This window comes from Kitasatospora sp. NPDC022785, assembly GCF_055561295.1.
In genome coordinates this window covers 285,951-342,201 of sequence record NZ_JBVHHB010000006.1, presented here as the reverse complement: position 1 = coordinate 342,201, position 56,251 = coordinate 285,951, and the positions used below count along the sequence as shown (strand labels likewise).

At 73.6% G+C, this 56,251-nt stretch carries 52 protein-coding genes and 1 pseudogene (2 of these 53 only partly in view); 29 read left to right on the top strand and 24 right to left on the bottom strand.

Annotated elements, in window-relative coordinates:
• Positions 1-559: the 3' portion of a DUF6215 domain-containing protein gene (locus ACZ3YO_RS13270; protein WP_465568793.1), read on the top strand. Its footprint begins 122 nt before the window's first position; only the last 559 of its 681 coding nucleotides appear in the window; its start codon lies off the left edge, out of view; the stop codon is at positions 557-559.
• A 134-nt stretch (positions 560-693) separates the two neighbouring features.
• Here the strand turns inward: ACZ3YO_RS13270 and ACZ3YO_RS13265 are convergent, their stop codons facing one another.
• Positions 694-1,494, bottom strand: coding sequence for a DUF4389 domain-containing protein (locus tag ACZ3YO_RS13265; RefSeq protein ID WP_465568791.1), 801 nt, complete (start codon positions 1,492-1,494; stop codon positions 694-696).
• Between the two features lie 316 nt (positions 1,495-1,810).
• Here ACZ3YO_RS13265 and ACZ3YO_RS13260 point away from each other — a divergent pair, with 316 nt between their 5' ends.
• The 3 genes from ACZ3YO_RS13260 (at position 1,811) to gndA (ending at position 4,498) form a co-directional block, all read left to right on the top strand.
• Complete coding sequence (locus tag ACZ3YO_RS13260) at positions 1,811-2,278, top strand: hypothetical protein (protein ID WP_465568789.1); 468 nt, start codon at positions 1,811-1,813, stop codon at positions 2,276-2,278.
• 504 nt (positions 2,279-2,782) lie between these two features.
• Entirely contained in the window at positions 2,783-3,043 is a 261-nt protein-coding gene (locus ACZ3YO_RS13255; RefSeq protein ID WP_396325870.1) for a co-chaperone GroES, read from the top strand.
• Between the two features lie 9 nt (positions 3,044-3,052).
• Complete coding sequence (gndA, locus tag ACZ3YO_RS13250; RefSeq protein WP_465568787.1) at positions 3,053-4,498, top strand: NADP-dependent phosphogluconate dehydrogenase; 1,446 nt, start codon at positions 3,053-3,055, stop codon at positions 4,496-4,498.
• A 71-nt stretch (positions 4,499-4,569) separates the two neighbouring features.
• Here the strand turns inward: gndA and ACZ3YO_RS13245 are convergent, their stop codons facing one another.
• Both ACZ3YO_RS13245 and ACZ3YO_RS13240 read right to left on the bottom strand, forming a co-directional pair.
• Complete coding sequence (locus ACZ3YO_RS13245; protein ID WP_465568785.1) at positions 4,570-5,592, bottom strand: alcohol dehydrogenase; 1,023 nt, start codon at positions 5,590-5,592, stop codon at positions 4,570-4,572.
• 265 nt (positions 5,593-5,857) lie between these two features.
• Complete coding sequence (locus ACZ3YO_RS13240) at positions 5,858-7,963, bottom strand: SpoIIE family protein phosphatase (protein WP_465568783.1); 2,106 nt, start codon at positions 7,961-7,963, stop codon at positions 5,858-5,860.
• 651 nt (positions 7,964-8,614) lie between these two features.
• Here ACZ3YO_RS13240 and ACZ3YO_RS13235 point away from each other — a divergent pair.
• Both ACZ3YO_RS13235 and ACZ3YO_RS13230 read left to right on the top strand, forming a co-directional pair.
• Positions 8,615-10,291: an NAD(P)/FAD-dependent oxidoreductase gene (locus tag ACZ3YO_RS13235; RefSeq protein ID WP_465568782.1), complete on the top strand. Its 1,677-nt coding sequence runs from the start codon at positions 8,615-8,617 to the stop codon at positions 10,289-10,291.
• The gene (locus tag ACZ3YO_RS13230; protein WP_465568780.1) at positions 10,288-11,733 is read left to right on the top strand and encodes an ATP-binding protein; all 1,446 of its coding nucleotides are present in this window, start codon (positions 10,288-10,290) and stop codon (positions 11,731-11,733) included. The genes ACZ3YO_RS13235 and ACZ3YO_RS13230 overlap by 4 nt, the downstream gene beginning before the upstream one ends.
• 87 nt (positions 11,734-11,820) lie before the next feature.
• Here ACZ3YO_RS13230 and ACZ3YO_RS13225 read toward each other — a convergent pair whose 3' ends face one another.
• Positions 11,821-12,000, bottom strand: a complete 180-nt coding sequence (locus tag ACZ3YO_RS13225; RefSeq protein WP_465568778.1) for a MarR family transcriptional regulator — start codon at positions 11,998-12,000, stop codon at positions 11,821-11,823.
• Positions 12,001-12,035: 35 nt separating this feature from the next.
• On the bottom strand, positions 12,036-12,455 hold the full coding sequence (locus ACZ3YO_RS13220; protein WP_465568775.1) for a MarR family winged helix-turn-helix transcriptional regulator: 420 nt from the start codon (positions 12,453-12,455) through the stop codon (positions 12,036-12,038).
• Positions 12,456-12,517: 62 nt separating this feature from the next.
• On the opposite strand from ACZ3YO_RS13220, the gene ACZ3YO_RS13215 reads away from it, so the two are divergent.
• The 3 genes from ACZ3YO_RS13215 (at position 12,518) to ACZ3YO_RS13205 (ending at position 14,981) form a co-directional block, all read left to right on the top strand.
• Entirely contained in the window at positions 12,518-13,309 is a 792-nt protein-coding gene (locus ACZ3YO_RS13215) for an alpha/beta fold hydrolase (protein WP_465568772.1), read from the top strand.
• A 512-nt stretch (positions 13,310-13,821) separates the two neighbouring features.
• Entirely contained in the window at positions 13,822-13,956 is a 135-nt protein-coding gene (locus ACZ3YO_RS13210; protein WP_465568769.1) for a hypothetical protein, read from the top strand.
• Positions 13,957-14,048: 92 nt separating this feature from the next.
• The gene (locus ACZ3YO_RS13205) at positions 14,049-14,981 is read left to right on the top strand and encodes a hypothetical protein (RefSeq protein ID WP_465568766.1); all 933 of its coding nucleotides are present in this window, start codon (positions 14,049-14,051) and stop codon (positions 14,979-14,981) included.
• Between the two features lie 254 nt (positions 14,982-15,235).
• Here ACZ3YO_RS13205 and ACZ3YO_RS13200 read toward each other — a convergent pair whose 3' ends face one another.
• From ACZ3YO_RS13200 to ACZ3YO_RS13170, 7 genes are all read right to left on the bottom strand, one after another.
• Positions 15,236-16,288, bottom strand: coding sequence for a bile acid:sodium symporter family protein (locus ACZ3YO_RS13200; protein ID WP_465568763.1), 1,053 nt, complete (start codon positions 16,286-16,288; stop codon positions 15,236-15,238).
• A gap of 113 nt (positions 16,289-16,401) precedes the next feature.
• Complete coding sequence (locus ACZ3YO_RS13195) at positions 16,402-16,749, bottom strand: hypothetical protein (RefSeq protein ID WP_465568760.1); 348 nt, start codon at positions 16,747-16,749, stop codon at positions 16,402-16,404.
• Complete coding sequence (locus ACZ3YO_RS13190) at positions 16,746-17,630, bottom strand: isocitrate lyase/PEP mutase family protein (protein WP_465568757.1); 885 nt, start codon at positions 17,628-17,630, stop codon at positions 16,746-16,748. The genes ACZ3YO_RS13195 and ACZ3YO_RS13190 overlap by 4 nt, the downstream gene beginning before the upstream one ends.
• A 459-nt stretch (positions 17,631-18,089) precedes the next feature.
• Positions 18,090-19,064: an acyltransferase domain-containing protein gene (locus ACZ3YO_RS13185; RefSeq protein WP_465568754.1), complete on the bottom strand. Its 975-nt coding sequence runs from the start codon at positions 19,062-19,064 to the stop codon at positions 18,090-18,092.
• Positions 19,065-19,168: 104 nt separating this feature from the next.
• A complete protein-coding gene (locus ACZ3YO_RS13180; RefSeq protein ID WP_465568751.1) occupies positions 19,169-19,792 on the bottom strand; it encodes a phosphatase PAP2 family protein in 624 nt (207 codons plus the stop codon).
• A 299-nt stretch (positions 19,793-20,091) separates the two neighbouring features.
• The gene (locus ACZ3YO_RS13175) at positions 20,092-20,955 is read right to left on the bottom strand and encodes a class I SAM-dependent methyltransferase (protein WP_465568748.1); all 864 of its coding nucleotides are present in this window, start codon (positions 20,953-20,955) and stop codon (positions 20,092-20,094) included.
• Positions 20,956-21,226: 271 nt separating this feature from the next.
• Positions 21,227-21,766, bottom strand: a complete 540-nt coding sequence (locus ACZ3YO_RS13170; RefSeq protein WP_465568745.1) for a PadR family transcriptional regulator — start codon at positions 21,764-21,766, stop codon at positions 21,227-21,229.
• A 183-nt stretch (positions 21,767-21,949) separates the two neighbouring features.
• Here ACZ3YO_RS13170 and ACZ3YO_RS13165 point away from each other — a divergent pair, with 183 nt between their 5' ends.
• Positions 21,950-23,314 (top strand): MATE family efflux transporter, encoded by a 1,365-nt coding sequence (locus ACZ3YO_RS13165; RefSeq protein ID WP_465568741.1) that lies wholly within the window; start codon positions 21,950-21,952, stop codon positions 23,312-23,314.
• A 55-nt stretch (positions 23,315-23,369) separates the two neighbouring features.
• Here the strand turns inward: ACZ3YO_RS13165 and ACZ3YO_RS13160 are convergent, their stop codons facing one another.
• The 3 genes from ACZ3YO_RS13160 to ACZ3YO_RS13150 all read right to left on the bottom strand — a co-directional run bounded on the left by ACZ3YO_RS13160 (position 23,370) and on the right by ACZ3YO_RS13150 (position 26,041).
• On the bottom strand, positions 23,370-24,743 hold the full coding sequence (locus ACZ3YO_RS13160) for an MFS transporter (RefSeq protein ID WP_465568739.1): 1,374 nt from the start codon (positions 24,741-24,743) through the stop codon (positions 23,370-23,372).
• A complete protein-coding gene (locus ACZ3YO_RS13155) occupies positions 24,740-25,324 on the bottom strand; it encodes a TetR/AcrR family transcriptional regulator (protein WP_465568737.1) in 585 nt (194 codons plus the stop codon). Before ACZ3YO_RS13155 ends, ACZ3YO_RS13160 begins: the two co-directional genes overlap by 4 nt.
• A 540-nt stretch (positions 25,325-25,864) precedes the next feature.
• Positions 25,865-26,041 carry an antitoxin gene (locus ACZ3YO_RS13150; protein WP_465568734.1) on the bottom strand — a complete coding sequence of 59 codons (177 nt, stop codon included), beginning with the start codon at positions 26,039-26,041 and terminating at the stop codon, positions 25,865-25,867.
• A gap of 228 nt (positions 26,042-26,269) precedes the next feature.
• On the opposite strand from ACZ3YO_RS13150, the gene ACZ3YO_RS13145 reads away from it, so the two are divergent.
• From ACZ3YO_RS13145 to ACZ3YO_RS13120, 6 genes are all read left to right on the top strand, one after another.
• Complete coding sequence (locus ACZ3YO_RS13145) at positions 26,270-27,775, top strand: M28 family metallopeptidase (protein ID WP_465568851.1); 1,506 nt, start codon at positions 26,270-26,272, stop codon at positions 27,773-27,775.
• A gap of 157 nt (positions 27,776-27,932) precedes the next feature.
• Positions 27,933-29,342 (top strand): dihydrolipoyl dehydrogenase, encoded by a 1,410-nt coding sequence (gene lpdA, locus ACZ3YO_RS13140; RefSeq protein WP_465568731.1) that lies wholly within the window; start codon positions 27,933-27,935, stop codon positions 29,340-29,342.
• 494 nt (positions 29,343-29,836) lie between these two features.
• Positions 29,837-30,382, top strand: coding sequence for a DUF4328 domain-containing protein (locus ACZ3YO_RS13135; protein WP_465568728.1), 546 nt, complete (start codon positions 29,837-29,839; stop codon positions 30,380-30,382).
• Positions 30,383-30,502: 120 nt separating this feature from the next.
• Positions 30,503-31,234 carry a leucine-rich repeat domain-containing protein gene (locus tag ACZ3YO_RS13130; RefSeq protein ID WP_465568725.1) on the top strand — a complete coding sequence of 244 codons (732 nt, stop codon included), beginning with the start codon at positions 30,503-30,505 and terminating at the stop codon, positions 31,232-31,234.
• Positions 31,235-31,546: 312 nt separating this feature from the next.
• Positions 31,547-32,779 carry a threonine--tRNA ligase gene (thrS, locus tag ACZ3YO_RS13125; protein WP_465568722.1) on the top strand — a complete coding sequence of 411 codons (1,233 nt, stop codon included), beginning with the start codon at positions 31,547-31,549 and terminating at the stop codon, positions 32,777-32,779.
• Positions 32,780-32,931: 152 nt separating this feature from the next.
• The gene (locus tag ACZ3YO_RS13120) at positions 32,932-33,507 is read left to right on the top strand and encodes a hypothetical protein (RefSeq protein WP_465568720.1); all 576 of its coding nucleotides are present in this window, start codon (positions 32,932-32,934) and stop codon (positions 33,505-33,507) included.
• A 98-nt stretch (positions 33,508-33,605) separates the two neighbouring features.
• On the opposite strand, the gene ACZ3YO_RS13115 is transcribed toward ACZ3YO_RS13120, so the two are convergent.
• Positions 33,606-34,550 carry an NADP-dependent oxidoreductase gene (locus ACZ3YO_RS13115; protein ID WP_465568717.1) on the bottom strand — a complete coding sequence of 315 codons (945 nt, stop codon included), beginning with the start codon at positions 34,548-34,550 and terminating at the stop codon, positions 33,606-33,608.
• Positions 34,551-34,668: 118 nt separating this feature from the next.
• On the opposite strand from ACZ3YO_RS13115, the gene ACZ3YO_RS13110 reads away from it, so the two are divergent.
• A complete protein-coding gene (locus ACZ3YO_RS13110; protein WP_465549698.1) occupies positions 34,669-35,109 on the top strand; it encodes a winged helix-turn-helix transcriptional regulator in 441 nt (146 codons plus the stop codon).
• Here ACZ3YO_RS13110 and ACZ3YO_RS13105 read toward each other — a convergent pair.
• Entirely contained in the window at positions 35,103-35,510 is a 408-nt protein-coding gene (locus tag ACZ3YO_RS13105) for a VOC family protein (RefSeq protein WP_465549696.1), read from the bottom strand. The two genes, ACZ3YO_RS13110 and ACZ3YO_RS13105, sit on opposite strands and share 7 nt — an antisense overlap.
• Positions 35,511-35,601: 91 nt before the next feature.
• On the opposite strand from ACZ3YO_RS13105, the gene ACZ3YO_RS13100 reads away from it, so the two are divergent.
• Entirely contained in the window at positions 35,602-36,165 is a 564-nt protein-coding gene (locus tag ACZ3YO_RS13100) for a MarR family winged helix-turn-helix transcriptional regulator (protein WP_465568713.1), read from the top strand.
• A 76-nt stretch (positions 36,166-36,241) separates the two neighbouring features.
• Here the strand turns inward: ACZ3YO_RS13100 and ACZ3YO_RS13095 are convergent, their stop codons facing one another.
• On the bottom strand, positions 36,242-36,904 hold the full coding sequence (locus tag ACZ3YO_RS13095; protein WP_465568710.1) for a C40 family peptidase: 663 nt from the start codon (positions 36,902-36,904) through the stop codon (positions 36,242-36,244).
• 186 nt (positions 36,905-37,090) lie between these two features.
• Here ACZ3YO_RS13095 and ACZ3YO_RS13090 point away from each other — a divergent pair, with 186 nt between their 5' ends.
• Positions 37,091-37,495, top strand: coding sequence for a RidA family protein (locus ACZ3YO_RS13090; RefSeq protein ID WP_465568702.1), 405 nt, complete (start codon positions 37,091-37,093; stop codon positions 37,493-37,495).
• A 67-nt stretch (positions 37,496-37,562) separates the two neighbouring features.
• Here ACZ3YO_RS13090 and ACZ3YO_RS13085 read toward each other — a convergent pair.
• Together ACZ3YO_RS13085 and ACZ3YO_RS13080 are read right to left on the bottom strand one after the other, a co-directional pair.
• Positions 37,563-37,637, bottom strand: a pseudogene (locus tag ACZ3YO_RS13085) (SRPBCC domain-containing protein); the annotation flags it as partial.
• 139 nt (positions 37,638-37,776) lie between these two features.
• A complete protein-coding gene (locus ACZ3YO_RS13080) occupies positions 37,777-38,328 on the bottom strand; it encodes a YceI family protein (RefSeq protein WP_331741813.1) in 552 nt (183 codons plus the stop codon).
• 475 nt (positions 38,329-38,803) lie between these two features.
• Here ACZ3YO_RS13080 and ACZ3YO_RS13075 point away from each other — a divergent pair, with 475 nt between their 5' ends.
• The 3 genes from ACZ3YO_RS13075 to ACZ3YO_RS13065 all read left to right on the top strand — a co-directional run bounded on the left by ACZ3YO_RS13075 (position 38,804) and on the right by ACZ3YO_RS13065 (position 44,047).
• Positions 38,804-40,273: a class I adenylate-forming enzyme family protein gene (locus tag ACZ3YO_RS13075; protein WP_465568695.1), complete on the top strand. Its 1,470-nt coding sequence runs from the start codon at positions 38,804-38,806 to the stop codon at positions 40,271-40,273.
• A 130-nt stretch (positions 40,274-40,403) separates the two neighbouring features.
• On the top strand, positions 40,404-43,643 hold the full coding sequence (locus ACZ3YO_RS13070) for a non-ribosomal peptide synthetase (protein WP_465568692.1): 3,240 nt from the start codon (positions 40,404-40,406) through the stop codon (positions 43,641-43,643).
• Entirely contained in the window at positions 43,640-44,047 is a 408-nt protein-coding gene (locus ACZ3YO_RS13065; RefSeq protein ID WP_465568690.1) for a hypothetical protein, read from the top strand. Before ACZ3YO_RS13070 ends, ACZ3YO_RS13065 begins: the two co-directional genes overlap by 4 nt.
• Before the next feature lie 64 nt (positions 44,048-44,111).
• On the opposite strand, the gene ACZ3YO_RS13060 is transcribed toward ACZ3YO_RS13065, so the two are convergent.
• Positions 44,112-45,533: a hypothetical protein gene (locus ACZ3YO_RS13060; RefSeq protein ID WP_465568687.1), complete on the bottom strand. Its 1,422-nt coding sequence runs from the start codon at positions 45,531-45,533 to the stop codon at positions 44,112-44,114.
• Positions 45,534-45,801: 268 nt separating this feature from the next.
• Between ACZ3YO_RS13060 and ACZ3YO_RS13055 the strand changes: the two genes are divergently transcribed.
• The gene (locus ACZ3YO_RS13055; protein WP_465568684.1) at positions 45,802-46,470 is read left to right on the top strand and encodes a ScbR family autoregulator-binding transcription factor; all 669 of its coding nucleotides are present in this window, start codon (positions 45,802-45,804) and stop codon (positions 46,468-46,470) included.
• Between the two features lie 331 nt (positions 46,471-46,801).
• Positions 46,802-48,883: an NAD-dependent DNA ligase LigA gene (gene ligA / locus ACZ3YO_RS13050; protein WP_465568849.1), complete on the top strand. Its 2,082-nt coding sequence runs from the start codon at positions 46,802-46,804 to the stop codon at positions 48,881-48,883.
• A gap of 300 nt (positions 48,884-49,183) precedes the next feature.
• On the opposite strand, the gene ACZ3YO_RS13045 is transcribed toward ligA, so the two are convergent.
• Positions 49,184-49,843, bottom strand: coding sequence for an HAD-IA family hydrolase (locus tag ACZ3YO_RS13045; protein ID WP_465568681.1), 660 nt, complete (start codon positions 49,841-49,843; stop codon positions 49,184-49,186).
• 295 nt (positions 49,844-50,138) lie between these two features.
• Here ACZ3YO_RS13045 and ACZ3YO_RS13040 point away from each other — a divergent pair, with 295 nt between their 5' ends.
• The 5 genes from ACZ3YO_RS13040 (at position 50,139) to ACZ3YO_RS13020 (ending at position 54,444) form a co-directional block, all read left to right on the top strand.
• Positions 50,139-50,894 carry a putative protein N(5)-glutamine methyltransferase gene (locus tag ACZ3YO_RS13040; RefSeq protein WP_465568678.1) on the top strand — a complete coding sequence of 252 codons (756 nt, stop codon included), beginning with the start codon at positions 50,139-50,141 and terminating at the stop codon, positions 50,892-50,894.
• 276 nt (positions 50,895-51,170) lie between these two features.
• Positions 51,171-51,974: a GNAT family N-acetyltransferase gene (locus tag ACZ3YO_RS13035; RefSeq protein WP_465568676.1), complete on the top strand. Its 804-nt coding sequence runs from the start codon at positions 51,171-51,173 to the stop codon at positions 51,972-51,974.
• Between the two features lie 251 nt (positions 51,975-52,225).
• Positions 52,226-53,137: an NAD(P)H-binding protein gene (locus ACZ3YO_RS13030; protein ID WP_465568674.1), complete on the top strand. Its 912-nt coding sequence runs from the start codon at positions 52,226-52,228 to the stop codon at positions 53,135-53,137.
• 159 nt (positions 53,138-53,296) lie between these two features.
• Positions 53,297-53,869 carry an anthrone oxygenase family protein gene (locus tag ACZ3YO_RS13025; protein WP_465568672.1) on the top strand — a complete coding sequence of 191 codons (573 nt, stop codon included), beginning with the start codon at positions 53,297-53,299 and terminating at the stop codon, positions 53,867-53,869.
• Between the two features lie 173 nt (positions 53,870-54,042).
• Positions 54,043-54,444 carry a hypothetical protein gene (locus tag ACZ3YO_RS13020; protein ID WP_465568669.1) on the top strand — a complete coding sequence of 134 codons (402 nt, stop codon included), beginning with the start codon at positions 54,043-54,045 and terminating at the stop codon, positions 54,442-54,444.
• 92 nt (positions 54,445-54,536) lie between these two features.
• On the opposite strand, the gene ACZ3YO_RS13015 is transcribed toward ACZ3YO_RS13020, so the two are convergent.
• Positions 54,537-55,673, bottom strand: a complete 1,137-nt coding sequence (locus ACZ3YO_RS13015; RefSeq protein ID WP_465568666.1) for a chitinase — start codon at positions 55,671-55,673, stop codon at positions 54,537-54,539.
• Between the two features lie 236 nt (positions 55,674-55,909).
• Positions 55,910-56,251 carry the 3' portion of an anthrone oxygenase family protein gene (locus ACZ3YO_RS13010; protein WP_465549668.1) on the bottom strand. 159 nt of this gene lie beyond the right edge of the window, so 342 of the gene's 501 nt are visible here — the last part of the coding sequence; the start codon falls outside the window, past its right edge; it ends in the stop codon at positions 55,910-55,912.

Here is a 56,251-nt window from a genome sequence, read left to right as displayed (position 1 = left end):
CGCCACGCCGCACAGCGACAAGCCGGCCACGTGCAACGCACCCCGGCCGACGGACGCGCCCGAGTATCCGGCGCTCTGTGCCGCGCTCAACCGCCCCGATCTGCCGACGCTGCTCGGCACGCCGACCCAGCGCGTCTCGGTCGCGCAGTCCGGCGGCGGACCGTTCAGCTTCCCGGACGGGACGAAGAAGTCCGACGCATCGGCGCAGGTGCAGCTCGGCTCCGTCTACGTGCGCATCACGGACAACCAGGACCTCTCGGTCAAGGACATCGCAGCCTTCACGAGCCCGCCGGCCCTGGCGACCTCCGTCCTCGGCCACCCCTCGGCGACCTACGCGGACCACACGATGGCGATCACCCTCAATTTCAACGGCAAGTCCAGCACGGGGCCCGGCGGCATCGCCCGCCACCTCGTCGTCGCCAAGGCCCCCACGTCCGGCGGTGGGTCCTTCGAACTCGCCATCTGGCGCCAGGACAGCACGCCCCCGGACGAGACGGCCCTGTTCCGGATCGCCGAGCAGGTCCTTCCGACCCTGCCGACCTGGGTCGCGGGACCGTAGGCCCCCGCGCTCCTCGGCGCCGAGCGGGAAGATCCGGAGTCGGCGCGGCCGTTCGTGCCCCGGGCCGGCCCTTGGTGCCCCGGCGCATGACGAAGCCCCCGGGACCCGGTCCCGGGGGCGCGCGGGCACTCGCGTCAGCGGGCGAGCGGGCCGGGCAGCAGGGGCCCGGTGACGTGCTTGGTGTCGTCGTCATCCGAGGTGAGCGTCGTGGTGATCGAGCCGGCGCCCCAGGAGAGCACCCCGAGCACGATGAACGCGATCAGCAGCCCTCGCCCGCCGCCGCCCAGCACCAGAGGGCGGGTCGCCGAGACCGGGCCGCCGGGCACCGAGCCCGGCTCGTCGCCGAACAGGTACTTCGGGTAGGCGGACGTGAGCATCAGAAGGTACGCCATGTACCGCATCCGGTAGCGCAGGATCGCCGCCGTCGCCTCGAACAGAGCCTGGGGCATCCGGCCGAGGACCAGCACCACCACCCAGCTGATGAGCGCGACCGTCCACCACCCGGTATAGATCACGCTCTGGATGATCATCGCGGGGATGGCCAGCACGATCCGGAAGAAGACCGCGAGCCGGTTGAGCTCACCGAGCCGCAACTCGACCTGGACGGGGTGGTCGGGGGTGCGGAACGCGAACGGCGGATAGCGGTCGTGGGTCAGCAGCAGGTAGGCGTTGACCCGTGTCTCGTACGGCACGTAGCCGGACAGGTAGTCGGCGGCGAAGACCGGCAGCCGGCCCAGCACCAGCGCGCCGAACCAGCCGATCACCGCGACGAAGAACGCCACCACCGACAGCACCCAGACCACCACGAACTGGGGGATCAGCAGGATGAGGCGCACCAGCACGGTGAGCCGGTTCTGAGGCCCCGGCGCGGGCATGTCCAGCACCGGCAGCCACTCGTTCGTGGACGGTGAGGGGGTGGGGGGAGCCTGCCGCATCCGGGCCTCCAGGTCTCGACGCCAGGCGGACGACGGTGAACCCGCCGTGTGCTCCGAAGATCGCAGCCGACCGCCCTCCCCGCGCGTTGCGCTGCGCCGGCCGGGGGATCGGAGGACGCTACCGAGGCGGGCAGGTCCGGCCTCCGGAGTGATCGCACAAGGTCATCGGACGGTCGGAGAGCGCTCAGGGGAGAGCAGTTTCGGGCATTGCGCCTTCCGGCGGGACCCCGGGGGGCAGGATCATCCGAAGGCGGCCGTCCCTGCCGCCGATGTGTCATGCCTCGGCCATGCAGCGCTCACGTGCGGGGGTGCCCGGTTGCCAGCCAACGACCACGACGACGACCACGACAACGGCCACCACGACAACGGCCCTGACCGCGACGGCCACAGCCACGACGACCACAGCCACGACGGCCGCCGTCATGGCGGCCGCAACGACCGCGACGACGCGTACGACGCCCACCAGGACCACCTCGACGGTGACTTCGCCGACTACGAGGCAGACCACGACGACCTCGCCGACTTCGCCGCCTTCCTGCGGATCTCCGCCGAGCTGACCGGCTTCGACGAGACCGAGCTGCGCGCCACCGGCATGGCCCACGAACACCACCGCACCGTGCTGGCCCGCCGCGCCCGGGACGAACACGGGCTCATCCACCTCTGGTACGTGGGAGCCTGGCCCGGCGAACCGCCCTCCTCGGCCCGCGCCCACGACCAGGGGCTGATATGGCGCACCTTCCACGGCACCCCGCCGGGCGCCACCGCGCCCGGCTACGGCAGCTGAGCCGAGACCCCGTAGCTGGGCGGCGACCGGTGACCCCGCGCTGGGACGCCGTCGTCGTCTCGCCGCAGTCGATGTCTTCCTCGCCGACCGGGCCGAGGAGAACCGGGCTGCGGCCCGGGCCGTTCCGGTGTTGCGGCGGTGCTACGCACCGGCCGGCCCGGAAGCCAACGAGTCCTTCGTCCTGCGCACCCGGCTCCAGCCCCGCTGAGCAGCAGCTCCCCCGGCGCCGAGTCGCTCCGCTGTTCGGGTGAGGCCGGGGGCGGTGGAGCGTCGGGCCCGGGCGCGCCACCGCACGATCCCGCGGAGCCGCACTTCGGCGGGCGAGGCGCGGCGGGCAGCCGGGTGGCCCCGACTCCATGAGGCCGAAGGCCTGTGGTCATACCGTGCAGGATCCGGGAACCCCGGCAGAATCGGAATGTGGACCGCTTCGTCCGCGCCTCCGTCGCCCCGGTACCGCCGGTCCCCCTGCTTGCATCCGTACCGCCCAGTTCAGAGGAGCACCCCATGCCCGACTTCCACCCGGAGCACGATCGTCTGGTCGTCAGGCCGATCGGGGAACCCGCCGCGGACGCCGACACCCGTCAGGGCGAGGTGGTGGCGGTGGGACCCGGCCGGCCCCTGGAGAGCGGCAAGCCGCACCCGGTGGACGTCAAGGTCGGCGACCGGATCGTCTTCGCCACGTTCTCCGGCTCGGAGATCGAGGTCGAGGGGGAGACGTACCTGGAGGTCCCCGAGGACGAGGTCCTCTCGCTGTCCGCCGAGTAGGAGAGCCTCATGACCGAGCAGCCGAAGGCCCGGATCGGCGTCACCGGACTGGCCGTGATGGGCCGCAACCTGGCCAGGAACTTCGCCCGCCACGGCTACCGGGTCGCCGTGCACAACCGCACGCAGGCCAGGACCGACGCCCTGCTGGAGGAGTTCGGCCACGAAGGCGAGTTCGTCCCGGCAGCGTCGCCGGAGGCTTTCGTCGCGGCGATCGAACGCCCACGCATGATCGTCATCATGGTCAAGGCGGGTGATCCGACCGACGCCGTCATCGACGAGCTCGTCCCGCTGCTCGACGTGGGCGACGTGCTGGTGGACGGTGGGAACGCCCATTTCCTCGACACCCGACGGCGGGAGTCCGTCCTGCGCGAGCGCGGGCTGCACTTCGTCGGCAGCGGCATCTCCGGCGGTGAGCAGGGCGCACTGGAGGGGCCCAGCATCATGCCGGGCGGCACGGCGGAGGCGTACCGGTTGCTGGGGCCGCTGTTGGAGAACATCGCGGCCCAGGTCGACGGCAGGCCCTGCTGCACGCACGTCGGACCGGACGGTGCCGGCCACTTCGTCAAGATGGTCCACAACGGCATCGAGTACGCGGACATGCAGCTGATCGCCGAGGCGTACGACCTGCTGCGCCACGCCGCGGGCATGCAGCCGGCCCAGATCGCCGAGGTGTTCCGCACCTGGAACGGCGGGCGGCTGGAGTCCTACCTGATCGAGATCACCGCGGACATCCTCGCCCACGCCGACCCGGAGACCGGGCGGCCCTTCGTCGACGCCGTGCTGGACCGGGCCGAGCAGAAGGGCACCGGACGCTGGACGGTCCAGACCGCGCTGGAGCTCGGTGTCCCCGTCGGCGGCATCGCGGAGGCGGTCTTCGCCCGCTCGCTGTCCGGCAGCGTGCCCCTGCGCGAGGCGGGCCGCGGCCTGCCGGGACCGACCGAGACCTGGCTCGACAGCGCGGCCTCCGACCGCTTCGCCGAGGACGTCGAGCAGGCCCTTTACGCCTCCAAGATGGTCGCCTACGCCCAGGGCTTCAACCAGATCCAGGCGGGCAGCGCCGAGTACTCCTGGCAGATCGACCCCGGCGCGATGGCCGCCATCTGGCGCGGCGGGTGCATCATCAGGGCCCGGTTCCTCAACCGGATCAAGGCCGCGTACGACGAGGACCGGGAGCTGCCCACCCTGCTGACCGACGCCCACTTCAGGGAGGCGCTCGGGTCGGCGCAGTCGGCCTGGCGGCGGGTGGTCTCGACGGCGGCGCAGCTGGGAGTGCCGGCACCGGGCTTCGCGACCGCGCTCGCGTACTACGACAGCCTGCGGGCGGAGCGGCTGCCGGCCGCCCTGATCCAGGGGCAGCGGGACTTCTTCGGCGCGCACACCTACCGGCGGGTCGACCGCGACGGGGTCTTCCACACCCGCTGGGAGGAGGCGGACCGCCCGGAGGAGAAGCGCTGACCGGGCCTCCTGCCGCGTGCCACGGCCCCACCGGGCGAACCCGGTGGGGCCGTGGCACGCAGGTGCGCGGGTCAGCCGGTGGTGACGACCATCCGGAAGCGGGCGGCGCCGGCGAGCATTCGGTCGTAGGCCGCGGTGATCCCGTCGAGCGGTACCGTCTCGACCATCGGGCGGATGCCATGGAGCAGGCTGAACTCCATGGTGTCCTGCACGTCCTGTGCGGTTCCCGAGGGGTGGCCGCGGATGATCTTGCCGCTCATGAGCAGCTGGTTCGGGCTGATACCCAGTGGTGCGGCGTCCGCGCCGATCACCACCAGCTCGCCCCGGGTGGCCAGACCGTCCACGGTCGCCGCGATGGCCTCGGAATTCGCCGCCGTTCCCAGGACCACCTGTGCTCCGCCGAGCGACTGCAACGCCTCCCCGACGCCGGCGCCCGCCGTGCTGTCGACGTAGTGGTGCGCGCCGAGCTCCTTGGCGAAGTCCGCCTTGGCGGCCCCGCGGGCGATGGCCACGGTCTCGAAGCCCATGGCGACCGCGTACTGCACGGCCAGGTGGCCGAGACCGCCGATGCCCAGCACCGCGACCAGATCGCCCGGCTTGGCGGAGCTGCGCCGCAGTCCGTTGAACGTCGTGACGCCCGCGCAGCCCAGCGGGGCCGCCTCGGCCGGCGACAGCCCGTCGGGAATCCGGGCCAGGGCGTCCACCGGTGCGATCACCGCGTCGGCGTACCCCCCGTCGTAGGCCCAGCCGGGCACCTTCAGGGCCTCGCAGACGATGAAGTCGCCCTGTCGACAGCGCCGGCAGTGACCGCAGCTGCCGCCGAACCAGCCGACCGCGACCCGGTCGCCCACCTGCCAACCGGAGTGGACGCTCTCGCCCACCGCCTCGATGCGCCCCGCGATCTCGTGGCCCGGCACCAGCGGGAACCGAACGCCCGGGAGGAGGGCGTCCACGAAGGCGGTGTCGCTGTGGCAGATCCCGCACGCCTCCACCGCCACCCGTACGTGGCCCGGGCCCGGCCGGGGTACGTCACGCTCGACGATCTCGAAGCGACCGCCGGCGGCCGGGACTTGTGCGACTCGATAGGTACTCATCCGGATCTCTCCCAAGCACTGGCACGATCAGGTAGTGCTACCGCATCCCCCGCAGAAGGCATTCCCGCGCCCAGCACATCAGCTTCGGCTCGATCGCGCACGGCGGGCAGCGGGCTGTGGACGCACCGGTTCGGCCGTTCACGGCTGCGCGCCTGTGCCGAAAGCTCCACAGGAGTACGGCTCGGCCCGGGTGGCGAAGCCTCCAAGGGAGGCGCGCAGCCTGATCGTGCCACTCAGCTCCGGACCACGCAGGCGTTCGCATCCCTCACGCCGCGTGTCCGCCTGGACCCGGCGCCGCGTGGACCTCGGCGATGAGCAGGGCCACGTCGTCATCGTCGTCGTCTGCCCGCCGCAGGGCGGTCAGCAGACGGTCGCAGGTTGCTTCCAGCGGGAGCCTGGGTCCGCGGAGCAGGCTCATGAGGGCATCGAGGCGGGTGTCGATGGCCTGGTCACGGGTCTCCACCAGGCCGTCGGTGTACAGGAGCAGCCGGTCACCGGGCGCCAGCTCCACGCGGGTGGACTCGAAAGGGACGCCTCCGACGCCCAGCGGCGCGCCCGGGGGCAGCTCCAGCAGCACCGGGGCCCGACCGGGGCGGTCCAGTACGGGGGGCGGATGGCCGGCCAGCGCGATGCGGCACCGTCTGCCGTGCGGGTCGTGGACGGCATAGACGCAGGTGGCGATGGTCTCGTCGAGTTCGGCGGTGATGCGGTCGAGGTGGTGCAGCACCTGAGCGGGGTCGAGGTCGAGATCGGCCAGGGTGCGGGTGGCGGTGCGCAGCTGGCCCATCCTGGCGGCGGCGTTGATGTCATGGCCCATGACGTCGCCGACGACCAGGGCGGTCTTGTCGCCGGCCAATGTGATGGCGTCGAACCAGTCGCCGCCGGCCAGCGCGGCGCGTCCCGCGGGCTGGTAGCGGGAGGCGACCTGGAGACCGACGGGCCGTGTGGGCACGTGCGGCAGCAGGTGGCGCTGCAGGGTCAGGGCCGTGTTGCGTTGGCTCTGGTACCAGCGGGCGTTGTCGATGCACACGGCGGCGCGGGCGGCAAGCTCCTCGGCCAGCACGATGTCGTCCTCGCCGAAGGGCAGCGGATCGCGCACGCGCTTGAGGTCCAGGGCGCCGAGCACCTCTCCGCGGGCGATCAGCGGCACCGCCAGGTAGGAGCGCAGGCCTGCTCGGGCCAGCACGGCCGCGGCCTCGCCGTCTCGGGCGATGCCCGGCAGGTCCTCGCTCGTCACGTGGGCCACGAGCACCGGACGGCCGGTGGTCACGCATCGGGTGACCAGGCGGTCGGCGTCGTACTTGGCGATCTCCCCGACCGGGTCGGCGGCGCGCAAGGCGTCGGCGGGGTAGGCCGCCGCGACGGCCAGGGCCCGCAGGGTCACCGGCCCCGCGACCGGCCCGTGTGTGGGCGGGCGTCCGCTCAGGACCGAGTCGAGAACGTCGACCGCGGCGACGTCGGCGAGGTCGGGGATGACGAAGTCGGCCAGTTCCTGGGCGGTCCGGCCGAGGTCGAGGGTGGTGCCGATCCTCATGGACGCCTGGGCGACCAGTGCCAGTCGCTGTCGGGCGCGGGCGGCCTCGGCGGCCGCGCGGTGCTGCTCGGTGACGTCCACCACCGAGACGGCCAGGCCGAGCACCCGCCCGGCTGAGTCCTCCAGCCGGAAGTACGACGCTCGCCAGGCGTGGTCGCTGTCCGGATCGGCGCGGGTGCGGCCGACCGTGAACTGGTCCACCAGCGGCTTGCCGCTCGCCAGTACCTGGCGCATGGCGGACTCGACGACCCCGGTGTCGAGGAACGGCAGCGCGTCGCGGACATCGCGACCGAGGTGCTGCTCGGCCGGCAGGCCGTTGATGCGCTCCAGCGTCGGGTTGACCAGGACGTACCTCAGGTCGGTGTCCAGCACCGCCAGCCCGATCGGGGACTGGGCCACCATCCGCGCCGACAGGGCCAGATCGCGCTCGACGCCACGTAGCGTGGCCTCGTCGGTGGCGATCCCCAAGGCATAGAGGCGGCCGCGCTCGTCCTGCAACCGCATGTTGCGGAACTCCACCAGCCGGGTGCTGCCGTCCTTGTGCCGCACCGGGAACACTCCCGCCCAGTGCCCGCCGCCACCCATCACCTCGGCGAACAGCTCGAGGATCAGACCCCGGTTCTCCTCGGCGACCAGTAGCTCGGCCGCGTACCGGCCAAGCACCTCCTCGGCGCTCCAGCCGAAGAGATCCTGAGCCTGCGGGCTCCACAGGGCAACCCGCCCATCCGCGTCCAACACCGCTGCGGCCACACCCAACAGGTCCAGCAGGCCACCGGGCTCGGACGCGGCAGCCCGCACCCTGCCCGCCACGGGCCGGCCCGCATCGGAGGCGCTCATTCCAGGCCTTCCTTCCGCCCGCCACCCATACCGGCGGCCTCGTCCGATCCAGCCCCGCCGCTCGACCTCGCCTTCCGTCTCGCTGCCCTTCATCGTCTCTCCGCGCAGGCCCGCTGGACAGCTCAGGCAAGCCCCCAGGCTCCCGTGGCTCTCGGTCGGCAACAGCCCAGCTTCTGCCCTGCGGCACCGCTTCGCCCTGATAGCCGGCTTCGCCGTCGCTGCCGGCACGGTGGCCGTAACGCTGGCCGGGCCTGTCGGGGGGGCGGTGCCCGCCCCCCACGCTGCCCCTGGCACTTGCGCTGACCCTCCTGGTGGGTGCCGCGGCGTTCGCCGCGAAGCTGCTTGGCCACTTCGGCCCGGTGGGCGTCCTCCTGGCCACACTCCTGCTCCTCACGGTCGCCAACTCGACGACCAGGGCTGCTATCGGGGCCGACCTGCTCCCGATCGGCCCCCCGTGAGGTGAGCGATGCCGCGCATGCAAGCGGACGAACGTGGTCACCGTTCGGCTGAACGCACGCGGCCCGTCGCATTGCCCGAGTCGAGTCCGCTCCGCACCGTGAGTGCCGCGGCGGCGGGCCGCACCGCGTACCAGCGATCAGACTGGAAGGGGTGCTCCCCCTCCGGCCCTGCGACAGTCCTGGGTGGTGAACCATGGCAGAGGCCACCGATGAGGTGCGGACCGTGATTTTGACCGTGGACGACGATCCTGCGGTATCCCGGGCCGTCGCCCGTGACCTGCGCCGCCACTACGGGGAGGATTACCGGGTGGTCCGCGCCGAGTCCGGCGCTTCGGCGCTCGAGGCGCTGCGCGTGCTGAAGCTGCGGGGCGTGCCGGTCGCGGTGATCCTGGCCGATTACCGGATGCCGCAGATGAACGGCATCGAATTCCTCGAAGCGGCGCTCGATCTGTTCCCGGCAGCCCGACGGGTACTGCTCACCGCCTACGCCGACACCAACGCTGCGATCGACGCCATCAACCTCGTCGACCTCGACCACTACCTGCTCAAGCCGTGGGAGCCGCCCGAGGAGAAGCTGTACCCGGTGGTGGACGACCTGCTGGAGACGTGGCGGGCCGGCGACGGCCGCGCCGTGGACGTCACCAAGGTCGTCGGCCACCGCTGGTCGGCCCGTTCCTCCCAGATCCGGGAGTTCCTCGCCCGCAACCAGGTGCCGTACCGCTGGTACTCCAGCGAGGAACCAGAGGGCGGACGTCTGTTGGTCGCCGCAGGGCAGGACGGTCTGCGACTGCCCTTGGTCGTGACCCCGGACGGCACTGCCCTCGTCGAGCCTGCCGAGCGGGACCTGGCCGCCCACGTAGGGCTGTCGACCACCCCCGCGGCCGACTTCTACGACCTGGTCATCGTCGGCGGCGGCCCCGCCGGCCTCGCCGCGGCCGTCTACGGGGCCTCGGAGGGTCTGCGCACCGTCCTCGTGGAACGCGAGGCAACCGGTGGACAGGCGGGCCAGAGCTCCCGCATCGAGAACTACCTGGGCTTCCCCGACGGCGTCTCCGGAGCGCAGCTCACCGACCGGGCACGCCGCCAAGCCACGAAATTCGGCGCGGAGCTGCTCACGGCGTGCACGGTCACCGGCTTGGAAGTGAAGGGGGCGGCACGCACGCTGCGTTTCTCCGACGGCTCCGCCGTCTCAGCACACACCGTGATCCTCGCGACCGGTGTGTCCTACCGGCAACTGGATGTGCCGGGGGCGGCCGGACTGACCGGGCGCGGGGTCTACTACGGCTCGGCCCTGACCGAGGCGGCCGCCTGCCAAGGGCAGGAGGTGTACATCGTCGGCGGTGCGAACTCCGCCGGCCAGGCCGCGATGTTCCTCTCCCGCAGCGCCCGGAAGGTCACCCTGCTGGTGCGGGCGCCGGAGCTGGCCTCGTCGATGTCCTACTACCTGCTCCAGCGGGTCGAGGACGCCTCGACCATCACGGTGCTCACGGACACGGTCGTCGAGGCCGCCGAGGGCGCGGATCACCTGGAAGGGCTGACCCTGCGCAACCGTGTCACCGGTAGGTCCGAGACCGTTGACGCGCAGTGGATGTACGTCTTCATCGGCGCGGCACCGCTGACCGACTGGCTGGACGGCACGGTACTCAGGGACTCGCGAGGCTTCGTGCTGACCGGCCCCGATCTGACCACCGACGGGCGCGCCCCTGCCGGCTGGCCGCTGGATCGGCCCCCCTACCACCTCGAGACCAACGTGCCAGGGGTCTTCGCAGCCGGAGATGTGCGCGCGGAGTCCGCCAAGCGGGTCGCCTCCGCGGTCGGCGAGGGCGCCATGGCCGTCATGCTCGCGCACCGGTACCTGGAGCAGTCATGACCTCCGCGCAGGAGAAGTGCGACGAGCAGGAGCTTCGGACGCTGTTCCTGTTCGAGAAGCTGGCCCCCGACCAGCTCACCCGGCTGTGCCGGGACGGCCACGTCGAATGGTTCGACCCGGGCCCGGTGTACCGGGAGGGCGATCCCGCGGCGGGCCTGTTCGTGCTGTTCCATGGGACCGTGGTCCTCTCGCGCAGCGTCGGCGGTCAGGAGGTGGACGTCAGCCGGACATCCGCGCCCGGCGTGTACGCCGGGGCATTCCAGGCCTACCTCGGCGACCAGGTGCCGCAGGTGTACAACAACTCGCTCCGGGCGACCGAGCGGTCCAGGTTCTTCGTGCTGCCCGCGGAAGCTTTCGCGGAGATCATGCGCAGCTGGTTCCCGATGGCCGTCCACCTGCTGGAGGGTCTGTTCTTCGGATTCAAGAGCACCCAGGAGGCGGTCGGCCAGAGGGAGAGGTTGCTCGCCCTCGGGTCGGTCACAGCCGGGCTCACCCACGAGCTCAACAACCCCGCGGCTGCCGCCGTACGCGCCACCTCGGCCCTGCGGGAGCGCATCGCCCGGGTACGCCGCGAATTCGCGGAGCTCGCGGCCGACCCACGCCGAGGCGGGGACCTCGCGCACCTGAGGGAACTGCAGGACATGACGATCGGCCAGATGGGGCAGGCCACAGCGCTCGACCCACTGGAGGCCTCGGACCGCGAGGACGAGATCGGCGACTGGCTGGAGGCGCACGGCGTCGCCGACGGTTGGGAGCTGGCGCCGGTCCTCGTCGAGGCGGGTCTGGGCATCGACTGGCTGGACCGGATCGCCGGAGCTCTGCCCGAAGACCTGCTCGGTAGAGCACTGAGCTGGCTGAGCTGCACGGTGGAGGCCGAGCTCCTGCTCGACGAGATCGAGGACGCCGCGCACCGCGTCTCCGCACTCGTCGGTGCGGCGAAGCAATACACGCAGCTCGACCGGGCCCCGTACCAGAAGGCCGATGTGAACGAGCTGCTGGACAGTACGCTGCTGCTGCTCTCCGCGAAGATCGGCCCGAGCATCACCGTCGTGCGCGACTACGACCGCACGTTGCCCAGCATCCCCGGCTACCCCGCCGAGCTGAACCAGGTCTGGACGAACCTGATCGACAACGCCGCCTGGGCCATCCGCAGCACCGGCGCCGGCGGCACCCTCACCGTTCGCACCGCACAGGACGGGAACCAGGTGCTGGTCGAGGTCCGCGACACCGGTCCCGGTGTGCCCGCCGACGTACGGAGTCGGGTCTTCGACCCGTTCTTCAGCACCAAACCTGCCGGCGAAGGTACCGGTCTCGGCCTGGACATCTCCTGGCGCATCATCGTGAACCGGCACGGCGGCGACCTGCGACTCGAGTCGGCCCCGGGCGACACCCGCTTCCAGGTCCGCCTCCCGATCAACCCCGTAGAGTCCGCCACCCCGTAGGAGTTGCCGTGACCACTGTCGTCGAGTCGGAGCTCACGCCCAGGCCGGCCGCTGCCGTACCTGGGTGAGCCGCCTTCGCGTCTGAACTCAGGGGTGGGCCGAGCCGACAGCGGCGCGAGCCTGGTCGAGGTCGAGGGCCACATGGGCGGGGGCGGCCGCCTCCAGCGTCCCCATGCCGGCCTGCGTGAGGACGGCGTTGGTGAACCGTCCGTCGCTCGGATCCGGCTCCCGCCGCACCCACCCTCGGCTCTCCAGTCGCTTCACCATGTGCGACAGCCGCCGGAGTCGGCTCTCCGGGTGGCCTACGCGGTTTCCTCGGCCGTGAGGCGCTGGAGGAGGTCGAAGAGGGTTGCGCGGTCTGTTGCGGGCAGGGCGGCAAAGCAGGTGGCGAGGACCTCGTCGGCGATCCTGTGGCCGGCTGCCAGGACCTGCTCGCCGACGGGGGTGAGGTGGTGCTCGATGCGCCGGCCGTGTCCCGGTCGGCGCTCGACCGTGCCTTGGGTCGTCAGGCGGCCGGCGAGCGTTCCGAAGGCCTGCTCGGTCTGGAACGTCGCCGCGGCCAGCTCGCGGGCCGATGCCCCGGGCGAGCGGCTGATCGCACGCAGGGCATCCCACTGGGCCAGCGTGGTGCCCACGGTGGAGAGCGCACTGTCGAGCGCCCGGTGCTGCCGGTACTGGGCCTGCTTGACCGCTCTGCCGAGCTCTTGCAGCTCATCACTCATGGACCGAGTCTACGACATAACCAAGCTAGCTTATATAAAGATATTTAGTTACTCTGGGGGGCATGACCACAGAACGCCAAGCAGTGGACCTGCCCCTGACCCTGTCCGAAGCCGGAGCCGGCCGGCCGGTCCTGATCCTGCACGGCGGCGGGGGCCCGGCCACCGTCGCCGGCCTCGCCCGGCACATCTCCCGCACCGCACACGCCATCACGCCCGTGCACCCCGGCTGGGACGGCGCCCACCGCCCGGAATGGCTCACCGGCATCGACGACCTCGCCCTCGCCTACCTGAACCACCTGTGCGACCGCCGACTGGACGACGTCCTCGTCGTGGGCTCCTCGCTCGGCGGCTGGATCGCCGCCGAGATGGCCGTACGCGACACGGCGGGAATCATCACCGGCCTCGTCCTGATCGACGCCGTCGGTGTGAAGGTCGAAACGGAACCGATCACCGACTTCTTCGCCCTCGACGCGCGCGGCGCGGCGGACCACTCCTGGCACGACCCGGACCGCTACCACGTCGACCCCGCCGACCTCCCCTCCGACGAACTCGCCCGCCGACAGGCCAACATGGCCACCATGCGCACCCTCGCGGGCGACCCCTACATGCACGACCCCAAGCTCCTGCACCGACTCGGGCGTGTGCAGGTGCCGACCCTCCTGATCTGGGGGGAGAGCGACCGCATCGTCACACCCGCGTACGGCCGGGCGTACGCCGACGCCTTCGCCGACGGCGTACTTGCGGTCGTCCCCGAGGCGGGCCACCTTCCGCAGATCGAACAGCCGGACGCCACCACCGCCCTGGTCGACGCCCACCTGTACCGGACGGGCACTCGTTCCATCGACGCCGCGTGACCGTTGGCGGCCGGCTGCGCGTGAACGACCCGAGCGCACCCGTCGCCCGTCTCAGGGCGACGGCGGTCGCCCGGGCCGACCTCCGTGCCGAGCTCCACCCCCGGGGATCCCGCTTGGCGGGCCGCGCGGGCCGCGCTGACGGCCGGGCCGAGGCCCGCCCCTCTGGCCCGAAGCTCACTGCCGGAGGTGCATGGTCGACGGGGTCGGGAGTCAGCCGTGCCTGCGTCGTCCACCGGACGAAGGCGTTCGGTGGCACCGAACTGCCCGCCGGCACCGACCTCGTCATGAACCGGGCCACCAGGTCATGAGCCGCGCTCCTGCTCAGCCAGGGTGGCCATGAACGAGGCCCGCAGCGGGTCGGACGATCGCGCGGGTTGCCCGGAGGGGCGAGCGTTCATCGCCGTTCCCGTTCGGCTCCCATCAGTGGTGGGACGTATGCGCACTGAGTGCCGCGCACCCTGAGCCCGGCCGCCGACCGGTGGCCGGCCATCGAGTTCCAGGAGGTAGTTCCCATGGGCGGATTCCAGGACCGCGACAAGTTCCACCCGGAGGAGGTAGTCCTCTCGGCGGCCGAGCAGCGCATCATCGCCGAGCTCGCGGGCTGCGCCGGCCAGGCGGACCCGGCCGAGTCCACCGACGAGGGCTGACGTACTCCGCAGCCAAGAGGCCCAGGGGCCGGTCCGCGCCGGGTCACACGCCGGTTGCCGCGGACCGGCCCCGCTCAACAGACGGGACGGACGTGACCACCACCCACACCGCACCCCCCCAGTCCGGGGAACGCAGCCTCGCCCCGGAGGAGGCGTTCGTCAGAGCCGAGGCCGCGATCGCGGCACTGGGGCTGGAGGCCGACCTGGCGCCGATCCTCGACGGTAGCCCCGGGACCTGGCGCTGCGCCCTGCGTCGTGGCGCAGTGCCCTTTCCCACCGGGCTGGGGTTGGGCAAGGGCAGTCGGGCGCAGGCACGGGCGGGCCCTCGTCGACGGCTGGGCGGCTTCGGGCGTCGACCTGGCCGCCGGTACGACGTCGGCCTGGGCCGGAACGGAACCCGTCGCGTACGCGGTCACGCGGTCACGCGAACGCGCGAACTCGCCGACCCCGTCCACGAGATGACCGTGGACATCGCGGTGCATCCCGCCCACCGGACGCCGAGCGCCATCGCGCACCTCCTTGCCTGGTGCCGCCGCACCGCGGCCCACCGGCACCGCGAGGGGTTCGGTGACGCCCCGCTGGAACTCCATGCCCGTACGCACGGCCACCAGCGGTGGCTCGCCGAGGCACTTCAAGCCGCAGGCTACCGGCGGGTGCGCAGGTACCTGGGCATGCGGATCGACCTGGCGGAGCACGTACCCGCCACGGCGCCGACGACGCCGCACGGTACCGCGATGGCGCCCTACGACGACCGCTACGACGCGCAATTGCTCGCGGCCCGCAACGAGACCTTCGCCGGGAACCCGGGCAGCGTCCCGATGACGCCCGAGACGTGGCGCCATTCGGTGACCGGAAGCCCGTACTTCCGCGCCGAGTCCTCCTGCCTCCTGCTCTCCGCCGACGGCCGGGATGTCCTCTGCGAACGCGTCGGCGCGCGGACCTTCCGCACCTGGACCGGGCGCGTGCTCGACCTCATTGGTGGCGCGGATCACGGAGGTGTCGGAGCACGGCCGGGCAGCGGCTGAACCGCGCCGGTGCGTGCCCTGCGGACGGGCCGCTCGGACCTTGCCCAGCTCTCCTCCGTGCCGCCGCTCCGCACGGCGGACGCCGATGCCTCCCGGCTCGCAACGCCTCTCACCTCGCTGCTGATGCCACCGGGCCGGCCGGACCATGCCCCGGTCCCGTCCTCGGCCACGGGCTGTTGTCGTGCTCGGGCCGGAGGGGCAACCTGCGTTCCTCGCTGCCGGAACTGTCCCGCGCAGTCCGTCGGTAGCGCGCGTCAGGGCACGCAGCGATCTGCATCCCCTCCCGATCGTGGCGCTCGCTGCACCTCCGCCGGGCTGAGCGGGCCTCGGCGCCGACCGTCGAGGGCCGCACCCCGGGCGTCAGTCGGGGAGTCACCCGGGGAGTCGTCCGGGGCTCGGGACCAGCGGCCGGCCAGGAACGTCCCGGCGGCCAACTGGAGCTGGTGATAGGCCATCAGCGGCAGCACCAGCAGTCCGGCCTCCGGCCCGAACAGCACGGTGGCCATCGGCAGGCCGTTCGCGAGGCTTTTCTGCGAGCTGCAGAGGACGGCGGCGATACCGGACTCACGGTCGAGGCCCAGGAGCCGGGCCCCGAGGTGGGCGGCGGCGAGGGCGGCGGCGAGCAGGCCGAGCAGCACGGCCAGCAGGCCGATCAGTGCGGCGGGCGTCGTCCTGCTCCAGATGCCCTCGGCCACTGCCGCGCTGAAGGCGGTGTAGACGACGAGCAGGATCGAACCCCGGTCCACCGGCGTCAGCAGTCGTCTGTGCCGCGCCAGGAAGCCACCGAGACGCGGCCGCAGCAACTGGCCCGCGAGAAAGGGCGCCAGAAGTTGCAGGCCGATCCGGGCCAGGCCGTCGGAGGAGAGGGCGGCGTGCGCGCCCAGCAGCCAGGCGGCCAGCAACGGCGTCAGGATCAGGCCGGCCAGACTGGAGTAGGTGCCCGCACAGATCGCGGCCGGCACATTGCCCCGGGCGGCGCCGGTGAGCGCCACCGAGGACTGCACCGTCGACGGGACGAGGCAGAGGAACAGCACCCCGGTCCGCAGCTGCTCGGTGAGCGGAGCGGGCGTCAGCGCGGTGGTGGCCAGCCCGAGCAGGGGGAAGAGGACGAAGGTGCAGGCGAGCACCAGGCCGTGCAGCCGGCCGTGGCGCAGCCCGGCCAGCGTCTCGCGGGCGGAGAGCCGGGCGCCGTAGAGGAAGAAGAGCAGCGCGACCGCGAGGTCGCAGGTCTGCTCCGCCACCCGGGCGGCCCGGCCGGTGGCCGGCAGCAGTGCGGCGAGCAGAACGCTGCCCGCCAACGCTGCCATGTACGGGTCCAGCCCGCGCGGCCATCGGCATGACCGTGCCCGCTCGGCCTCCACCGGCTGCGCTGCCCCGGACGGAGAGGGCGGGGGAGCCTGGCGCCGAAGCCCACCGCTCATCAGCCGCTCCCCGGGGCCGGGCGGGGCGGCGGGGCCCCCAGCAGATCGCCCACCAGCGCGCCGGCACCGTCGTGGTCGCTGCCCGCGGTGCCCTTTCCGGTCTGGAGGTTGGCCGTCCGGTCGATCTCCACCAGTGAATCCGCCCGGACCAGCGAGTCCCCGTGCGAGTTGTCGACCACCGTGATCAGACTGCCCTCCGCCGCCGCTGGTGAGGCGAGGCCACCGAACACCGCCCACGCCCCGGCCAGCCCGGCGACGGCCACCCACCGCCAGGCCGCCGTGCGCGACGGCCTGGCGCCGCGCACGGCCGGGCCGTGGTGCACCGCACCGCGCCGGGCGGACGTCACGCCCGCACCGCCTCACGTGCGCGGGGGTGGGCGATGTTCCGCTCCAGCAGCTCGGTGGACTCGCGGACGCCGATCTGGCGGCTCTCCCCGGCCGGGGCGGGCAGCCGGCCGTCGGCCACCTTGAGCCCCGCCAGCGCCTCGTCCATCGCCCGGTGCGCCGCGAACAGGCAGGGCGTGCTGTAGATCGCGACGTCCACCCCGAGGCCGGCCAGCTCCGAAAGCGACAGCCGCGGCGACTTGCCGCCGGCGATCTGGTTGAAGAGCAGGGGCTTGTCGCCGACGACCTTGCGGATCCGCCGGATCCACTCCTCACTGCGCACCCCGTCGACCAGAACGACGTCCGCCTCGGTCTCGGCGAGCGCCTCGGCGCGCCGCAGGATGTCCGCCTCCTCGGTGGCGTCCGTGCGCGCCACGACCACGAGGTCGGTGCGGGTGGCGAGCACCTGGTTCAGCTTCTCCAGGTACTCCTCCAGCGGCAGCACCTGTTTGCCGTCGGCGTGGCCGCAGCGGCGCGGGCGCTTCTGGTCCTCCAGGATGACGCCGGAGGCGCCGATCCGCTCCAGCCGGCGCACCACGTGGCAGGCCACCTCGGGATCGACGTAGCCGTCGTCGATGTCGACGAGCAGGTGGTGCAGTGGAAAGGCGCCGCGCAGCCGCTCGACGAAGGCCACCATGTCCGGCCAGGCGATGAATCCGATGTCGGGCAGGCCGTAGTAGGAGGCGGCGAATCCGAAGCCCGAGACGAACATGCCGTGGTAGTGCTCGGCCGCGATGGAGGCCGAGTACATGTCGTAGACGCCGATGAGCGGGGTCGCCCCCGGGGTCGCGATCTCCTCGCGGAGCCGCTGTCCGTAGCCCGGTGCCGGGTTTCCGTGAAGCAAGGTCTTCTCCTCACGTGCAAGGGTGTGACTTTGCCTGGACTTGGCCATTTCTAGGGCCAACTGAGGCGTTATCACTATGCGACCTTTAATGTTCCGTGGGCAAATCTTTAAAGGAAGTTCCCTCGTGTGAGTGACACTCCGGCTATTGATATGAATGGCATACGAAAAGGCGGTGGCGGGCGCCGTCCGCCCCGCCGTCGGAGGCACGCCCCGCAAGGCGCGGTCCAGCCGCGCGCCGCCTCGGGGCGGAGCCTGCGTGCGGCGGCCCGGGGCCGCGACGGCGAGCAGGTAGGCCGTACCTGCCGGGGCGAGCACCCGCACGGCTGTGGCGTCCGGGCCGACCGATCCGCCCGCCGGGGCGGGCAGTGGAACGGCGAGCAGCAGTGCGCCGGCCCCTGTCGGTCCAGGGCCGGTTGCGGCGCACCGTGGTGACGATCCGTCGGGCCTGAGGCGGCCGCCTCAGAGGGGCAGCCACCCGCCCGCCACGTACCAGTGGCCGCCCGTCCGCAGATGGTCGACGAGGACCCGCTGGAGAAGGGTGTCTCGCGGCAGCGAGTCCAGCGGGCGGCCGGCGTCGCCGAACACGTGGCGGAGCGGGTTGTCGTCCTCGGGTTCGCCGGACGGGCACAGCGGCGCGAACCTCCGTTGGAACCGAAGGATGTTGGAGTCGGCGGGCAGGTAGCGGCCGAGCTGAGGGTCCAGCAGCCACGAGAAGACGCACGCCACCGGGTACGGCTCGGTGGGGAAGTGCCGGGCGAAGAAGCCGCGGGCCCGGGCGAGCGAGCGGTCGCAGGCCGCGGGGGTGAGCGGCCCGCAGTGGGCGGGGATGTGCAGTTCGAGGCACCAGGGGCCGAAGCCCTCGGTCGCGGCCGCCGCGGCGGCGGGCCCGGTGAGCCGCTTGCGCTGGAACTGGAGCCGGCCGAGCTGGTACAGCTCGCCCCGGAAGTGCAGAGTCAGCCAGGAGGGGTTGGCCAGGCCGCCGGACCGGCCCCGCCCGCGGTTCAGTGCGAGGTGCCGGCCGAGGTCAGCGAGGGTCGCCCGGGTCACCTCCGGCCCGATCCCGAGGGCCTGGTGGTACGCCCGCGTGTACGGTGCGAGCGCCACGAGCAGGAGCGTCGCGAGGTAGTCGGTGCCGTCGGAGCCCTCCGGCCAGCCGCCCCAGAGCCCGGACGTCTGCCCGACCGTGCCGATCGCCGCCACCTGGGTGCGCAGGGCGGCGTCGAAGTCGGCGCGCATCCCCTGGTCCCGGGCCAGCCGCCGGCGCGCGGCGAGCAGTCCGTTCACGTCCTCGAACGGCACCGCCAGACCGAGCAGCGCCTCCAGCAACTGCTCCGCGTCCGGCAACGCCGATGGCGCGGACGCCGGCGGCTCGAACGACAGCGGCTCGGACGCCGACGGCTCGACCGACGGCGGCTCGAACGACGACCCATCCAACGCCCCTGGCTCCAACGCCCCACCTCCACGCCCGGACCGGCCCCGACGCGGTGCCCCCTACCCACGCCCGCTCCCGACCAGAGCGGCCCGAAGGGGCGCACGGCTCAGCGCAACAGTGTGAAGACCAGCGCGCAGACGCCCCCGAGGGCCGTTCCGGCGAGCACCTGCGCCGGCGTGTGGGCCTTCAACACCAGGCGCGACCAGCCCACCGCCACCGGCAGGGCCGCCGCCACGGGCAGCACGGCCGGGCCGAAGACCAGCGACAGGATCATCGCCGTGCCCCCGGCCACCGCGTTGTGCAGCGAGATCTGCCACCAGACCGTCACCGCCAGCGCCGACACCAGCCCGGCCAGCATCGCGACGACCAGCGCGCCGACGTCCGCCGGGGCGTGCAGGACGTGGAGCAGCGCCAGCCCCGCCACGACCGACAGCAGACTCGCGGCCATCGGCACCACCCGCTGGCGGCGGATCCGGATGTGCTTGTCCGTCAGCGCACCGCGCCGTACCCCGAGGGCGATCAGGCCGATCGGCAGCACCCCGCAGAACAATGCCGCCAGCAGACCCCAGCCCGCGCCCGACCAGCCGGCGGTGCTGTGCGCACCGACGAGCAGCAGCAGGCCGATGACCAGATTGGCGGGCGCCAGCACCTCGGTGACCAGCCGCGCCACCCGCTCACGCGGCGAGGCGGAGGCGAAGGCCGGTGGCTCGGGCGGGACGAAGGTGCTCACCCGCGCCCCTGGCCGCGGGCGGGCCGGGCAGGCGGAGTGGAGATCGTTCGGCGCATCGTGCCAGCGTACCGACCCGTCCATGCCCGCATCCGACCCGCCCGCACCCCCACGCCCCGGCCCCGGACCGCACGCCCCGGCCCCGGGTCCGAACCGGGCCCGCATCCGAGCCCGGGTCCGCGCCCGAGCCCGGGTCCGCGCCCGAGCCCGGGTCCGCGCCCGACGGTCGGGGCGGCCCGACGTACGGGCGGTGCTCAGCCCGCCCCCGGGACCTACCGCCCCCGGGACCTACCGCTCCGCGCCTACCGCCCCGCCCGCCGGTTGCGCACCGCCCGCAGCACCTGCCGGGCCGCGCGGGTGGCGACCGGAGGCAGCAGGTCGAGGGCGAGCCGCCGCGGGGCCGAGCGGCGCGCCGGCGACGAGGCCGGCTTCACCGCGTAGTTCAGTCGCACCACCCGCGCGCCCGCGATGGTGTCCTCGTCCACCGTGTAGCCCTCGGCCCGCCAGTCCCGGGCGAGCAGCACCTGCTGCGCGGCCTCGGCGTCCCCCCACGTCCCGTAGAACTTCATCGGGGTGAGCAGGACCGGCCGCAGCCCGCCGGTGAAGACCGCCTGCCAGACCGCCGCCGAGACGCCCGGGGTGTGCTCCGAGCGGTAGTCGTCGAGCGCGACCAGCCCGTCCTCGGCCAGCGCCGCCCGGGCCACCGCGATGTCCCCGGCCACGTGCTCGTAGAGGTGGGAGGCGTCGATGTGGACGAAGCGGCAGCTGCCGTCCGGGATCCGCCCGTCGGCCAGCACCGAGGTCGGGGCCTGCACGATCACCGGCAGTCGGCTGTGGAACGACAGGTAGTTGGCCTCGAAGGCGGTCCGGGTGAGGGTCTTGCGGTAGGACATCACCATCTCGGCGGCGTTGTCGGCGTCGCCCGCCTCGGAGTCGAACAGGTCGCAGACGGTCAGCTGCTCGCCCGGCCGGAGGTGGTCGCCGAGCAGGACGGCGCTGCGGCCGAGGTAGGTGCCCAGTTCGAGGAGGTCGCCGGTGCGGCCCGCCTCGCTCTGGGCGGTGAGGAAGTGCCCGAAGGCCTCCTGGTCGACCTTGAAGAACCAGCCGGGGATGCCGTCCCGGGTCAGACGCGGCGGGCGGGCGGTTTCGGTGTCGGCAACGGGCACGGCGGCCTCCAGGGGTGCGGGCAGAGCCCGGCGCGTACGGTCCACCCCGCGGCGGTGCGCCGTGGTGTGAGGCGGATCATCATAGCCACGGTGCGCCGCTGTTGCGCCCTGCCGGGAGAGGGCGATCCGCGCTGGTGTACGACCGGCCCGGCGCGGCTCGAAAGGCTCTGCCCGGCATGGCTCAGGACGCCCCTTCCGCGGGCGGTCCGGGGCGGCCTGCCCCGGCTCAGGAGGCCGATCCCGTGGACGGTCCGGAGCGGCTTGGCCCGGCTCAGAAGGCCCGGCCGGCCTCCAGCTCCGCGATGGTCTCGGCCAGCCAGGCCCGCTCGGCCGCCCCGGAGGCGCGCGCGACCAGCAGCATGCCGCGCCGGAACGGGCTCGGCTCCTGCTCGGCGGCGACCGGCCGGCCGTCGGCGTCGTAGAAGAAGCTGCTCGGCGCCTCCAGGAACGCCAGCCGGCGTCGCAGCACCGCGGCCTGCCGGGCCGGATCGGTGAGGCGGTCGAGGAAGGCCGCGACGGTGAAGAAGCGGATCTGGTCGGAGATCTCGGCCTCGGCCGGGTCGGCCAGCCGGCGCTCCAGCTCGGTGCGGCCCTCGTCCGTCAGCTCCAGCACCTGGCGCGGTACGGCGCCGCTGCCCGGCTCGGTGCGGCGCACCAGCAGTCCGGCCTTCTCCAGCCGGGTGATGGCGGGGTAGAGCGCGCCGTCGCTGACCGGTCGGACGTGGCCGGTCAGCGCGGTGATCCGGGACTTCAACTCGTAGCCGTGCAGCGGCTCGTCGTGCAGGAAGCCGAGGATCGCGAGGGTCAGCACAGTTGATGCCCTTCCGTCGCCGCGCGCTCTGTCCGTGCGCCATGTTACCTCTTGCCGATGCGTATCGATTCGATGTATCTCTATTCGAGGCATCAAGCCTCGAATCGAGGCAACAGGCATCAGGCAACCGGCAACAGACATCAGGCAACGGGCCGTGGGCAGGCCGGGACGACGGGGGACACCATGCGAGGACATCTGCCGAAGCTGATCGCGTTGGCCGGGCCGGTCTACGGCGAACTGCTCTCCGGGGTGATCGCCTCGGTCATCGGCGCCGTCTGGGTGGCCGGCCTCGGCGGAGCCGCCGTCGCCGCCGTCACCCTCGCGGGCACCGTGGAGAACCTCCTGCTCGGCCTCGTCCTGGTGGTCTCCTCGGGCACCACCATCCGTCTCTCGCACGCCCTCGGTGCCGACGACCCGGTGGCCGCCGGCCGCACCGCGCGGGCCGCCTGGCGGCTCTGCGCCGCCGGCAGCCTCGCCCTCACGGTGCCCGGCTTCCTGCTCCGGGAGGAGATCGCGGGCGCCTTCCTGGAGGGTCCGGCCGCCGGGCTCGCCGCGGACTGGTTCGCGGTGGCCTTCCCGGCGTTCGGGCTCTTCTTCGCCCAGCGGGTCGCCGACGAGCTCTTCAAGGGCAGCGGGGACACCCGCACGCCGATGCGGATCGCGCTGCTCTCCAACGCCCTGCTGCTCGTCCTCGACCCGCTGCTGATCCTCGGCCCCGGCCCCTTTCCGGCGCTCGGCGTGACCGGCGGCGCCGTCGCCCTGACCATCTCGCGCGCCGTCGGCCTTGCCGTGACGCTGCTGCTCCGGAGCCGGAGCCGGAGCCGGCTGTCGGCTCCGCACGGCGGGACGGGTCCGCGCGGCGGGACGGGTCCGAGCGCCCGCCGGATCCTCGCGGCCGGGGCCCCGATCGGGCTCGACTTCACCGCCCGGATGGGCGTCGGCACCGCGCAGCTCGGCCTGGTCGCCTCCTTCGGCGTCCCGGCGGTCGCGGGCTACGGGGTCGGGTACCGCGTTCTGCTGATCGTCACCATGGCCTTCTACGCCGTCCGGCAGGCCGCCGCCATCGAGGCCGCCCGGCTCACCGGCGCGGGCGACACCGCCGCATTGCGCACCCTCGGCCGGGACACCGCGCGCCTGGCCGGCGGCCTCGGCGCGGGCGCGGCCGTCCTCTGTGCGACGCTCGCCGGCCCGGTCACCACACTGTTCACCGACGACCCGGCGGTGGCCACCCAGTCCGTCGGATTCCTGCGGATGGCGGGCCTCTACCTGCTCCCGTACGCCCTGGTGGTGGCCCTCGGCGGCGTCCACCAGGCCACTGGTGCCGGGCGCCGCCTGGTCGTCGCCGCCCTGCTCGGCCTCAGCCTCCAGCTCGCCGCCGGCAGCGCCCTCTCCGGCCCGCTCGGCGTGCACGGCCTCTGGGCCGGCATGACGGTGGGCGCCCTCGCACAGCTGGGGCTGATGCGGCTGCTGACCGGCCGGAGGCGGCGGGGCCCGGAGACGGAGGCGGTGGACGCGGAGCAGCCCTTCGGCCGGGTGGGAGCCCGGTAGGGGCAGACGTCGGTGCGCCGGCCCAGGACGGGCGGAATCCGGTGGACCAGCGACCCTAGGCCTCGGCCCCCGGTGCTCCAGCCGGCGCCGCCGGGCCCGGCAGCCTGCCGGCCAGCACGACGCCGACCGCCGCGACACCGGCGAGGGCCAGTAGCGCCGGGCCGATGGCCTCCGCCAGCGGCCGGCCCGCCGTCAGGGTGGTTGCGGCGGCCACGCCCAGGGCCGGCCCGACGTTCATCGCGGTCTGCTGGAGGCCTCCCGCCACACCGGCGTCGGCCACAGAGGCGTCGCGGACGATGACGGCGGTCGCGGTGACCATCACCGTCCCGAATCCGGTGCCCAGCAACAGGAAGGCGCCGCCGATCGCGACCGCGCCGGAGAACTCGTCGAAGCGGGAGGCCAGCAGCACGCCGGCCGCGATGAGGACCATGCCCGACGCGACCGTGCGCCGCGCGCCGTGGCGGCGCAGTAGAACGGCGGAGGCGGGGGCGGCGAGCACCATCGTCACGGCGAGCGGCAGCGCCCGGAGCCCGCTCCGGAACGGGTCCAGGGCGAGGACGTCCTGGAGGAAGTACGTCCCGAGGAACAGGGTGCCGAAGATCGCCGACGATGCCGTCAGCAGCACCCCGAGTGCCGCGCCGGCCGTGGCCGACCCCAGGACGTGCGGTGGCAGCAACGGGCGTGGCGTGCGCCGCTCGTGCCGGACGAAGGCGGCGGCGAGCAGGACGGCGGTGGGCAGGGCGAGTGCCGTGGTCACCGTCCACCCGTGCTCGGGGACGCCGGCCAGGGTGTGCACCACGCAGACCAGCGCCGCCGCGAGCAGTGCGGCGCCGGGCAGGTCGAGGCCGGCGGCGCGGTCGCCGGCCGGTTGCGGCAGCCGCACGAGCAGGGCCGACAGGCCGGCCGCTGCGGCGGGCGCGACGGTGAGGAAGAAGACGGCCCGCCAGCCGAGTTGGGCGGTGAGGGCGCCGCCGACCAGTGGGCCGGCGGCGGCCGCCAGCCCGATCGCGCTGGTGCGAAGGGCGATCGGCATGGCGAGCCGGTCGGCGGGGTAGGCGGCGCGCAGCATGCCCAGGGTGGCCGGTTGCAGCAGCGCTCCGGCCGCCCCCTGAGCGGCGCGCAGGCCGATGATCCAGCCGATGCCGGGTGCCACGGCGATTCCGGCCGAGGCGGCGGCGAAGCCCAGCACGCCGACGGCGAAGACCCGTTGGTGACCGTAGCGGTCGCCGAGCCGCCCGGCGAAGACCAGCAGGCTCGCCACCGCGATGAGGTAGGCGGTGCTGGTCCACTGCACCGCGGCGAAGGAGGCGTGCAGGTCGCGCTGCATGCTCGGCTGGGCGACGGTGAGCACCGTGCCGTCGAGGGCGACGATCGCGGCGCCGGTGATGCTCCCGGCGAGGGTCAGGCGTTGCTGTGTGCCGGGGTTCACCGCGGCTCGGGCCCGAGGTGGGCGGCCAGGGCCGTGGTCAGCAGCGGGCCGAGGTCGTCGGAGCCGGTGGCGAGGCGAAGGCTGCCCCAGGCCCGCAGCTGGGCGAGGCCGTGCAGGTTGGCCCAGAGCGCGGCGGCGACGGCCGCGGGCCGGGCGCCGGAGGGCGGCTGCACCTCGGCGACCAGCCGGGTGAAGGTCTCGAACAGCGGCAGTGTGGTCTTCCGCAGGCCTGCTCCGCTGCCCTCCAGGATGTCGTGACGGAACATCAGGTCGAACATGCCGGGGTTGGAGGCGGCGTAGTCGAGGTAGCCACGGGAGAGCGCGGCGAGCCGGGCGCGGGGGGCGTCCCCCGCGGCGGCGTCGGCGGTGGCGAGCGCGGAGCCCAGCTCCTCGAACCCGTGCCGGGCGATGGCCGACAGCAGCTCGACGTGGGTCGCGAAGTGGCGGCGGGGCGCGCCGTGCGAGACGCCGGCCTGGCGGGCGATCTCGCGCAGGGTGAGCGCGTGGACGCCCTCCCTGGTGACGAGTTCGACGCCGGCGGCCACCAGCCGGGCGCGCAGGCCCGCGTCCTGATCGTTCATGGGCACTGTCTACCAGGCTCGCGTAGACAGTGTCTACTTGCGGCCCCTCCGCCCCGGACCCACCAGGTCCAGGGCCCACCGGCTCCAGGGCCCACCGGCTCCCGGGCCCGCCCGCCCCGGATCTGCCCGCCCCGGATCTGCCCCCCGTGCTCGCCGGTGCACGGCGGCGCGGGGCAGAATCGGCGGTATGGACGAGGGCGGCGAACCGGCCTGCTGGCTGGACCGGGTGTGCGAGGAGTGTGGGCGGCTGCGTGAGCGGCCGGGGCGGGAACCCTGCGAGAACTGCGGAGCCCCGGCGGAGCCGGCCCCGGAGCCCGGGAGGGAGCCCGGGACGGACCGGGCGGGCTGATCAGTCCCGGGCAGGGCTCAGCGAGGCAGCCCGTCGAGCGTCGGGCCCTCCCGTGAGGGCGCCTGAGCGCTCCCGAACGTGCGGTACCCCGGTGCCGTACGCGCGATCGCACGTACGGCACCGGGGTACCGAGGGGGAGCAGTGCCGGCCCTCCGCGGGCTCGCGGGGGTGGCCGGTCCGGGCCGGCGGGCCTACTGGGGAGGCTGGTCGCGGAACTGGTCCCTGAGCTTCTCCTGCCCCGTGTCGACCTGGCCGCTGTACTTGTCCTGAGTCCGTTCGTCGACGGCGTCGCCAGCCTTGTCGACGGCCTTGTCGGCCTGGTCCTCGTGGCCCTTCAGCATGTGCTTGAGCTTCTCCATCATGGACATACGGTCACACTCCTGGATGAGACGGCCCCACCCCTCCAGCATCACCGCGCCACCGGATGTCCGCATCCGGTCAGCTTGCGCGGCAGGGTTGGCAAGGTGGCCCCGGGCATGTCAAATCGAGAGTCCCACGGACTGTCGGAAGGACCTGCCTTGAACGCTCGGACCCGTCGCCTGACCGCCTCCTCCCTCCCCACGCCCGCCGCCGCCCGGCGGGCGGCCGGTGCCGCACTGGCGGTCGCGGGCCTGGTGACGCCGCTGCTCCTGGTCGGCGCCGGGAGCGCGGCGGCCGACCCGGACCCGGCGCGCAAGGGCGCGAAGCTGGCCGCGAAGCTCGTCGAGGACAGCAGCGCCGACGACGCCTACGACACCCTCCGGGCGCTCCAGCGGATCGCCGACGGCAACGGCGGCAATCGGGTGGCCGGCGCGCGCGGCCACGAGGAGTCGGCCCGCTACGTCTACGACCAGGCCCGCCGGGCCGGGCTGAAGGTGTCGAAGCAGGAGTTCGAGTACACGTTCTTCCAGGCCCTGTCGGAGCGGCTGTCCGTGGTGTCACCGCAGGCCGAGGACGTGCCGGTGAAGGCCATGACGTACTCGGCCGGCGGCCCGGCCGCCGGGCTGACCGCCCAGCTCGCCGTCGTCCCGGTGGACGACACCACCGGCTGCGAGGCGGGTGACTACGCGGCCGGCGCGTACACCGGCAGGATCGCGCTGATCAGGCGCGGCGGCTGCAGCTTCGCCGTCAAGCAGGCGGCGGCGGCCGACGCCGGCGCCGTCGGGGCGATCGTCTACAACAACGCCGAGGGCGACCTCAACGGCACCCTCGGCGACCCGGCGGCCGGCAGGGTCCCGACCGGCGGCATCGGCAAGGCCGCCGGCGAGGCCCTGGCCGCCGAGGCCGCCGCCGGACCGGTCACCGTCGGCCTGGACATCCGCACCTTCATGGAGAAGCGGAAGACCTGGAACGTCCTCGCCGAGACCCGCGACGGCGACGAGAACAACACCGTCGTCGTCGGCGCCCACCTCGACTCCGTGGTGGCCGGCCCGGGCATCAACGACAACGGCTCCGGTTCGGCGGGCATCCTGGAGGTCGCGAAGAACCTCGCCGGGCGGCAGGTCAAGAACAAGGTCCGGTTCGCCTGGTGGTCCGCCGAGGAGTTCGGCCTCAAGGGCTCCGAGGCCTACGTGAACGCGCTGCCCGAGGCCGAGAAGAAGAAGATCAGGCTCTACCTGAACTTCGACATGATCGCCTCGCCCAACTCCGCCCAGTTCGTCTACGACGGCGACGACTCCGACCACGTCGGCTCCGGCCCCGGCCCGGACGGCTCGGCGCAGCTGGAGCGGCACATCACCGACTACCTCGACCGGCGCGGACTCCCGCACGAGGGCACCGACTTCACCGGCCGCTCCGACTACGGCCCGTTCATCGACTCCGGGATCCCGGCCGGCGGCACCGACACCGGCGCCGAGGGCATCAAGTCCGCGGCCCAGGCGGCACGGTACGGCGGCACCGCCGGGGTGGCCTTCGACAAGTGCTACCACCAGGCCTGCGACAACCTGGGCAACCTGGACATGACGGCCTTCGACGCCAACATCGACGTCATCGCCGACTCCGTGGGCACCTACGCCTGGGACCTCTCCTCCCTGCACGCCCCGGTGCCGCCGCAGCACACCGACGGCCAGGCCGGCAGCGGCGGCGGCCTCCAGGAGGGCCACGCACACGAGGTCGAAGCCTGACGAACCGGGGCCAAGCGGGCCGGCGGACCCAGGGGCGGGGCCGCCGGTACCCCGGCCGGGCGGCGTTCGGCCGGGGTCCGGTGGGTGCGCCGGGCGGGGTCCTGACACCATGGCACCGAGATCACGTCACCGTGACACCCTCGGAGGAGTCAGCACCATGAGCAGCACGCACTACGACGTCGTCGTCCTCGGCGCGGGCCCCGGCGGCTACACGGCCGCCGTCCGCGCTTCCCAGCTGGGCCTGCGCACGGCCGTCATCGAGGCCAAGTACTGGGGCGGGGTCTGCCTGAACGTCGGCTGCATCCCGTCGAAGGCGCTGCTGCGCAACGCCGAGCTGGCGCACATCTTCACCAAGGAGGCCAAGACCTTCGGCATCGAGGTCGAGGGCCAGGTCCGCTTCGACTTCGGCGCGGCGTTCAAGCGCAGCCGCACCGTCGCCGACGGCCGGGTCAAGGGCGTCCACTACCTGATGAAGAAGAACGGCATCACCGAGTACGACGGCCGGGGCACCTTCGTCGACGACCGCACCCTCCAGGTCGCGCTGACCGGCGGCGGCTTCGAGCTCGTCACCTTCGACCACTGCATCATCGCCGCCGGTGCCACCACCCGGCTGCTGCCCGGCACCAGCCTCAGCGACCGCGTGGTCACCTACGAGGAGCAGATCCTCACCGAGGAGCTGCCCGGGAGCATCATCATCGCGGGCGCCGGCGCGATCGGCGTCGAGTTCGCGTACGTGCTGCACAACTACGGCGTGAAGGTCACCATCGTCGAGTTCCTCGACCGGATGGTGCCGCTGGAGGACGCCGAGGTCTCGGCCGAGCTGGCCAAGCAGTACCGCAAGCTCGGCATCGAGGTGCTCACCTCCACCCGGGTCGACGCCATCGACGACAAGGACCCGGCCGCCAAGGTGCAGGTCACCGTCACCCGCAACGGCCGGCAGGAGGTGCTGGAGGCCGACAAGGTCCTCCAGGCGATCGGCTTCGCGCCGCGCGTCAACGGTTACGGTCTGGAGAACACCGGCGTGAAGCTCACCGAGCGCGGCGCGATCGCGGTCGACGGCCGGGGCCGCACCAACGTCGAGCACATCTTCGCGATCGGCGACGTCACGGCCAAGCTGATGCTGGCCCACGCGGCCGAGTCGATGGGCGTCATCGCCGCCGAGACCATCGGCGGGGCGGAGACCATGGAGCTCGACTTCGCGATGATCCCGCGCGCCACCTACTGCCAGCCGCAGATCGCCAGCTTCGGCTACACCGAGGCGCAGGCCCGTGACCTGGGCTACGACGTCAAGGTCTCCAAGTTCCCGTTCACCGCCAACGGCAAGGCACACGGCCTCGGCCACCCCATCGGCTTCGTCAAGGTGATCAGCGACGGCAAGTACGGCGAGCTGCTCGGCGCCCACCTGATCGGCCCCGAGGTCACCGAGCTGCTGCCCGAGCTGACCCTGGCCCAGCAGTGGGACCTCACCGTGCACGAGGTCGCCCGCAACGTCCACGCCCACCCGACCCTGGGCGAGGCGGTCAAGGAGGCGATCCACGGCCTGGCCGGGCACATGATCAACATGTGACGCCGTTCCGCTGCTCCACCGTTCCCCTGCTCCGGCCGACGCCGGGGCCCGTGCGCCGAGTCCGGCGGGCGGGCCCCGGCGTCGTGCCGTCCGCCTCGGCGGGGGGCGCTCCCGGGGCCGGCCGTCACGCCTCTTCCGGCGAGCCCCCACCGAACTGCCGTCGGCGCCGCGCTCGCCGCCGGGCCACCCCGCTGGACACGGGCCCGGCGGGCGCGTTCCCGGTCGCCGCCCAGCGGGCGGTGGCGGCACTGATCTCTGCCGGGGCCGTGCCCACCGTGTATGCTCCGCAACCGTCGCGCTGGGCGACAGCGTACCGGGGGACGAATCAGATGATCTGCGTGACCTGTGGTCGGCCTGCGCCTACCCACTCGGCGTTCTGCGGCCACTGCGGGGCCCCACAGCCGGCCGCCGCGGTGCATCCGGTCAGTCTCGGCGCCCGCCCCCTGACACCGCGCAGGGTCACCGGCCTGGCACGTGGCATATCCGTGGCCATCGTGCTGTCACTCGCCCTCGTCCTCGCGGCGGCGGCGTTTCTGATCTGGAGCCTCTTCGCGGGAGGCCACGGCGGGCTCGGTGCGCCCCCCACCGTCGGTGCCCTGATCGCGATCGCCGTCCTGCTGATCGTCCAGCCCGTGTCCGCCATCACCTTCCTGGTCTGGGTGCACCGCGCCCGGGCCAACCTCGACATCCTGCCCGGTGCCGACCCGCAGTGGTCCCACGGCTGGGCGGTCGGGGCCTGGTTCATCCCGCTCGGCAGCTACGTCCTCGGCCCGCTGGTGGTCGCCGACATCTCGCGTGCGACGTACACCGGCCGTTCCGGCCGCGCGCCCGCCGGGCTGCTCGTCGCCCTGTGGCTGCTGCTGACCGGCCCGGGTGTGGTGGCGCTCGCCACCGGCGCCGCCGTCCCCAACTCCGGTGGCACACCGCTGATCCGCTATCTGGGCCTGCCCGGTCTGGCCGCCACCGTGCTCGGCATGCTCTGCCTCCTCGTCGCGGTCAACTCCGTGACCCGGGCCCAGCACGACCTGCTCGGCGCCTGAACCCGTCGTGCATGCCCGCTCGTCAGCCGGCGGGCGTTGACGGCAGGCCCCGGCCCTGCTCCCGTTCGTCCGGCTGCTTCTCGCGGGAGGTACCCGTCGATCAGGTAGGAGAATGCCCGGATGACCGATGTGACCCTCAACCTCTGGAAGCAGCGCCTCGACGTGGTTCCCGAGACCCTCTGGGGCCGGACCGACCTGACGGTGCTCATCCTCGCGGAGACCGGCCTGAGTGAACTGCCGCCCGGGATCGGCCGCCTGCGCCGGCTGCGCACGCTCGACCTCGGGCACAACGCGCTCACCGCCGTCCCGGACGAGCTCGGCGAACTCACCGGTCTGGCCGACTTCCTGTACCTGCACGACAATGCCCTGACCCGCCTGCCGGACACGCTCGGCCGGCTCACCGCACTGCGCTATCTCAACGTCGGCGAGAACCGGCTCAGCGAACTCCCCGACGCCCTCGGCGAGATGAGCGGCCTGGTCGAGCTTCGGGCGCAGCAGAACCGGCTGACTGCGCTGCCGGACACGCTCGGCCGGCTGGGTGCACTGCGCGAACTCTGGCTGCGCGGCAACGCGTTGACCGCGCTGCCGGCATCCGTCGCCCGGCTGAGCGGGCTGCGCGAACTCGAACTGCGCGAGAACGCCCTCGCCGAAGTCCCGGCGGCGCTCGCCGGGTTGCCGCAGCTGCGCCGGCTCGACCTGCGCGGCAACCGGCTCACCGCCCTGCCGGAGTGGCTCGCCGAGCAGGCCGCGCTGCCCGCCCTGGAGAAGCTCGACCTGCGCTGGAACGACGTCACGCCGTCGCCCCGGCTGCTCGCCGCCCTGGGCGCGCGCGGCTGCGTCGTCCTGTACTGAGAGGTCGGGAACAGCGGCCTACCGAGAGGCCGGGGAGCGTGGTGCCGAGAGCCCGGGGACGGGACGGCGGCGTACGGAGAGCCCGGGCCCGGAAAATGATCGCCGGGCGTGCCGGCGGCCTGTTACCGTGGGGGACATGAAGCGCGCTGCAGCCGTCCAGACGACGACGCCGGAGAGAGTCCCGGCGCGCTGACCGTTGAGCCAGTACGAAGCCCCGGGGCGAGTGCCCCGGGGCTTCGTCGTACCCGGTCTACTCGCCCGCCGATCCGCGGAACCGCCGTTCTGCCGACGCCCCCGAGTGGAGACCGCCCCATGCACGACCACCGCCGACTCGGCCGTGAACTCGACCTGTTCGACACCGACCCGCTGATGGGCGCCGGCCTGCCGTACTGGCTGCCCGACGGCGCCGCCGTCCGGCACACCCTGGAGGAGTTCATCCGGGGGCGCGAACAGCGCGCCGGCTACCGCCACGTGTACTCCCCGGCGCTGGGCAAACGTGAGCTGTACGAGATCTCCGGCCACTGGTCGCACTACCGCGAGGACATGTTCCCGCCGATGGACCTCGGCTCCGAGCAGGTCGTCCTGCGGCCCAGTCTCTGTCCGCACCATGCCCTGATCTACCGCTCCCGCGCCCGCAGCTACCGGGAACTACCGCTGAGAATGGCCGAGTTGGGTGGCATGTACCGCGCCGAGCTGTCCGGCGTGCTCGGCGGCCTCACCCGGGTGCGGGCGATCCAGCTGAACGACGCGCACATCTTCTGCACCCCCGAGCAGGCCGCCGACGAGGCGGTCGCCGCGCTGGAGCTGATCCGCGAGGCGCACCGCGCACTCGGCATCCGCCCGGTCCGCTACCGCCTCTCGCTGCCCGGCGAAGGCGGCAAGTACGTGGCCGACCCTGCTCTCTGGGGGCGGGCCACCGCGCTGCTGAGCGACGTCCTGGAGCGGTCCGGGGTGCCCTTCGAGGCCGCGGAGGGCGAGGCGGCGTTCTACGGGCCGAAGATCGACATCCAGATCGCCGACGGTGCCGGACGCGAGTCCACCCTGTCCACCGTGCAGATCGACTTCCACCAGCCGGAGCGGTTCGGCCTGCACTACATCGGCGCGGACGGCGCCAAGCACCGGCCGGTGATGGTCCATCGCAGCGTGATCGGCAGCGTCGAGCGGGTCGTCGCCCACCTGATCGAGCTGTACGGCGGCGCGTTCCCGGCCTGGCTCGCGCCCACCCAGCTCGTCCTGCTGCCGGTCTCCGAGGACGAGCTGCCGCAGGCCGAGCGGCTGCGGCAGCGCTGCCTCGACCAGGGCCTGCGGGCGGAGGTCGCCGGGCCCGAGCACGGCAGCCTCGGCGCCAGGATCCGCGAGGCCCGGCTGGTCCCGTACCAGGCGGTGATCGGCGCCAGGGAGGCGGTGGACGGGCGGGTGGCGCTGCGGCTGCGCGACGGGCGCCGGCTCGACCCGATGCCCGCGGGCGAGGCGCTGGCCCGGATCGGCGCCCTGGTGGACGCGTGCAGCGCCGAGCTGTGGGAGCCTGCCGACGCCCGTGCCTGAAGGGGCCCGAGCCACCCAGTCGTACACATACGACTAGCGGGGGTGCGCGGTGTGTCGGCCCGCGGGCCGACACACCCGCCGTTCGAATGGGCCCGGCGGCCCGGCCCACGGCCGCCGCGTCCCCACCTCGGACCCCTACCGGAGGCACCCCCGTGCACGTCACCCCCACGCGCTTCACCCGCCGCTTCACCCGCCGAACCGCCCTCCCCGCCCTCACCGCCTGCCTCGCCCTGGCCGGCGCCGCCGTCGCGGCCCCCGCTGCGCCCGCCGCGCTGCGCCCGCTGCCCGTCCCGGAGACCCGTTACTGTGCGGCGGTCGTCGGCCACGTCCCCGGTGCCGACGGGCGCTCCCCGCTGCTCGGCCGGGGGTGCTCCGAGGACTCCCGGGCGGACGCCCTGGCCCGCGCCGAGGGCCTCGGCCGCGCCGGAGCCGCGCTCAAACCTGCGGACCGCTGGCTGCTTCTGGAGGAGTACCGGGACATCGACTACGGCGGCGGCGTCATCTACTCCTTCTACGGCGACGCCGGCGGCTGCGACGCCACCGGCTACCACCTCGTGAACTACATCGACGTGGCGCTGAGCGTCTCCTCGATGAAGGGCTACAACAACTGCAACACCGTCACCCTCACCTCCCCGCTGAACAAGGTCGCGACCATCGGCCTGCCCGCCGGCTACCTCGGGGCGGACTTCAACGACGCCGTCCGCGAACTCCAGGTGTTCCACAGCTGAGGCCGCCGCCCGGCGGGCTCCCCGGACGGCCGGGCGGGCCGCCCGGGGAGCCCGTGGCCGCAGCCCGGCCAACCCGGCGGACCTGGGCGTTCACGGGACTAGGGAGTGAGAACGATCTTGCCTTTCACGCGGTTGGTCTCACTGAGTTCATGCGCTTCGGCCGCGTCTTCCAGCCGCAGGACCCGGTCGACGGCGACTCGGAGGCTGCCGCGTTCCACCAGGTCGGTGATGCTCTCCAGATCGGCGCCGGACGGGGTGAATCCGAACTCGACGAACCGCAGACCGCGCGCCCCGGCCAGCTCCCGGACGGCGACTCGGTCGGGACCGGTGCCGCGCACGTCGACGAGGATCCCGCCCGGCGCGAGCGTGTTCAGCGACCGGGGTCCGTAGTCGCCGCTGATGGGGTCCAGGGCCACGTCGATGTCGCGTGCGACCGCCGTGAAGTCGGTGGTGGTGTAGTCGACGAGCTCGTCGGCGCCCAGGTCGCGCAGGAACGCGTGCTTGCTCTCCCTGGCGGTGCCGATGACGTATGCGCCGCGCGCCTTGGCGATCTGGACAGCGAGATGGCCGATCCCGCCGGCCGCCGCGTGGACGAGTACCCGCTGCCCGGTGCCGACGGCGGCCACCCGCACGAGCGACTGCCAGGCGGTGAGAGCCGCGACCGGAAGTGCCGCAGCGTGCACGTGGTCGATACTCGCCGGTACGGCGGCGAGCGCTTCGACCGGTGCGACGACGTACTCGGCATAGGCGCCGTGGGGCGGAAAGGCGCAGCCGTACACCTCGTCGCCGGTCCGGAACCGCGTCACCTGCTCGCCGACCGCCTCCACCACTCCGCACAGGTCGAGTCCCAGAGTGAACGGCGGGGCACCGAACTTGCGCACCGTTCCGGAACGGATCTTCCAGTCGGCCGGATTCACTCCGGCCGCGTGGACGCGCACCAGCGCCTCGCCCGGACCCGGCGTCGGCAGTCCGGTCTCGACGAGCTCCAGAACATCTGGGCCGCCGTAGCCGCGCTGGCTGACTGCGCGCATACGGGTGGTCATACTGACACTCTCCTGGGGTAGTTGGCCGGCCCGGCCGGCTGCGATCACCATCCTCAACGGCATCGGTATCTCTTGTGAAGAAGGTACCTGATTGATATCTAGGTACCTCATGGAAACCATGACGAGTGAGACCTCCGAGGACTGGGACGCCACCTACCGCCGCGATTGCCCCTCGCGCACCGTCGTCGAGGTGTTGGCCAACAAGTGGGTGCTGTACGTCCTGAGGGCGCTCCGCCGGCACGACGGGCCGATGCGCTTCAGCGAACTGCTGCGCCTCCTGGACGGGATCACACAGAAGATGCTGACCCAGACCCTGCGCGCATTGGAACGGGACGGCCTCGTGACCCGCACGGTCTACCCCACCGTTCCGCCTCGCGTGGAATACGGACTCACCGAGCTGGGGGTCGAGGCCGGGCGGCTGACCAGCGCCATCGCCGCATGGTCCGTGGAGCACGCCCGGCAGATCCTGGCAGCCCGCCAGGACTTCGATGGTCAGGCCGCCGTGGCCCCGGAGCCCGTTCGACCGCCGGTCCGGGGGAGCCGAGGGCGCGGTCAGTAGGACTGCAGCTCGATCAGGCGGCCTTCGGGGTCGCGGAGGTGGGCGCTGCGCAGGTTGGGCCCCCACGCGGGGCGGTTCGTGGCGACGGCGGCGAGCATGCCGCCGCTGCGCAGGCAGAGGGCGAGCGCCTGGTCCACGTCGTCCACCCGGAGGACCAGCATGGCGGCGTCCTGGACGGACGGCGGCTCGGCGGGGAGCCCGGCGGTGCCGAGCGTGATGGCCATCAGTGCGCGGTCGTACAGGGCCAGTACGGCCTGGTCCGCGACGTCCCAGTTGGCGTACGGGCCCTCCGGCGAGCCCTTGACCAGGGTGGCGCCGGTGAGCGGCGGCAGGATCGCGTCGTAGAACGCGAAGCACTCGGCGAAGCGGGAGACGAGCAGGCGGTTGTACAGGGCGTCCACGACGGGCTCCGGGGGGTGGTGGGCTCAGCTCACGATGACGGGGGAATTGATGGGTTGGCACCCACTATAGGGCTGCACCTAGACTTCTGCCATGACCTCCGAGAGCGCCGCGAGCACCGAGACCGCCGGGACCGCCCGGATCGCCGGGACCGCCGGGACCGGGACCGCCGGGCCCGCCGACGGCGCCGCGGGGTCCACTGCCGGGACCACCGAGCGGTCCACCCCGCCCACGCTGGTGGACCTCACCACCTATCTGCTCTCCCGGACCGGCAAGACCGCCCGCGGCCGGCTCGCCGAGCGGCTGTCGCAGCGCGGCCTGCGACTCTGGGACATGGCGGTGCTCGCCGCGCTGGCCGACTTCGGGCCGCACGCCCAGCGTGACCTGGTCTGCCGGCTCGGCGTGGACGCCAGCGACATGGCCAAGGTCGCCGACCAGCTGGCCGGCGCCGGCTACGTCGAGCGGATCCGCGACACGGCGGACCGCCGGCGGGTCTCGGTCAGCATCACCGAGGCCGGGCGGACCGCCCTGGCCGAACTGGACGCCGAGGCGCGCGCCGTGCAGGACGAGATCCTGGCGCCGCTCGAACCGGCGGAGCGCCACGTCCTGCACGACCTGCTGTGTCGCGTCCACGAGGGGCTGCCCGGTACGCCCTGACGGCCGGGCCGGGCCGGGCCGGGTCCGCAGGGCCGGTGCCTCCGGCGAGCCGGTCGGCTCGGTCGGCCTGGCCGGGTCAGGCCTGCCCGCCGAGCGGGAGTGGGCGGCGGGCGCCCGCGAACTCGCCCGACCAGTGCGGGTCTTCGAACACGCCCGGGAGACGGGCGACGAGGGTGCCGGTGTGCTCGGCGTGGATCATCGCGCCCTCGCCCACGTAGACGCCGACGTGGTGCAGCGGGGCGTCCGGGCGGGAGAAGAAGAGCAGGTCGCCGGGGAGAAGGTCGGTCCGCGCCACGGGGGCGGAGCGGTTGTACTGGGCGACGGTGTAGTGGGCGAGGTCCACCGCGCCGCCGCTGGCCCGGTACCAGCAGTACAGCGAGAGGCCGCTGCAGTCGAAGCCGACGGTGCTCTCGCCGAGGCACTGGCCGTTCAGGTAGCCGTTCTCCTCGTCGCAGAAGCCGATGCCCGCGCCCAGGCGGTCGCCGCCGCCCCAGGCGTAGGGCACCCCGAGCTGTGCGGCGGCCACCGCGGCGGCCAGCCGGCCCCAGTCCGCGGGCTCGGTGGGGTCATCGGGCGGCGCGGTACGGCGGGACCGGCTGGTCGGGTTGGGCGGGTTGGTCTGGCCGGGCGTGGCCGCGGCGGGAGCGGCGGCGGCCAGGGCCGGGGCGACGCCCGCGCCCAGCGCCAGCCCCAGCATCCGGCGGCGGCCGACACTTCGGCCCGAGGGTGGGAACACCATGGCAAACCCCCTGGTAGTGGTGGAGTACCAGGATCCCGGCCCGGCGGCGGGGCCCGCCATCACCCGCAACGGTGAACCGGGCGCGCGCCCAGGAGGTGTACGGCTGGCGCCGGTAAATGGTTTGACGGCCGGTCATCAGCGATCGACGATGAGGCGGAATCCCCCGTTCGACCATCGGAGTGCGTCATGGGCAGTGCCGTCCGGCTGATCCGCAACCACCGGCTGACGCAGGCCGTCGACTACGCCTACGGTGCGGCCGTCGACGCCCCGGTGCGCTCGCTCTGGCTGGCGGGCTCCTGCCCGCTCGACGCCGAGGGGCGGACGGTGGCGGTCGGCGACTACGAGGGCCAGGCCCATCAGGTCATGCGAAATCTGATAACCGTCCTGGAGGGCGAGGGCGCCGCGCTCACCGACCTGGTCCGGACGACGGTGTACGTGGTCTCCTCCAGCCAGAGCGACCTGGTGAAGGTCTGGGAGGTCTATCGCTCGTACCTGGGGAGCCATGACGTCCCGAGCACGCTGCTGGGCGTCTCGGTGCTCGGGTACGACGACCAGCTGGTCGAGGTCGAGGCGGTCGCCGTGCTCTCCTGATCCCTGACGATGGGCCCGCCCGGGGGCGAGCCCGGTCAGCCGGCGGCGAGGGGGTCGTCCTCAAAGCGAGGTGGTTGGGTCCGAGCCACCGCACGACCAGATCGGGGTCGGTCCAGGCGCGGAAGACGCGCTCGGGCGGGGCGTCCGGTGGAGGAAGACGCTCGCCGGATCGTGCACGGGGCCACGCCCGGGGGGCCGCAGTCGTCCGGTGGCAGGGTGCGGGGCGCGCACCGCGTGGGCTCCGCGCGTTGTGTGCCCCTCGTCGCCCGGTGCGGGCCTGGTCACTCCTGCTTGACGGCGGAGAGGTCGAACTCCAGCACCACCTTGTCGCCGACCAGGACGCCGCCGCCCTCCAGTGCGGCGTTCCAGGTGATCCCGTAGTCCTTGCGGCTGATGGCGACCGAGCCCTCGAGGCCGACCCGGAGGCTGCCCTGCGGGTCCCGGGCGTTGCCCGTGTACTCGAAGTCGATGGTGACCGCGCGGGTGGTCTCCTTGATGGTGAGATCGCCGGTCACCCGGTACTCGGTGTCGCTCAGCCGCTCGACCGCCGTCGAGGTGAAGGTGAGCTTCGGGTGGTTGGGTGCGTCGAGGAAGTCATTGGTGCGCAGGTGGCCGTCCCGTTGCTCGTTGCCGGTGTCGATGCTCGCGGCTTCGATGGAGACCTGGGCGGTGGAGCGGGACGGGTCGGTGCCGTCCAGGTGGGCGGTGCCGTTGAAGGTGTGGAAGGAGCCTCGCACCTTCGTCACCATGGCGTGCCGCGCCACGAAGCCGATCCGGGTGTGCGCGGGGTCCAGGACGTAGTCGCCGGTGAGCTCGGCCAGGGGGGTCGTCATGGTTGCGGGGTCTCCTGACGTCTGCGGTGCTGGGGTCCGGCGCCCGTGGCCGGGTGGGGCTGCCGGGTGCCGTGACGGGCGTCGGCGCCCGTCTGCGGTGCCGGTGCCCGTCGGCGGAGCTGCCGGTGGTCTGTGCCGCGCGCGGGGCGCCCCGGGTCACGCTAGGCGCCGACGGCCGGTGCCGCACCCGCTGGTTCGCCCGATCGGCCCCGGTCGGCGCCCTTCGCCCGCCCGGCCGGCCCGTGTGTCGCACCCGTGGAAGATCTCCGCCAATCCTTGACCGCATAGGTGGTCTATGCCAATCTCTCAGCCAGGTCTGGACCAATGCCCCATGGGGAGGTGTTCGGGGCTGGCCTGAAGGGCAACGGGGAGAGTGTCAAGTTCTATGCGCAGAGCCGCCGTTGGCGAGACCGAAAGAACCGCAGAGTCGCCCGGAGGGCCTGTACGGGCGCGGGGCCGCACCGTTCACGGCCTGTTGGAGCTCAGGGCGGCGGCACAGCCCGAGCGGACGGCGATCAGCACCGACGACGGGCAGCGGCTGACGTTCGCCCAGTGGAAGGAGCGCTCGACCTCGGTGGCCGTCGCCCTGGTCCGGCGGGGCATCGGCCCCGGCGACCGGGTCGGCCTGCTGTTCGGCCTGCGCGAGTGGCCGGACTTCGCCGTCCACTACTGTGCGGTGACCCGGGCGGGCGCCGTCGCCGTGCCGGTCTCGGACCGGCAGCCGGCCGAGGCGGTCGCCTACGTGCTGGGTCACTGCGAGGCCGCCGCCCTGATCGCCGGCCCGGCCGCCGCCGTCCCCGCCGGACCGTGGTGGACCACCACCCCGGCCGACCTCGCCGCCGACGCCGATGGCCCGACCGCCGGGGCGCCCGACATCGGCCTGCTGCCGCAGGTCGGACCGGACGCGCCGGCCCAACTGCTCTACACCTCGGGCACCACCGGTCGGCCCAAGGGCGTCCTCGCCGTCCACGGGAACGTCGTGCACGGCACCCGGCCGACGGCCCGGCACCGGCCGCTCACCCACTCCGAGGAGTTCCTGCACTCGTTCGCGGTCGGCACCAACGCCGGGCAGACCATGCTGGTCAACGCCCTGGACGCCCACCCGGCCGCTCTGGTCGCCACCCGCTTCACCCCGGGCCGGTTCGCCCGGCTGATCGAGCAGCGCAGGGTCGGCAGCGTCTTCGTCGTCCCGGCGATGGCCGCCGAACTGCTCAACGCCGGGGTCCAGAGCCGCTTCGACCTCTCCTCCGTCCGGCTGCTCGGCTCGACCGCGGCCGCTCTCCCGCCCACCGTGGCGACCGCGCTCACCCGGGCCTTCCCCCGTGCCACCGTGGTCAACTACTACACCTCCACCGAGGCCGCGCCCGCGCAGACCGCGATGGTCTACGACCCGGCACGCCCGACCGCGCTCGGCCTGGCCGCCCGCGGCAGCGTCATGGTGGCGGGGGCCGACGGCCTCCCGCTGCCGGCCGGGGAGACCGGCGACGTCCACCTGAGGTCACCCGGGGCCCAGCGCGCCTACTACCGCGATGCCGAGGCGAGCGCGGCGGTGTTCCGGACCGGCTGGGTGCGGATGGGCGACGTCGGATTCCTCGACGAGGACGGCTACCTGCACCTGGTGGACCGCGAGTCGGACGTCATCAAGTCCGGTGCGTACAAGGTCTCCACGCTCCAGGTCGAGGCGGCCGCGCTGGAGCACCCGGCGGTCGCCGAGGTGGCGGTGGTCGGTCTTCCGCACCCGGTGCTCGGGATGAGCGTGGGCGCGGCCGTCGTCCCGGCCCCCGGCGCCGACTTCGACCCGGCCGCCCTCCGCTCATACCTCGCCGGCCGGCTGGCGGCCCACGAGATCCCCACCCGCATCACCGTCCTGGACGAACTGCCGCGCAACGAGGGCGGCAAGCCGCTGAAGGGCGCCGTGCGCGAGCTGCTCGCCGCTCCGGCCTGACCCGCCCGCCGCGCGGCCGGACCCCGCCGGCGCCCCGACCTCCGCCGTCGTCCGCCCGCCCCCGCCTGGCGGGGCGCCCCGCCCGCGTCCCCCACTCCGTGGCACTCCCGACCCCCGAAGCGAGTTGTCGATGCCTGACCGCACCCACCGCACCCTGGAACCGAAGGCGACCGCGGCCGCGGCCGACCGCGCCGACCGCGCCGCATCCGTCGTACCCGCCGTACCCGCCGTACCCGCCGTGCCCGCGTCTCGCGCGCAGCAGGGTGTCTGGCTCACCGAGCGCCTCGGCGCCGCCCGCACCGGCTTCCACATGCCGCTGCGGATCACCTTCGACCGGGTGGACGCCGCCGCCCTGGCCGCCGCCTGCGCGGCCGTGGCGGAGCGGCACCCGGCGCTGCGCGCGACCCTGGCCGAGCACGACGGCACGCTCGAACTGCGGCCCGCCGAGGACGGGTTCACCGTCACCGAGGCCGACGCGGCCGCCGACGGACGGGACGGCCTGTCCAAGCTGATCGCCGAGGAGACAGCGAGGCCGTTCGCCCTGGACGCCGGACCGCTGGCCCGGTTCACCCTCTTCCACGGCCCCGGCGGGCGCGCCGACCTGCTGGTCGTCGCCCACCACGCCGTGTTCGACGGCATCTCCAAGGACGTCCTGGTCGCCGACCTGGCCGCCGCCTACAACGCCCTGGTGGCGGGCGCCCCGGCCGGTCCTGCGGCGCGTGGCGTTCCGGAGCACGGCCATGACGGCCTCCCGGAGCGCGGCCACCCGGTCGCGCCGGCCCCCGAGGCGGCGCTGATTCGCGAGGCCGCCGACTGGTTCGGCCCGCGCTGGTCCGACCCCGCCGACGTGCTCCTGCCCGGCGTCCGCCGCACCGCCCACGGCGCCGGCCCCGGCGAGGCCGTGACCCGGACGCTCGACCCCGCTACCCTCGGCGCGGCCGCGCGTGCCTGCGGGGTGACCACCTTCGAGTTCCTGCTGACCGCCCTGCACGTGCTGCTGCGCCGCTACGGCAACACCGACACCCCGGTGGCCCTGCCACTGTCCACCCGGACACCCGAACTGGCAGGCGCGATAGGCCTGTTCGTCAACGAGTTGCCGCACCACGCGCCGCCCGTCGGCGAATCGGCGCCCAGCTTCGCCGAGTTCGCCACCGCCGTCCGGGCCGGCCTGCGCGAGCTGTACCGGTTCCGCACCGTGCCGCTCGGCGCCGCGGTCGGCGGTCTGACCCCTCGGGTCGGCCTCACCCCGGTCTCCTTCGGCTACCGGCGCCGCGCCGTCGACCCCGTCTTCACCGGTGCCGGGGCCCGCGTCGACTGGATGCTCTTCAACGGCACCGCGCGCAACACCCTGCACCTCCAGGTGGTCGAGGCTCCCGACGGGTGCCTGCTCAGCCTCCAGTACGACCCGGTCGTCCTCGCCCCCGAGGCGGCCCGGCGCATCGCCGCCCACCTCGGCACACTGCTCGCCGCGGCGATCGCCGACCCGGCCGGCGCCCTGGACGCGTTGCCGCTGCTGGACGCCGCCGAGCACCACCTCGTCACGGAGGCCTGGAACGACACCGCCCGCCCCTACCCGGCGGACCGCACCGTGGTCGACCTGTTCGACGCGCGGGCCGCCGCGACCCCGGAGGCGGCCGCCGTCACCGCCGCCGACGCGACCCTCGCCTACCGCGAACTGCGCGAGCGGTCCGTCGAACTGGCGGGCCGGCTGGCCGGCCTCGGCATCGGCCCCGGCTCGCTGGTCGCGCTCCACCTGGACCGCACCTCGCGGCTCCCGGTCGCCCTGCTCGCCGTGCTCCGCACCGGCGCCGGCTACCTGCCGCTCGACCCCGGCCACCCCGCCGACCGGCTGGCCTTCGTCCTCGCCGACTCCGGCGCCACCCTGCTGCTCGCCGACGGCGCACTCGGCGCCGAGGTCGCGGCCGCCGCCCCCGTAGTGCTGCGGCTGGACGAGCCGGCCGACCCGGGCGCCGCGACCGGGCCGACGACCGCGCCCGGCCCGGATGACCGTGCCTACGTCCTCTACACCTCCGGCTCGACCGGACTGCCCAAGGGCGTCGCGGTCGGGCACCGGGCGCTGGTCAACCTCCTCACCTCGTTCGCCGACCGGCTCGGCTCCGGCCCCGAAGACGTCTGGCTGGGCCTCACCTCGCTCTCCTTCGACATCTCGGGGCTGGAGCTCTACCTGCCGCTGATCACCGGCGGCCGGCTGGTCCTCGCGCCGGACGGGCTCGCCCTGGACGGCCCTGGTCTCAACGCGCTGATCCGCCGCGAGGGCGTCAGCCACGTCCAGGCCACCCCTTCGGGCTGGCGGGTGCTCCTGGCCGGCACGGAAGGCTCCGGGCCCGGGACCGTCACCGGGCTGGCCGGCACGGAAGGCCCCGGGCCCAGGCCCCTCACCGGGCTGGTCGGCGGTGAGGCGCTCCCGCTGCCGCTGGCCCGCGAGCTGCGGGCGCGGACCGCTCGGCTGCTCAACGTCTACGGGCCCACCGAGACCACCGTCTGGTCCACCTGCGCCGAGATCCCCGCCGAGCCGGAGCACGTCGGCATCGGCCGCCCCATCGCCAACACCCGCGCCCACGTCCTCGACCCGCACCGCAGGCCACTGCCCGTCGGCGTCGCCGGCGAGCTGTACCTGGGCGGCGACGGGCTCGCCCACGGCTACCTGGGCCGGCCCGAGCTGACCGCCGAACGTTTCGTCGAGGACCCGTTCGGCCCGCCCGGCTCCCGCCTCTACCGGACCGGGGACCTGGCCGCCTGGACGGCCGAGGGCGAGCTCGACTTCCTCGGCCGGATCGACCACCAGGTGAAGATCCGCGGCCACCGGATCGAGCTCGGCGAGATCGAGGCCCGGCTGCTGGAGCACCCGGCCGTCGCCGAGGCCGCGGTCACCGTCGACCGGGACGCCGCCGGTGAGCCGCGCCTGGTCGGCCACCTGGTGGCCGACCCGTCCGCCGGGGAGCTGCCGGCCCCGGCCGAGCTGCGCGAACACCTGCGGCGGACGCTGCCCGGCTTCATGGTGCCGCAGCTGTTCGTCCCGCTGACGGCCATGCCGCTGACGCCCAACGGCAAGCTCGACCGGCGTGCCCTGCCCGCGCCCGCCGCGGTCGAACCGGTCGCGGTGCAGCCGCCCGCGGAGAGCGCCCCGGACCAGGTCACGGCCGAGCTCGGTGCGATCTGCTCGGAGGTGCTGGGCATCCCGGACATCGCCGCGGACGAGGACCTCTTCGACCTCGGCGCCCACTCGTTGATGTTCATCCAGATCGGCGCCCGGATCCGCAAGTCCTTCGGCGTGGACGTCGACCTCGACGTCTTCTTCGACACCCCGACCGTGGCCGAGATCGCCGAGGCCGTGAAGGAGCAGTTGTGACCGAACAGCCGAACACCGGTGACCCGCGCGCGGGCCAGCCGAACACCGGTGACCCGCGCGCCGGCCAGCCGAACACCGGTGACCCGCGCGCCGGCCAGCCGAACACCGACCGCCGGAGCGTCGACCGTGCGGACGCCCTGCTGGCCGTGCTCGCCGGGATCGTCGCGGACGCCAGTGACGGCGACGTGAGCGCCGCCGACCTGCTGGCCGCCGCCGACGCGCCGTTCGTCGCCCTCGGCATCGGCTCGCTCGCCCAGCTGCGCCTGGTGGACGCGGTGGAGACGCGCTACGAGGTCTTCCTCGACCTCGACGGGGACGGCGACTTCCTGCTCAGCCTTGCCGCGCTCGCCGAGCACCTGGTGGCCGAGCACGGGGTCGCGGAGGCGGGCGCCGTCGCGGGCTGAGCAGGCCGGCGAGGTCCCCGGCCCGCGCGCAGCGGGCCGGGGACCTTCGTGCCCCGGACGGGGATCAGTCCGCGGCGGCCGCCACCACCCGGGCCTCGACCGCGCGCAGCAAGGGCTCCACCTCGACGGCCGGGACGAACCGGGTGTCCACCAGCAGGGTGGCGACCGCCTCGCCGTCGCGGTGCGCCAGACCGAAGAAGAACTTGCAGTCCTGCCGCGCCCACCGCGACCGCCACCCGAACCGCCCGGCCGGCAGGTCGCCGAGGGCCGCGCCCTCGGGCGAGGGGGAGCGGCCCGGGGAGCGCTCCGGCTCCCGGTGGTCGTTGAAGAGCGCGTTGAGGTCCATCGCGGTGCCGCGCCGGCTCTCCTCCGCCAGCACCGCCGCCGCCAGCGCGCCCGGGTCGTAGTGGCCGTGCCGGGAGGTCTGCAGCTGGGAGCGCCAGGCCTGCCGGGCGAGTTCGTCGAACTCGCCCGCCGTGCCGAGCACGACCAGCCCGTTCTGGGCGAAGGCGCCGACCGCCGTCCGCTGGGCCTCGCTCACCCGGTTGCCCAGGATCACCTTCAGCGGCACCGCCGAGGCGCCCGTGCGCGCGCCCAGCTCCCGTGCGACGGCGGCCAGGACGACCGCACTGGCGGAGGTGCCGGTGCGCACTGCGGCCACCCGGCTCGCCAGGTCCAGCCGGGGGCAGACCAGTTGGCCCTCCCACCACCGCTCGGCCTCCCCGGGGCCGGCCTCCTGCGGCCAGAGCGAGGCCGGGATCGCGGCCAGTTGGCGCGTCCAGAGGGCGAGGGCCGCCGCGCTCCTGGCGGTCGCCTGCGGGCCCGCCTCGTAGCCGGCCTGTTCCCTCGGCTGCCGGCCCGGCACCGGCGGGGGCAGGGTGCCGGGGCTGCGTCGCTGCTGGGCGAGGAGGCGGCGCAGGTCGTCCCGGACCACCTGGGCGCCGGTGCCGTCGGCGGCGATGTGCGCCACGGTCAGAACGGCTCCGACGACCAGCCCGTCGACCAGGACGGCAGTGACCCGGACCGGGAGGCCCTCCCCGGCGGGGCCCTCCGCGTCCGGGTGCGCCACCGCCTGAGGTGTCGCGCCCGCGAGGAGCTCGAAGCGGCGCGCCTTGTCCTGTGCGGTGACCCGCTCCAGCGCGGCGGGCAGCGTCTCGCGGTCCTGGGTCGTGACCAGCCGGACGGGCAGCGTGCCCGCCCCGCGCAGCACCTGCTCCAGGGCGCCGTCGGGGCCCGTGCGGTAGAGGGTGCGGAGCGACTCGTGCCGCTCCAGCAGTGCCCGCACCGCCGTGCCGAACGCCGCCGGTTCGACCGGGTGGCGCAGCTCCAAAGGCAGCGCGATGTTGAAGTAGTGGTCGTCGGGCGCGTACCAGGTGATCGGCGCCCAGATCGTCCGCTGTCCCCAGGTCGCCGCGGTGATGCCCTGCGTGAGTCCGTCGAAGCGGACCTCCAGTCGCCCGTCCGCCGGCCGTCCACCGTCATCCATCGGGATGCCCCCCGTCCGCGTCCACCCGAAGTGGTTCAGACCAATATGTGGCACCGGATCCTAGGCCACCGCCCCGCGTGCGGCTACCGTCCCGCTGAAAGCGTGTACCAATACCGCACAGTTGGTTTTCTCGAGAGGTCGTCATGACGGGCCGGGGTCGAAACAGCGGATGCAGTCCGGGATATCGCCGCAGTTAAGATACGGGCTGTCTGGTTTTGTTCAATCGCTGTGGTGGGTGGGTGGTCGTGTGGTGCGGCAGGAGCGGGCGGTGCGGACGCGCCGGCTGATTCTGGAGGCAGCGGCTTCGGTCTTCGACGAGTTCGGCTACGAGGCGGCGACCATCGGCGAGGTGGTGGCCCGGGCCGGCGTGACCAGGGGAGCGGTCTACTTCCACTTCGCGTCCAAGCGGGAGCTGGCGCAGGGCGTGGTGGAGGAGCAGTTCGTCCAGGATGTCATTCCCGAACGGGCTTGCAAGCTCCAGGAGTTCGTGGATACCGGGATGGTGGTCGCGTACCTGATGCCGCGCGATCCGCTGCTGAGCGCGGGCGCGCGGCTGTCGTTGGGGCAGGACAAGCACGGCGACCTGGGCGGGGGAGCGATCCCGGGGTGGATCGATCGGCTGGAACAGCTGCTGATCGCCGCGCGGGAGCGGGGCGAGCTGCTGCCGCAGGTGGTCCCGGCCGACACCGCCTGGCTGGTGACGGCGGCCTGGACGGGGGTGCAGATCCAGTCGCAGAGACTCTCCGGCCGGGCGGACCTGGAGCGGCGGGTCGCCGGGCTCTTCCAGCACGTGATGCCGACCGTGGCGGTGCCGGGTGTGCTGGCCGCGTTGGAGATGGATGCCGGTCGGGGTGCACGCGTGGCCGCCGAGGTGTCCGCCGCGCGCGCCGCCGTCGGCGCGCGCGAGGGGTCGGGCGCCGACGGGTCGGACGCCTAGGGGGAAGGCGTCGGGGCCGAGCGCTGAGGGGTGGGCGTCGGGGCGGGTATCGGAGGCAGGGTCTCCGGGGGCAGCCGGCGAGCCCGCAGGATCATACAGCGCATCCGGTTTTCCACTGGCAAACCGCTCGTCCCGTTTTCTGGAGGAGGGGCGGCTGCTGCCCTGCCCGGTGCCCGGGGCGCGGGCTCCTGCCGTGGGCGGCCCCCGTCCATCGTCCGACCGGTGCCGATCCCGGGCGGACCGGGCCCCCGGGCCCGCCCTGGCCGCCCGGTCGGTCCACCCGCCGGCCGAGGCTCGCACTCCAGCTCGATTGTCAGTGGCCGGCGCGATGATGGTCGGTATGAAGGACGCAGCCACCATGGCCTCTCCCGCTGCCCTGGCGTCTCCGGACGCCTACGCCGACGCCGTCGCCACCGCCGTGCGCGCCGCCGCCGCGTACTACGCCGACGGCTCCACCCCGCTCGGCGACGACGAGTACGACGCCCTGGTGCGCGCCATCGAGGCGTACGAGGCCGAGCACCCGCAGGAGGTACTGCCGGCGTCGCCGACCGGCAAGGTCGCGGGCGGCGCGGCGGTCGGCGACGTCCCGCACTCGGTGCCGATGCTCTCGCTCGACAACGTCTTCTCCGCCGAGGAGCTGGAGTCCTGGGCGGCCGGGCTGGAGCGGCGGCTGGGCCGGCCGGTCGCGGCCTGGTGTGTGGAGCCCAAGCTGGACGGGCTCGCGGTCGCCGCCCGTTACCGGGCCGGCCGACTGGCCCAGGTGCTGACCCGAGGCGACGGGCTCGCCGGGGAGGACATCACCCACGCCGCCGACTCCGTCCTCGGCCTGCCCGCCCGGCTCGCCGAACCGATCGACCTCGAGCTGCGCGGCGAGGTGCTGCTCACCCAGGAGCAGTTCGAGCACGCCAACGCCGTCCGCACCGAGCACGGCGCCACCCCGTTCGCCCACCCCCGCAGCGGCGCCGCCGGCACCCTGCGTGCCAAGGACCGGCCCTACCGGGTCGAGCTCACCTTCTTCGCGTACGGGGCGGTCGGCCTGCCCGGGCTCGACCACGGGGAGCTGCTGGCCCACCTCGCCGGGCTGGGCGCCAACACCGCGGCGAGCACCGTCGCCCGCCCGCGGCGCTGCACCACGCTGGACGAGGTGCGCCGGCGGATCGACGAGATCGCCGCCCTGCGCGCCGCACTGCCGTTCGGCATCGACGGCGTGGTGGTGAAGGCCGACGCGGTCGCCGATCAGGAGGAGGCCGGTTCCGGCTCCCGTGCCCCGCGCTGGGCGGTCGCCCGCAAGCTCCAGGCGCAGCACAAGGTCACCCGGCTGCTCGGTGTCGAGTGGAACGTCGGCCGGACGGGCATCATCGCGCCGCGGGCCGTCCTGGAGCCGGTGGTGATCGACGGTGTCACCGTCACCTACGCCACCCTGCACAACCCGGCCGACATCGAGCGCCGCGGCCTGATGATCGGCGACCAGGTGTTCGTCTACCGCGCGGGCGACGTCATCCCGCGGGTCGAGGCGCCGCTGGTGGACGAGCGGACCGGCGCCGAGCAGCCGATCGCCTTCCCGGCGGCCTGCCCGCGCTGCGGTGACGCCATCGACGCCTCCGAGCAGCGGTGGCGCTGCGTGCGCGGCCGCGGCTGCCAGGCCGTCGCCTCGATCATCTACGCCGCCGGGCGGGACCAGCTGGACATCGAGGGGCTCGGCGGCACCCGTGCCGTCCAGCTGGTGGAGTCCGGTCTGGTCGCCGACCTCGCGGACCTGTTCACCCTCACCCGTGAGCAGCTGCTCTCCCTGGAGCGGATGGGCGACACCAGCGCCGACAACCTGATCGCCGCCATCGAGACCGCCCGCTCCCAGCCGCTGAACCGGGTTTTCTGCGCCCTCGGGATCCGAGGCACCGGACGGACGATGTCCCGCCGGCTCGCGGCGCACTTCGGCAGCATGACGGCCATCCGGGCCGCCGACGCCGAGGCGCTCGCCGGAGTGGACGGCATCGGGGTGGAGAAGGCGGCCGTCATCGTCGCCGAACTGGCCGACGTGGCAGGACTCTTGGACCGGCTGGCGGCCCAGGGCGTCGGCACCGCCGTCACCGCGCCCGCCGCCGCCGTCATCGCCGCCGGCACTGCCGACGGGTCCGGCGCGGAGGAGGAGACCGGGGCGCCGGCACCGCTGGCCGGCCAGAGCGTCGTCGTCACCGGCACGATGACCGGGCCACTGGCGGAGTTGTCCCGCAATGCGGTGAACGAGCTGATCGAGCGGGCGGGTGGCAAGGCCTCCTCCTCGGTGTCCAAGCGGACCACGCTGCTGGTCGCGGGTGAGAAGGCCGGATCCAAGCGGGCCAAGGCCGAGGAGCTCGGGATCCGGATCGTCACCCCGGAGGAATTCGCCGAGCTGGTCGCCGACTACCTGGCCTGAGGACTCTGCCGACGGCTTCGCCCCCCAACGGCGTCGGCCCGCCGGCCCGGCCGGGCCGGACGACGGGGCGTCGGCCGCGCCACCGCGGCGGCGATGACGGCCGTCCCCAGCGGTATGGCCGCCTTTCCCGGACCGTTGCGGAATCCGCCACGATCGTGATGCCGGGCGCCGGGGCAGCCGGGGCAGCCGGGGCAGCCGGGGCAGCCGGGGCAGCCGGGGCGGCCGACCAGGCTGCCCCGACCCGAGGCGATTGCGACGGGAGCCGGCCGGCGCTGCGCGGAACAGGGGCGCGGGGTGGTCTCAGCGCGGGTCGGCTTCGGGTGCCAGGCCGAGGAGGGGTGTGAGCACCCGTCGAAGGTCGGCGGGCTCGCGGTAGAGCAGCCCGGTCATGCCGAGGCGGCGGGCCGCCTCGACGTTCTCCGGCCGGTCGTCGATGAAGAGACAGCGGCCGGGGGTCGTCCGGGCCCGGTCCGCGGCGATCCGGTAGATCTGCGGGTCGGGCTTGGCCGCGCCCACGCGGGCGCTGTTGACCACCCCGTCGGCGAGGTCGGCGAGCCCGAGCGCGGCGAGGTCCTCGTCGAGCCACAGCGTGGCGTTGGTGACGAGCAGGACGGTGCAGCGCTCCCGGACCCGGCGGAGCAGGTCGACCACGGCGGCGTCCACCCGGACCGTCGGCTGTGTGAAGGCGGCGGCCAGCTCGGCGGCCGCACCCGCCGGAACGCCGTCTGCGGCAAGCCGCTCGGCGACGGCCTGCGCCCACTGCTCGCGGGTGAGCGAACCGCTGACCAACGGCTCCACGACCCCGGGGCCGAAGGCGGCACGCGCGGTGTCGCCCTCGGACAGGCCCGCCGCGTGTTCGAGGCGGGCGGTCTCGCGGTGGTCGAAGAAGCGGATCACGCCGTCGATGTCGCACAGCACGGCGTCGAAGGGAGGCTTGCCGGAATCGATGGAGGTCGTCATCACCCCTGGATACCACCCCGGCCGGGCCCGCCGCCGGGAAGTGAGGCTGCCCGGGGGTGCGGTAGGGTTGCCGCGCCGAATGTGACTGCGGACTCGGGGAGGTGAGACCCATTACCGGTGTGTCGGAGCGGGTGCTCCCCGGGAACGGCCGTGACGGCGTGGCGCCGCACCTCTGACGGTGCCGTGCCGGTTCGGTGACAGTCCCTCGGGGAGCCCTGGCGGATGGTTTCTTCTGCCTGGTCTTTGAGGGGTTTCTCCTTTGTCTGTTTTTTCCTCTTCGCTGTTGCGTTCGTCCGTGGCCGCCCGTCTGCGCGCGGCCGGGTGTGTGTTCGCCGAGGACGAGGCGCGCATTCTGCTCGACGCCGCGGCGACGCCGGCGGAGCTGGCGGTGATGGTCCGCTCCCGCGCGCAGGGGCGCCCGCTGGAGCACGTGGTCGGCTGGGCGGAGTTCGCCGGTCTGCGGGTGGCGGTGGACCCGGGTGTCTTCGTGCCCCGGCGCCGCAGCGAGTTCCTGGTCCGGACGGCCGCCGGGCTGACGCCCGAGGGCGCGCTCGTGGTCGACCTCTGCTGCGGCAGCGGCGCCCTGGCCGCCGCGCTCGCGGCCGTGGTCGGCACGCCGGTCGAGGTGTACGCGGCGGACGTCGACGAGGCCGCCGTCGGCTGTGCCCGCCGGAACCTGGCCGGCGTCGGCGGTCGGGTGTTCCAGGGCGACCTGTTCGAGCCGCTGCCCACCTCCCTGCGCGGCCGGGTGGACGTGCTGCTGGCGAACGTCCCCTACGTACCCACCGCCGACATCGAGCTGCTGCCCGCGGAGGCCCGCGTGCACGAGGCGCGCCCGGCACTGGACGGCGGCGCGGACGGCCTGGACGTGCTGCGCCGGGTGGCCGGGGAGGCACCGCAGTGGCTGGCACTCGGCGGGTCGCTGCTCTTCGAGACCAGCGAACGCCAGGCCCCCGAGGCGCTCGCCGTCGCCGGTTCGGCAGGGCTGGACGCGGTCCTCTCCTGGTGCGAGGACCTCGACGCGACCGTGGTGACCGCCACCCTCCGTTGAAGCCGCCGTGGCCGCCGTGGCCGCTGGAGCCGCCGCGGTCGCCGTGGCCGCTGGAGCCGCCGACGTTGCCGAAGCTGATCAGGCCGCTGACCACGGCCGGAGTCGCTGAGGCCGTCGAGGCTGTACCGGTGACCGGACCCGCCCGCCCGCCCGGCCGCCCCACTCGGCCGCCCCGCCTGGCAGCCCGTCGAGGCCCGGGCCGGGCGGCGGGCCCAACCGGGCCGCACCTGCGGAATTCGCTTGTCCTGATGGTCCCGGGGGTGGTGAGGTGCACGCATGAATGCGGATCATGACAAGCTGCTCGCCCTCCTCGACGCCCGGATGCGTCGCGGCGCCCAGCCCGAGACCCCCGCCGCCCGGATCGAGCGAACCGCGGACGTGGTGCGCCGGACCGGGCCCGACAGCGTCTGGAACGGCATCGTCTGGTCGGACCTCGACGCCGGGAGCGCCGACGCCGCGATCGCCGAGCAGGTGCGCCACTACACCGGGCTCGGCCAGGACTTCGAGTGGACGCTGTATGCCCACGACCGGCCGGGCGATCTCGCCGACCGGCTGTCGGCCGCCGGCTTCACCCCGGATGAGAGCGAGACCCTGCTGGTCGCCGACATCGCCGACGTCCTCCGCCGCACCGCGGCCACGGACGCGCCGGCCGGGATCGAGCTGCGCGAGGTCACCGACGAGGCCGGTGTGGCGCAGGTGGTCGCCGTCCACGAGCAGGCCTTCGGCACCGACGGCACCCGGCTGGGCCGACGGATCCTGGCCCAGCTCGCGGAGAGCCCGGACACCTTCCGCGTCCACCTCGCCGTCGCCCACCAGGACGGCCGCGAGATCCCGGTGTGCTCGGCCAGGATGGAGCTGCACCCCGGTACCGGATTCGCCGGCCTCTGGGGCGGCGGGACGCTGGCCGACTGGCGGGGGCGCGGCGTCTACCGGGCGCTGGTCGCCCACCGTGCCCGGATCGCCGCCGACCTCGGCTACGAGTACCTCCGCGTCGACGCCTCCGACCAGAGCCGTCCGATCCTCGAACGCCTGGGCTTCGCCGTCCTGACCACCATGACCCCGTACCAGTACCAGGTCTGACCGGGCGGCCGACCGGGGCGCGTGCTGTCGGGGAACGGCCGGTCGGAGGTCGCTCAAGGCCTGTTCGACGGCGCTCGGCCGGCGCCACCGCGCGTGGGCGGCTCGCCGGAGCGGCGTTGAGCCGGAGCCAGGTTGAATCGGAGCGGTGCCGAGTCGGAGCGGCGTTGAGCCGGAGCCGCGTAGACGCGTGCGTATGGAGCTGAGCTCGGCGGCTATGGTCCGCCGGCCCGCGGTGGAATTGACTGGTTGCCATGACGGATGACGCGCAGACCACGCAGACCACGCAGACCGTGCAGACGACGGAGACCACGCAGGACGCGCAGCAGCGCCCCGCCGCCCGTCCCGGGGGCCCCGCCGGCCTCCTCGTCCTGGTGACGGGCGGGACGGGGAAGACCGGCCGACGCGTGGCCGAGCGTCTGGCCGCCCGCGGGCGGGACGTGCGCATCGGCTCGCGCACCGCCCCAGTCCCGTTCGACTGGAACGACGAGAGCACCTGGGCGCCGGCCCTGGAAGGGGTCCGGGCCGTGTACCTCTCCTACTACCCGGACCTCGCGTTCCCGGGGGCGGTCGAGGCGGTCGGGGCCTTCTCCCGGCTGGCGGCTAAGGCCGGCGTGGAGCGGCTCGTCCTGCTGTCGGGCCGCGGCGAGGAGGCGGCCCGCGCCGCCGAGGAGACGGTCCGCGGGGCCGGCACGGGCTGGACCGTGGTGCGGTGCGCCTGGTTCAACCAGAACTTCGACGAGAGTTTCTTCCTGGAGCCGGTCCTGGCAGGGGAGTTGGCCCTGCCCACCGGAGCCGCGGTCGAGCCGTTCGTGGACGCGGACGACATCGCGGACGTCGCGGTGGCGGCGCTGACCGAGGACGGCCACGACGGCCGGGTGTACGAGCTGACCGGGCCGCGTCTGCTCTCCTTCGCCGACGTCGCGGCCGAGCTGTCGGCTGCCACCGGGCGGGAGATCCGGTTCACCGCCGTCACCGTGGAGGAGTACCGTGCGGTGCTGGCCGTGGCCGGGCTGCCGGGCGAGTTCGCCGAACTGTTCACGCTGATCCTCGACGGCCGCAACGCCCATCTGTCGGACGGTGTCCGGCGGGCGCTGGGCCGCGAACCCAGGGATTTCGCCGAGTTCGCCCGTGCTGCGGCCGCCACCGGCGTCTGGGACGCCTGACCCACCCCCTGCCCCGGCCCGGGGACCGTACGAGGTCCCCGTCGCCGGCGCCGGACCGCTGCTCACCGATGCCCGGGGCCGCCGTCCCGGGCCGCCGCCCGGGTCGGCCCCCGCCCTCCCGCCCGCCTGCCCCACCGCCGTCCGACCGAAGGAACCCCGATGCGCCACGACCAGACCACCGCCCCCGCCTTCTCCGCCGCCACCCCCGCCGCCCCGTCGGCGGCCGACGGCCGTGCCCGGGCCGCCGGACCGCTGCTCGCGACCGCCGCGGTGGCTATGGGCCTGATGGCCGGCCTCTTCTTCGCCTTCGACGTGTCCGTCATGCCGGGCCTGGCGAAGGGCGACGACCGGACGTACGTCACGGCGATGCAGAACATCAACAAGGCGATCGGGAACGGCCTCTTCGGCCTGGTCTTCGTCGGGGCGTTGGCGGTCACCGGAGCCGCCGCCTACCTCCAGTACCGCGCCGGGCGCCGCACCGCCGCGATCTGGGCCGGCGCCGCGACCCTGCTCTACCTTGCGGCGCTGATCGTCACGATGGCCGTCAACATCCCGCTCAACAACGAACTGGCGCAGGCCGGGGACCCGTCGCAGATCGCGGACTTCGCCGCGGTGCGCGCCCGGTTCGAGTCCACCTGGGTGGCCACCAACATGCTGCGCACCGCACTCTGCACGGCGGGTCTGGCCGCGCTGATCCGTGCCCTGTTCCTGCACGCCCGCGCCTCGCGCTGAACCGGCGCCCGGGGGCCGGGCCGGGTCGCGCCCCTGCGCGTCGCCGTGCTCCCTCTGCGCCCCCTCTGTGCTGTCGCCCAAGTCCGGTGGGGTGCCGGTGACTTGGCCGGGCAGGGTGGGTTCTAGAATCATGGCGGGCACAGCGACGACCCGGCGAAGGGGCGGCAGCCACCGTGAATCCCGCACTGCGACCGTTCCGTGTGGAGGGCAGGGCGATCCCGCTCGCCAAGTACCTTGCGGAGGAGGAGATAGGCGATCTCGTCGGTTGTTCGTGCATCGGCAACGAGGTGACGATCGACCTGTCCGACACGCACTTCCTGATCAGCCTGGTCGACCTGGGCGGGGCGCTGCGGCTCAACTTCCACATGGCGCACGACGGTCCGGCGCACGCTCGCTCCTGGAGCCGCGGGCTGCCCGCGGCGGCGGGGTCGCGCGAGATCGCCCGGCGGATCGCGCTGGACGTGGCCACCCTCGCCCGCGAACTGGCCCCCCTGCGCGACAAGCCCCCGACGCCCCCGATGCTCCCGAGGCCCCCGAGGCCCCCGAAAGGCCCGAAGCCCCCGACGACGCGCTGAGCGCCGCCGGGGGCTTCGGGCCGTTCTTCCGGGTGTTGTGCCGGGCTGCGGTCGGGGCGCGGGCCGGTCGCGCTCCGGGGTGCGCGGCCGGATCAACGCCCCTGGAGCGACTTGACGTTGTTGCCGAAGGTCCAGTTCTTGGAGCCGTCCCAGTTCAGCGACCACGTCATCAGGCCCTTGAGCTTGCCGGAGGCCCCGCTGCCGTACGTGTTCCAGGCCTGGGCCACCTGACTTGTCGTCATGTAGCCGCCACCCGCGCCGGGCTGGGCGGGCAGGCCCGGCACCTGCTTGTCGTACGGGACCTTCACGGTGGTGCCCTGGACGGTCAGGCCCTTGTCGAGGCAGTCGGTCTGGGCGGTGAAGCCCTGGACGGTGCCGGCGGAGTACGAGTCGCCGACGCAGCCGTACATGCTGCCGTTGTAGTACTGCATGTTCAGCCACCAGAGCCGGCCGTTGTCGGCGTACTTCTTGATGACCGGCAGGTAGGCGCCCCAGATGGAGCCGTAGACGATGCTGGCGCCGGTGACGTAGGCGGTCTCGGGGGCCATGGTGAGGCCGAAGCCGGCCGGCATCTGGGCGAGGATGCCGTCGATGATCCGGATCAGGTTGGCCTGGGAGGGGGAGAGGCTGGTGATGCTGCCGCTGCCGACCAGGCCGGTCTCGATGTCGATGTCGATTCCGTCGAAGTTGTTGGCCTTGAGGATCGGCACGATGGTGGCCACGAAGCGGTCGGCGACCGCGCTGGAGCCGAGGTCGATGCCGGCCGCGGCGCCGCCGATGGACATCAGGACGGTGAGCCCGGCGGCCTTGGCCTGGCACACCTCGGCGGGGGTGGGCACCTTGACGGTGCTGTCCATGCCGTCCTGCCAGAGGGCGGTGCCGTCGGAGAGGATCACCGGGAAGGCCGCGGTGACGACGTTGTACCCGTGCGCGGGAATCCGGCTGTCGGTGATCGGGACCCAGCCGAGCGGCGGGTGGACGCCGTTGGCCGCGCCGTCCCAGTTCTCCCAGTAGCCCTGCAGCACCTTGCCGGTGGGGCGGGACTTCACCGCGCAGGTGCTACCCGCGGCGGTGTTGCCGGCGGTGGCGGGCCCGGCGGCCGCTGCGGGGGCGGTGGTGCCGGGGGTGGTGGTGCCGGGTGCGGTGGAGGCGGCGGTGGCGGCGCTCACCGGCGCCGCGAGTGCGAGGGCCAGGGCGGCGCCCAGCAGCCGTACGGTCCGTCGGATCATGACGTGTGCTCCCTTTCCGGCCATGGCCCGGTGGGCCCGTGCGGGGGCCGGTGCGGGGGAGGGCCATGGCGAGTGACTGTGGGGGTGGTCGGCGGGAAGCCCGACCGCGGATGTCACGGCCCTGACAGGCGTGGGGTGCCCGGGGCGCGTACCGCGATCGCAGGGAAGCGTAGGAGCGCCCCTGACACAACGTCAATAGGTCTGGACCAATTCGGCGAGAACTGGCCCGGGCGGGCTCAGCCCGTCGCGTTGCCGTGCAGCACCAGCGCCCAGCACAGGCACCCGAGCGCCGCCGTGCAGAGCAGCGCCCGGGCCACGTTCCACCGCACCCACCGCGCCTCGAAGCGGCCGCGCACCGCCGCCGGGTCCGCGATCCGTCCCGGCTCCCCGGCGGCGGCCAGCGCGTCGTTCAGCGGAATGTTGATCACCCGCGTCACCACCAGCGAGGCCGCATAGAAGACCAGTGCCGCCACCACCGCCGGCAGAATCCGGTGCCCGTCGGCCGGCAGGTGCAGCGCCACCGCCACCGCCGTGGTCACCAGAGCCCCGACGAAGCCCAGCAGGAACCACCCGTTGAG

Coding starts and splice junctions, on each gene's coding strand:
- ACZ3YO_RS13095 (WP_465568710.1), bottom strand. CDS start 36,904: ATGGTGTTCCCACCCTCGGGCCGAAGTGTCGGCCGCCGCCGGATGCTG.
- ACZ3YO_RS13240 (WP_465568783.1), bottom strand. CDS start 7,963: ATGAGCGCCTCCGATGCGGGCCGGCCCGTGGCGGGCAGGGTGCGGGCT.
- ACZ3YO_RS13030 (WP_465568674.1), top strand. CDS start 52,226: ATGACGGATGACGCGCAGACCACGCAGACCACGCAGACCGTGCAGACG.
- thrS (WP_465568722.1), top strand. CDS start 31,547: ATGCACGACCACCGCCGACTCGGCCGTGAACTCGACCTGTTCGACACC.
- ACZ3YO_RS13025 (WP_465568672.1), top strand. CDS start 53,297: ATGCGCCACGACCAGACCACCGCCCCCGCCTTCTCCGCCGCCACCCCC.
- ACZ3YO_RS13165 (WP_465568741.1), top strand. CDS start 21,950: ATGCGAGGACATCTGCCGAAGCTGATCGCGTTGGCCGGGCCGGTCTAC.
- ACZ3YO_RS13230 (WP_465568780.1), top strand. CDS start 10,288: ATGACCTCCGCGCAGGAGAAGTGCGACGAGCAGGAGCTTCGGACGCTG.
- ACZ3YO_RS13150 (WP_465568734.1), bottom strand. CDS start 26,041: ATGTCCATGATGGAGAAGCTCAAGCACATGCTGAAGGGCCACGAGGAC.
- ACZ3YO_RS13090 (WP_465568702.1), top strand. CDS start 37,091: ATGGGCAGTGCCGTCCGGCTGATCCGCAACCACCGGCTGACGCAGGCC.
- ACZ3YO_RS13110 (WP_465549698.1), top strand. CDS start 34,669: ATGACGAGTGAGACCTCCGAGGACTGGGACGCCACCTACCGCCGCGAT.
- gndA (WP_465568787.1), top strand. CDS start 3,053: ATGACCGAGCAGCCGAAGGCCCGGATCGGCGTCACCGGACTGGCCGTG.
- ACZ3YO_RS13115 (WP_465568717.1), bottom strand. CDS start 34,550: ATGACCACCCGTATGCGCGCAGTCAGCCAGCGCGGCTACGGCGGCCCA.
- ACZ3YO_RS13235 (WP_465568782.1), top strand. CDS start 8,615: ATGGCAGAGGCCACCGATGAGGTGCGGACCGTGATTTTGACCGTGGAC.
- ACZ3YO_RS13245 (WP_465568785.1), bottom strand. CDS start 5,592: ATGAGTACCTATCGAGTCGCACAAGTCCCGGCCGCCGGCGGTCGCTTC.
- ACZ3YO_RS13155 (WP_465568737.1), bottom strand. CDS start 25,324: ATGAACGATCAGGACGCGGGCCTGCGCGCCCGGCTGGTGGCCGCCGGC.
- ACZ3YO_RS13060 (WP_465568687.1), bottom strand. CDS start 45,533: ATGGATGACGGTGGACGGCCGGCGGACGGGCGACTGGAGGTCCGCTTC.
- ACZ3YO_RS13215 (WP_465568772.1), top strand. CDS start 12,518: ATGACCACAGAACGCCAAGCAGTGGACCTGCCCCTGACCCTGTCCGAA.
- ACZ3YO_RS13255 (WP_396325870.1), top strand. CDS start 2,783: ATGCCCGACTTCCACCCGGAGCACGATCGTCTGGTCGTCAGGCCGATC.
- ACZ3YO_RS13225 (WP_465568778.1), bottom strand. CDS start 12,000: ATGGTGAAGCGACTGGAGAGCCGAGGGTGGGTGCGGCGGGAGCCGGAT.
- ligA (WP_465568849.1), top strand. CDS start 46,802: ATGGTCGGTATGAAGGACGCAGCCACCATGGCCTCTCCCGCTGCCCTG.
- ACZ3YO_RS13100 (WP_465568713.1), top strand. CDS start 35,602: ATGACCTCCGAGAGCGCCGCGAGCACCGAGACCGCCGGGACCGCCCGG.
- ACZ3YO_RS13130 (WP_465568725.1), top strand. CDS start 30,503: ATGACCGATGTGACCCTCAACCTCTGGAAGCAGCGCCTCGACGTGGTT.
- ACZ3YO_RS13015 (WP_465568666.1), bottom strand. CDS start 55,673: ATGATCCGACGGACCGTACGGCTGCTGGGCGCCGCCCTGGCCCTCGCA.
- ACZ3YO_RS13045 (WP_465568681.1), bottom strand. CDS start 49,843: ATGACGACCTCCATCGATTCCGGCAAGCCTCCCTTCGACGCCGTGCTG.
- lpdA (WP_465568731.1), top strand. CDS start 27,933: ATGAGCAGCACGCACTACGACGTCGTCGTCCTCGGCGCGGGCCCCGGC.
- ACZ3YO_RS13210 (WP_465568769.1), top strand. CDS start 13,822: ATGGGCGGATTCCAGGACCGCGACAAGTTCCACCCGGAGGAGGTAGTC.
- ACZ3YO_RS13070 (WP_465568692.1), top strand. CDS start 40,404: ATGCCTGACCGCACCCACCGCACCCTGGAACCGAAGGCGACCGCGGCC.
- ACZ3YO_RS13080 (WP_331741813.1), bottom strand. CDS start 38,328: ATGACGACCCCCCTGGCCGAGCTCACCGGCGACTACGTCCTGGACCCC.
- ACZ3YO_RS13200 (WP_465568763.1), bottom strand. CDS start 16,288: ATGGCAGCGTTGGCGGGCAGCGTTCTGCTCGCCGCACTGCTGCCGGCC.
- ACZ3YO_RS13035 (WP_465568676.1), top strand. CDS start 51,171: ATGAATGCGGATCATGACAAGCTGCTCGCCCTCCTCGACGCCCGGATG.
- ACZ3YO_RS13265 (WP_465568791.1), bottom strand. CDS start 1,494: ATGCGGCAGGCTCCCCCCACCCCCTCACCGTCCACGAACGAGTGGCTG.
- ACZ3YO_RS13220 (WP_465568775.1), bottom strand. CDS start 12,455: ATGAGTGATGAGCTGCAAGAGCTCGGCAGAGCGGTCAAGCAGGCCCAG.